Source organism: Streptomyces sp. NPDC058092 (assembly GCF_042884935.1).
In the GTDB taxonomy this organism is placed as follows: domain Bacteria; phylum Actinomycetota; class Actinomycetes; order Streptomycetales; family Streptomycetaceae; genus Streptomyces.
Window position 1 is genome coordinate 205,056 of record NZ_JBHVSY010000012.1, and the last position, 44,857, is coordinate 249,912.

Below are 44,857 nucleotides of genomic sequence, written 5' to 3' on the forward strand. Positions count from 1 at the left end.
CCCCTCCTCGAACGGGCTAATTTCCTCGCCATCTTCGCCTCCAACCTGGACGAGTTCTTCATGGTCCGGGTGGCCGGGCTGAAGCGCCGTATCGCCACCGGGGTCGCCACCCGCTCCGCCTCCGGACTCCAGCCCCGCGAAGTCCTCGAGCTGATCTGGACCCGCTCGCGCGAGCTCATGGCCCGGCACGCCGCCTGCTACCAGCAGGACATCGCCCCCGCCCTGTCCGACGAGGGCATCCAGCTGATCCGCTGGCCCGAACTGACCGAGAAGGAGCAGGCCCGCCTGTTCACCTTCTTCCGGCAGCGCGTCTTCCCCGTGCTGACCCCCCTCGCCGTCGACCCGGCGCACCCCTTCCCGTACATCTCGGGCCTCTCGCTCAACCTCGCCGTCGTCGTACGCAACCCGGTCAGCGGCCACCGCCACTTCGCCCGGGTCAAGGTGCCGCCGCTGCTGACCCGCTTCCTGGAGGCGTCGCCGCAGCGGTACGTGCCCATAGAGGACGTCATCGCCGCCCACCTCGAAGAGCTCTTCCCGGGCATGGAGGTCCTCGCCCACCACACGTTCCGGGTCACGAGGAACGAGGACCTGGAGGTCGAGGAGGACGACGCCGAGAACCTTCTCCAGGCCCTGGAGAAGGAACTCATGCGGCGCCGCTTCGGCCCGCCGGTCCGCCTGGAGGTCGAGGAGTCCATCGACCCGTACGTGCTGGACCTGCTGGTACGCGAACTCAAGGTGTCCGACGCCGAGGTCTACCCGCTGCCCGGACCCCTCGACCTCACCGGGCTCTTCGGCATAGCGTCCCTGGACCGGCCCGAGCTGAAGTACCCCAAGTTCATCGCGGGCACCCACCGCGATCTCGCCGAGGTCGAATCCGCCGCCGCGCCCGACATCTTCGCCGCCCTGCGCGAACGCGACGTACTCCTGCACCACCCGTACGACTCGTTCTCCACCTCCGTGCAGGCGTTCCTGGAACAGGCCGCCGCCGACCCCGACGTTCTCGCCATCAAGCAGACCCTGTACCGGACCTCGGGCGAATCCCCGATAGTGGAAGCCCTGATCGACGCCGCCGAATCCGGCAAGCAGGTCCTCGTACTCGTCGAGATCAAGGCCCGCTTCGACGAACAGGCCAACATCAAGTGGGCGCGCAAGCTGGAGGAGTCCGGCTGCCATGTGGTCTACGGTCTCGTCGGCCTCAAGACCCACTGCAAGCTCTCGCTCGTCGTCCGCCAGGAGAACGACACGCTGCGCCGCTACTCCCACGTCGGCACCGGCAACTACCACCCCAAGACGGCCCGGCTGTACGAGGACCTCGGCCTGCTGACCGCCGACCCGCAGGTCGGCGCGGACCTCTCCGACCTCTTCAACCGGCTCTCCGGCTACTCCCGCCGCGAGACCTACCGCCGCCTCCTGGTCGCCCCGAAGTCCCTGCGCGACGGGCTGATCGCCCGGATCGACAAGGAGGTCACGCACCAGCATGCCGGGCGGGCCGCCTACGTCCGCATCAAGGTCAACTCGATGGTCGACGAGGCGATCATCGACGCCTGCTACCGGGCCGCGATGGCGGGCGTGCCGGTGGACATCTGGGTACGCGGCATCTGCGCGATCCGCCCCGGCGTCGCGGGCCTCTCCGAGAACGTCCGGGTCCGCTCGATACTGGGCCGCTTCCTCGAACACTCCCGGATCTTCGCGTTCGGCAACGGCGGCGAACCCGAAGTGTGGTTCGGCAGCGCCGACATGATGCACCGCAACCTCGACCGCCGGATCGAAGCACTGGTCCGGGTCACCGACCCCGCCCATCGCGCCGCGCTCAGCCGTCTCCTGGAGACCGGCATGGCCGACACCACCTCCTCCTGGCACCTCGGTCCCGACGGGAACTGGAACCGGCACGCCACGGACACGGACGGCCAACCGCTGCGGCACGTACAGGAAATGCTCATTGACGCCCGGAGGCGCCGGCGTGCGACGCCATGACCACCAGACGACGCAGGCGGACCTTACGGCAGGGGCGGTGCTCGCGCCCTACCTTCAGGAACAGGCCGCCGAATTCCTGCGCAGCCTGCGCCTGCACCGCGAGAACAGCGCCCCCACGGACGCCGGGAGCCACGCCGCCGAGGAGGCCGCCGGTGCGCTGCGCCGCTCGTCCCGCCGGATCGGCGGCACGCTGCACACCTTCCGGGCGGCCCTGGACACGGCCTGGGCCGAGCAGCTCCGCGCCGAACTGGCCTGGCTCTCGGGCACCCTGGCCCGGGAGCACGCCTACGCGACCCGGCTGAACCGGCTCCTCGAAGCGCTGCACAGCCTGTCCGGCACCTCGCTGCCCGCCGCCCGCACGGCATCGGGGTCCGGTGCCGGCTCCGCCGGTGACAAGGAGCGCGCCGCCCTCGGCGTCGGCGCGGCCCGGGCCGGCGCGCTGCTGGAGCGGCAGCTGACCCTCGCCCGGACCCGCGCCCACTCGGCGGCGCTCCAGGCGCTCGGCTCCTCCCGCTTCCACGCGGTGGCCGACGCGGTCGCGCTGCTCGCCTCCGAGGTCCCGCTCGCCGCGGCGGCCACGGCCCCGGCCGAGGAGATGCTGCACGGCCCCGCCGACCGGGCCGAACAACAGCTGCTCGGCTCGGTGGCCGCGCTCCCCCCGGACACGGCGGTCGAGCCGTACAACGAGGCGCAGGACGCGCCCTGGCACCGGACCCGGCTGCTGCTGCGCCTGCACCGGTACGCCCACGAGGTGGTACGGGGCGCCCCCGATCCGGTCCTGGCCGCGCCGGGGCACGCCCTCGATCTGCACCGGGACGCGTCGGAGGCGGCCGCGGCGGCGGCATCGGCGGCCCGCACGCCCCGGATCGCGCCCGCGACCGCGTACGCCCTGGGGGTGCTCCACGCCGATCAGCGGCACGCGGTGGAGGCGGCGCGCAGCGGGTTCCGGGAGAGCTGGCCGTACGCGACCGCGGCGGTGGTCGCGCCGTGAACGGGGCCGTACGCGGACCGGGCGGTGATCACGCCGTGAGCAACGAACCCGCCCCGGGTCCCGTGCTCGCCGCGGGGTGTGTGCTGTGGCGCCGGGCCGCGCACTCCGGCGAGCTGGAGGTCTGCCTGGTCCACAGGCCTCGTTACGACGACTGGTCGCATCCGAAGGGCAAGCTGAAGCGCGGCGAGTCCGCGCTGGACTGCGCCCGGCGTGAGGTGCTGGAGGAGACCGGCCACCACTGCGCGCCGGGCGCCGCGCTCCCGACGGTCCGGTACGTCGTGAACGGGCGCCCCAAGGAGGTCGCCTACTGGGCGGCCGAGGCGACCGACGGCGCCTTCGTACCGAACGCGGAGGTCGACCGGGTGACCTGGCTCTCCCCGGCGGCGGCCCGGACCCTCCTCACCCGGCCCCACGACCGGGACGTGCTGGACGCCCTGCTCGCCCGCCTGCCGGGCGCACCATCGAGCCCGTCCGGCGACTGAGGACGGAACCCTCGCCCCGGACCGGGCCGACGAATGCGAGCCCGTCCGGCGATCGAGGACAAGGACCCGCGCCCCGAACCCGCACCCCGAACCTGCACCCCGAACCTGCGCAGCAGAACCGCGCCGCCCAGCACGGTTCACCTTCCGTTCACCCGCCCCCGTAAACCGCTTCACCTGTTCTGCGTAACTTCGGCGGTGCACGGTGCACGGCGCCAATGCCGGAGCACCCACCACAACGCACGCCGTCGTAGAACGAAGACACCTCGGCGGCTCCTGGAAGGAACACCCGAAAGTGAAGCTTCAGCGCAAGAACCGGCTTCGTGCCACCGCGCTCGGTGCCCTCGCCGTCTCCGGCGCCCTGGTCCTCACGGCGTGCGGTTCGGACAACAACAGTGGCGGCGGGACCACTGGTGGCGACGGCGGCAAGACGAGCGCCGCATCGAACATCAAGTGCGACGACGCCAAGGGCCAGCTGCGCGCCTCCGGCTCCAGCGCGCAGAAGAACGCCATGGACCTCTGGGCCAAGAACTACATGGCCGGCTGCTCGGGCGTCGAGATCAACTACAAGTCGTCCTCCTCCGGTGAGGGCATCATCGCCTTCAACCAGGGCACGGTCGGCTTCGCCGGTTCCGACTCGGCGCTGAAGCCCGAAGAGGTCGCCGAATCGAAGAAGATCTGCAAGGGCGGCCAGGGCATCGACCTCCCGATGGTCGGCGGCCCGATCGCCATCGGCTACCACCTGGAAGGCGTCGACAGCCTCACGCTGGACGCCCCCACCCTCGCCAAGATCTTCGACACGAAGATCAAGAAGTGGAACGACCCGGCGATCGCCAAGCTCAACAGCGGGGTCAAGCTTCCGGACAAGGCCATCCAGCCCTTCCACCGCTCCGAGGACTCCGGCACCACCCAGAACCTCGGCAAGTACCTGGGCGCCGCCGCCCCGAAGGACTGGAAGTACGAGGCCGAGAAGAAGTGGCCGGCCCCCGGTGGCCAGGCCGCGTCCAACTCCTCCGGTGTCGCCGCCCAGGTGAAGCAGGTCGACGGCGCGATCGGCTACTTCGAGCTCAGCTACGCCACCTCGCAGTCGATCTCCACCGTCGACATCAACACCGGTGGCTCCACCCCGGTCAAGGCCACCCCGGAGAACGCCTCCAAGGCCATCGCCGCCGCCAAGATCAAGGGCACCGGCAAGGACCTGGCGCTCGACCTCGACTACACCACCAAGGCCGAGGGCGCCTACCCGATCGTCCTGGTGACGTACGAGGTCGTCTGCGACACGGGCAACAAGGCCGAGACCCTGCCCACGGTCAAGTCCTTCCTGAACTACACCGCCAGTGACGAGGGCCAGAAGCTCCTCACCGAGGCCGGTTACGCGCCGATCCCGACCGAGATCAACGCCAAGGTCCGCGAGACCATCGCCTCCCTCTCGTAACCGAGGCACGCAAGCCGAGGTACGCACCCGAAAGCACGCGGCCGAGGCACGCACGCAACACCAGTAACACCAGCAACATCCGCGTCACCCAGCAGGCCGGTCCGGCGCACCCCTCCGGGCCGGCCCGCGACCACCCATCCGGTGCACCGCCGCCAGGGGAGCCACGCCGCTCCCCCACACAGACCGGAAAGACCATGGCTTCCACCACACCGATAGACACGCCACCGCCGCCACCGGCGGTGCACAAACGTGCCAGGCCCGGGACCGGGCGCGCGGGCGACAAGGTCTTCCTGGGCCTCTCCAAGGGCTCGGGCATTCTGCTGCTCGCGATCATGGCGTCCGTCGCCGCGTTCCTCACCTACCGCGCCGCGCTCGCCGTCTCCAAGGACCAGGGCAACTTCTTCACCACCTTCGACTGGAACCCGGCCGGTGATCCGCCGGTCTTCGGCATCGCGGTCCTCCTCTTCGGCACGGTCGTCAGCTCGATCATCGCGATGGCCATCGCCGTCCCGGTCGCTGTCGGCATCGCGCTGTTCATCTCGCACTACGCGCCGCGCAAGCTGGCCGCGCCCCTCGCATACGTCGTCGATCTGCTCGCCGCAGTGCCGAGCATCGTGTACGGCATCTGGGGCGCCCTCTTCCTCGTCCCGTACCTGGAGGGCCTGAACCTCTGGCTCGACCAGTTCTTCGGCTGGACGTACCTCTTCGAGAAGACCGAGGTCGGCGTCGCCCGCTCGCTCTTCACCGTCGGCATCCTGCTCGCGATCATGATCCTGCCGATCGTGACCAGTGTCAGCCGCGAAGTCTTCCTCCAGGTCCCGAAGACGAACGAGGAGGCCGCCCTCGCGCTCGGCGCCACCCGCTGGGAGGTCATCCGCCTCTCGGTGCTCCCCTTCGGCCGCTCCGGCGTGATCTCCGCGTCGATGCTGGGCCTGGGCCGGGCGCTCGGCGAGACGATGGCCGTCGCCACGGTCCTGTCGCCGAGCTTCATCATCTCCGGGCATCTGCTCAATCCCGGCGGCGGAACGTTCGCCCAGAACATCGCCGCGAAGTTCGACGAGGCCAACCCCCTCGGGCGGGACGCCCTGATCGCCTCCGGCCTCGTCCTCTTCGTCCTCACCCTGCTGGTCAACGGCGCGGCCCGGCTCATCATCGCCCGCCGCAAGGAGTACTCGGGGGCCAACGCATGAGCCACGCAGCCAACACCGGCACCCAGGAACGCCCCACCCGGGCGGCGCCCGCACGCGGGACGAGCCTCAGCAGCCGCGCCCTTCCCCGCTGGGCCCCGTTCGGCTTCGCGGCCGTCGCGCTCGCGCTGGGCGTGGGCATCGGCGCGGCGGCGGGCTGGCGCAGCCACACCCAGTGGGGGCTGTTCTCCGCCCTGCTCTTCGTCGTCATCTCGTACGTCACGACGACGGTCGTCGAGAACCAGCGCCAGGCCAAGGACCGGCTCGCCACCAGCATCGTCTGGGTGTGCTTCCTGCTGGCCGTCGTGCCGCTCGCTTCGCTCCTGTGGACGGCGATCAGCCGGGGCGCGGCGCGCCTGGACGGGTACTTCCTGACCCACTCGATGGCCGGCGTGCTCGGCTCCGAGCCGACCGGCGGTGTCTATCACGCACTGATCGGCACGCTGGAGCAGGTCGGCATCGCCACCCTGATCTCCGCCCCCATCGGCATGCTGACCGCCGTCTACCTGGTGGAGTACGGCAAGGGTGCCCTGGCGAAGACCGTGACCTTCTTCGTCGACGTCATGACGGGCATCCCGTCCATCGTCGCCGGTCTCTTCATCCTCTCGATCATGCTGATGACGAAGACCGACCCGTCCGGTCTGATGGGCGCGCTGGCGCTCACGATCCTGATGATCCCGGTCGTGGTCCGCTCCACCGAGGAGATGCTCAAGCTCGTCCCGAACGAGCTCCGCGAGGCATCGCTCGCGCTCGGCATCCCGAAGTGGCGCACCATCCTGAAGGTGGTCCTCCCGACCGCGATCGGCGGCATCACCACCGGTGTGATGCTCGCGATCGCCCGCATCGCCGGTGAGACGGCGCCGATCATGCTGCTGGTCTTCGGCAATCCGTTGATCAACGCCAACCCCTTCCAGGGCGCACAGTCCTCGCTCCCCTTCTATATCTGGGAGCAGTACAAGGTCGGCACCGATCAGTCGTACGACCGTGCCTGGGCCGCGGCTCTGGTCCTGATCGCCTTCGTCATGATCCTCAATCTGGTGGCCCGCGGCATCGCCCGCTGGAAGGCCCCGAAGACCGGCCGCTGACCGCGGCACGAAAGAAGCAGTGATTCAGATGGCCAAGCGCATCGACGTCAGCGGCCTGTCCGCCTACTACGGCTCCCACCTCGCCATCGAGGACATCTCGATGACCGTGGAGCCCCGCTCCGTGACCGCCTTCATCGGCCCGTCCGGCTGCGGCAAGTCCACCTTCCTGCGCACCCTGAACCGCATGCACGAGGTCACCCCCGGCGGCCGCGTCGAGGGCAAGGTGCTGCTGGACGACGAGAACCTGTACGGGCCGAACGTCGACCCGGTCACCGTGCGCCGCACGGTCGGCATGGTCTTCCAGCGCCCGAACCCGTTCCCGACCATGTCGATCTTCGACAACGTCGCGGCGGGCCTCAAGCTGAACGGCTCGTACAAGAAGAACCAGCTGTCGGACATCGTCGAGAAGTCCCTGCGCGGCGCCAACCTCTGGAACGAGGTCAAGGACCGGCTGAACAAGCCGGGCTCCGGACTCTCCGGCGGCCAGCAGCAGCGCCTGTGCATCGCCCGCGCGATCGCCGTCGAGCCCGACGTGCTGCTGATGGACGAGCCGTGCTCCGCCCTGGACCCGATCTCCACCCTCGCCATCGAGGACCTGATCGGCGAGCTGAAGGAGCGCTTCACGATCGTCATCGTGACGCACAACATGCAGCAGGCGGCCCGCGTCTCGGACCGCACGGCGTTCTTCAACCTCGCGGCGGTCGGCAAGCCCGGCAAGCTCGTGGAGATCGACGAGACGGAACGCATCTTCTCCAACCCGTCCGTCCAGGCAACCGAGGACTACATCTCGGGCCGCTTCGGATAACCCCATGGATGGCCTTGAGGTGCTGCATGGCGGTGCCACCACAAGGCGAAGGGGCCGCCCCCGCTCCCGCAGAGGGAGTGGGGGCGGCCCCATTTTTCCGTACCACCACGATCGCGCCGGGCAAAGGACGAAGCGGCCACCGGACGCCCCCGGTGACCCCGCCCCGTCACCCGAAGAGCAGCACCACGACCCCGTAACTCGCGGCAGCGACCAGCGCCGCGGCCGGCATCGTGATGAACCACCCCAGGATGATGTTCTTGGCAACTCCCCAGCGCACCGCGTTCACCCGCTTCGTGGCACCCACGCCCATGATCGCCGAGGTGATCACATGCGTCGTGGAGATCGGCGCGTGGAACATGAACGCCGAGCCGAACATGATCGACGCACCCGTCGTCTCCGCGGCGAACCCCTGCGGCGGGTCCAGCTCGATGATCTTCCGGCCGAGCGTCCGCATGATGCGCCAGCCGCCCGCGTACGTACCCAGCGAGAGCATCAGCGCGCAGACGAGCTTCACCCAGACCGGAATCGGGTCGCTCGGGCTCTCGACATCGGCGATGACCAGGGCCATCACGACGACACCCATCGTCTTCTGCGCGTCCTGCAGACCATGGCCGAGCGCCATGCCCGCGGCCGAGACCGTCTGGGCGATCCGGAAGCCGCGCTTGGCCTTGTGCGGATTGGCCTTCCGGAACATCCACATGATCACGACCATCACGAGATAGCCGACGATCAGGCCGACGACCGGCGAGATGAACATCGGGATGACGACCTTGTCGAGCACCCCGTCCCAGTGCACCATCGTCCCGCCGGCGAGCGCCGCACCGACCATGCCGCCGAACAGCGCGTGCGAGGACGAGGAGGGCAGCCCGAAATACCAGGTGACAAGGTTCCAGATGATCGCGCCGACGAGCGCGGCGAAGAGGATTCCCATCCCCTTGTGGCCCTCGGGGGTCGCGATCAGACCCTCGCTCACGGTCTTGGCGACACCGCTGCCGAGGAACGCACCGGCCAGGTTCATCACCGCGGCCATCGCCAGCGCCGCACGCGGTGTGAGCGCACGGGTGGAGACGGACGTGGCGATGGCATTCGCCGAGTCGTGGAAGCCGTTCGTATAGGTGAAGCCGAGCGCGACACCGATGGTCACGATCAGCGCAAAGGTGTCCACGTGGTTCAGGACTCCTTGACCGCGATGGTCTCCACCGTGTTGGCGACGTGCTCGAAAGCGTCGGCCGCCTCTTCCAGTACGTCCACGATCTGCTTGAGTTTCAGCACCTCTATGGCGTCGTACTTGCCGTTGAAGAGGTGGGCGAGCAGTTTGCGGTGGATCTGGTCGGCCTGGTTCTCCAGACGGTTGACCTCGATCCAGTACTCGGTGAGGTTGTCCATCGTGCGCAGACCCGGCATCGCCTCGGCGGTCAGCTCGGCCGCCCGGGCCAGCACCTCGACCTGCTGCGCGACGCCCTTGGGGAGTTCCTCGACCTGATACAGCACGACCAGGTCGACGGCCTCCTCCATGAAGTCCATGATGTCGTCGAGCGAAGAAGCGAGGTTGTAAATGTCCTCGCGGTCGAAGGGCGTAATGAAAGAGGAGTTCAGCTGGTGGAAGATCGCGTGGGTGGCATCGTCCCCCGCGTGCTCCGCTGCCCGCATGCGCTCCGCGATCTCGACTCGGGAGGCAGAATCCGCCCCGAGCAGTTCCATCAGGAGTTTCGAGCCCGTGACAATGTTGTCCGCGGATGCGGAGAACATGTCGTAGAAGCTCGTCTCCCTGGGGGTCAGACGAAAGCGCACGTGGGGTCCTCGGGGTGCTTTGGATTCGGTCAGGCTGATGCTAGGTGCATCATCCGGCCACGGCTAACCGGCGTTCTTCAGTGTCGCGCATCGGGCACGGTGATCAGCACGGGCCCCCGGTCACGTTTCGGCAGAATTAGTTAGGATATACCCACCAGGGGTATGTAAACGGCAGGGTAAAGGGAAAACAGGAGGCACAAATGACCACCACCGAGGCCGCCGGGACCACCGCCGCCACCGCGGCGACGGAATCGGCCGCGGAACCGGTCGTCACCGACCACGACCGGGGTATACACGGCTATCACCACCAGAAGGCCGAGCACCTCAAGCGGCTGCGCCGGATCGAGGGCCAGATCCGCGGCCTGCAGCGCATGGTCGACGAGGACGTCTACTGCATCGACATACTCACGCAGGTCTCGGCGTCCACGAAGGCGCTCCAGTCCTTCGCCCTCCAGCTGCTGGAAGAGCACCTGCGGCACTGCGTCGCCGACGCGGCGGTCAAGGGCGGCGAGGAGATCGACGCGAAGGTCGAGGAAGCCACGAAGGCCATCGCGCGCCTGCTCCGCACCTGATGCGGGGCCCCGCGCCCACCCCGTCCTCACCCCCGGTGGTCGGCCCGCCGGGGGACGCCGGTCCGTTCCGCGATCACCCGGACGTTCAGCACCTCGTCGATACGGTCCGCACTGAGCCGTTCCCCGTTCGCGGCCGAAGCGGCGATCATCAGCTCACCGCAGAGCTCGATCTCGGCGAGGGCCACATGGTCGGATACGGTCCGCGTGCCGAGCATCACCGCGTCACTCACCTCTCACTGCCGTCACCGGCTTCCTAGCGTAGGGAGCGGACCACACGCCGCGCATGGCACGGACGGACCATTTCGCGCCCGCCGTCCTGCCTACGCCGCTCCGCCCGTGCCCGCACCCGGTCCTGGCATCCCGGCCGTCCGCCGTCCGCCGTCCTGCTACCTCTGCCGGATCTTCCCGGTGTAGATGTCGCCGTCGTCCGGCAGCCGTACGGAGACCGGCACCCCGAACCCGTACAGCAGCGTCGTCGACACCACCTCCACCGCCGGCCCCTCGTTGGCGAAGCTGAAGCGGTGGCGCACCTTGCGCAGCCGCCCCTGTTCGTCGAGATACGCGTCGAACGGCACCCTGTGCGTACGGAAGCCCTTCGCCGCGGCGGCCAGTGCCCCGCGCGATTCCGGCGCGGCCTCGCGCGCCGCCCGCCCGATGTCCGAAACACCCCGGTAGTGCCGCACGGTCACCCCGGCGAGCTCGGTCCTCTCCACATACGTCACCTGCCGCGCCCCCAGCAGCAGTTCGGCGGCGGCCATCGGATCGGTCACACCGCCGGTGACCAGGTTGCCGTCCTCCAGGGTCGTCGTGTCGACCCTGACCCACTTGTCCTCCGGCACTCCGGCACCGCGGTTCATCATGTAGAGCGCGCCGGGGGCCAGCAGCTCGATGATGGGGCGGTGCTCGTCCTCACCTGCGGCGTCCTTGGGCAGCACGACCGTGAGCCGGCCCGTCCGGTGCCGGAAGTCGTACGTCCCCCGGCCCCGGATCGTCACCCGCGTCCCGCCCGCCGCGGTCTCCATCGACGTACGCACCTCGGCGCTTCCGGCGACGATCCGGTCTCCGGCACCGGCCCCGGCCCCGGCCCCGGCACCGAGGGTGGACCCGGCCACCGTCGCCGTTCCGGTACCGGTCACCGTCGCCGTACCCGCCAGCACCGCGGCAGCACGGTGGACCGCGTCGAGGGAGTCGGCCCCGCCCCGCTCGTCGGCCATGGCACGGTCGCCGCCGCCACCGCCGCCCGCACATCCGGCGGTCGCCGCCATCACGCCCACCACGGCAAGGGCGCAGACAGCGCGCGCCCCGCCTCCGGACCTGTGCTGCTGCACCACCATCGCCTGCCAACCCCCAACGACGTACCGCTTGCCCGAGCCCCCCATCCGTTCCGCATAACGACAGCCCGTGTCCCCCGTCACGCCGCTCCCGTACACCACACCGCCGGGTGGCCGTGCCCAGTACCGTGGACGGGTGTACGTCCAACACACCGAAGAGGCCCCGCAGACTCCCCCCACCACCGCGTCCGCCGGGCACGATCCCACGACCGTGGAACGCGGCTCGTTCTGCACCGCCCGCTGCAGTTGCGGCTGGTCCGGGCCGGCCCGCCGGTCCCGGGACCGGGCCCGCACGGACGCCGCGGAACACCGCGCCGCGCCCTGACCTCTCTCCCCGGCACCCCGTTCCTCCGCCCCTCTGATCCGCTTTCTCCCGGTGTCCCCCCATCGACCGGCCCATGAGCGCCCGACCCGGAGGTCCGATGAACCCGCTGCCCCTGCCCGACCGGCGCACCCTGCTCCTCGCGGGGGCCGCAGCAGCCCTCACCGGCGCCACCGCGACCGCTTGCAGCGGCCCATCCGGCTCGGGTTCCGACTCCGGCAACAACGCCTCAGGTGCCATGGGCGCCACGGGCACCGCGGAGGCCACTCCCACCTCACCGGCCCCGTCATCGGTCCCGTCGAAGCCCGCGCCGTCCGGTCCTGCGGACTGGTCCGCCCTGGCCAGGAGCCTCGACGGCGCCCTCGTACGCCCCCAGGACGCGGCCTATCCGACCGCCCGTCAGCTCTACAACACCCGCTTCGACAGCCAGAAACCCGCCGCCGTCGCCTACGTCGGGCACGAGGCGGACATCCGCGAGTGCCTGGCCTTCGCCCGCCGCACCGCCACCCCCGTGTCCATCCGCAGCGGCGGCCATTCCTACCCGGGCTGGTCCAGCGGCGACGGACGCCTCGTCGTCGACGTCTCGTCACTGTCCCGCGTCGAGGCGAACGGCACGATCGGCGCGGGCGCCAAACTCATCGACGTCTACCAGGGCCTCGCCCGGCACGGCCTGACGATCCCCGGCGGCTCCTGCCCCACGGTCGGCATCTCCGGCCTCACCCTCGGCGGCGGTCACGGCGTCGCGTCCCGCGCGTACGGCCTGACCTGCGACAGCCTCACCGCGGCCACCGTCGTCACGGCCGACGGCAAGACCCTCACCGTGGACGCCAAGCACCACCCGGACCTCTTCTGGGCGCTGCGCGGCGCGGGCAACGGCAACTTCGGCGTGGTCACCGGGCTGAGGTTCCGTACCCGCCCGGTCCCGCAGACCGTCACCGCGTACATGTCCTGGCCCTGGTCGCGCGCCCGCTCCGTCGTCACGGCCTGGCAGGAGTGGGGACCTTCCCAGCCCGACGAGATCTGGTCCTCCGCGCATCTCGACGCGGGCCCGGGCGGCGGCAACCCGACCGTCTCGGTGGCCGCGTTCAGCCTCGGTACGTACGGCGACCTGCAGAACGCCGTCGACCGCCTCGCCGACCGGATCGGCGCTTCGGCCTCCTCCGTATCGCTGCGCCGCCGCAGCTACCAGGAGTCGATGCTCGTGTACGCGGGCTGCTCGGGCATCACCGACGCCCAGTGCCATCTGCCGGGTACGACGCCCGGCCGCACCCCGCAGGGCACGCTCCAGCGCGAGACGTACGCCGCCGCTTCCGACTTCTACGACCGCTCCCTGTCCCCGGCGGGCGTGCAGGCCCTGCTCGACCGGGCCGAGGCGTTCACCCGGATTCCCGTGACCCGGAGCGGAGGTGGTGGTTCCGTCGCGCTCACCGCACTCGGCGGGGCGATCAACCGCGTCTCTCCGGAGGCGACGGCCTTCGTCCACCGCCGCTCACGCGTACTCGCCCAGTACATCGGTTCCTGGCGCCCGGGCACGGCGGGCAGCGCCCAACAGGACTGGCTGAAAGTCACCCATGCGGCGATGCGCCGGTACGCGTCCGGAGCGGCGTACCAGAACTACACGGACCCGACGCTGACCGACTGGCGCCGGGCCTACTACGGCCCAGCGGCCGACCGGCTCACCCGCCTGAAGAAGCAGTACGACCCCGGGCGCCTCTTCGCCTTCCCGCAAGCACTCTGACGCCACCGCGCCGCAGAGGGCCTTCCCTGCCCGCACGTCTCCCGAACGCTTCCTACGCGGCCAGGTCCTTCTCGCCGTCCCCGCCGCCCGTGCCCGGCCGCGGTTCCGGAATCCCGACGGCTCCGGTCCGTCCGTCGGACGCTGCCGACGGCGCCGGCCGACGCGACCGTACGAGCCACCCGAGCCGGTCCGAACGGGAGACGGCCGCCGTCAACGGGGTCAGCAGCATCATCGCCAGCGGGGCGAGCAGCAGGGCGGCCGCGGTGCCGAGCGCGAATCCGCCGACGACGTCGGTCGGGTAATGGACGCCCATGTAGATCCGGCAGAACCCTTCCAGCAGGGCGAGGGCGATCGCCGCGATGCCGAACTTCCGGTTGGCCACGAAGAGCCCGACGGCCAGGGCCATCGCCATCGTGGCGTGGTCGCTCACGAAGGAGAAGTCGTTCTTCCCCGCCACCAGGACGTCCAGCCCCTGGTGGTCCCTGAACGGGCGCGGTCGCTCCACGAAGCCACGGATCGGGATGTTGATGAGCAGCGCGATCCCGGCGGCGAGCGGTGCCCAGACGATCCCGGAGACCGCCGTCACCGCATCGTCGGCCGTGCCGCGCCGGCGCACGCTCCACCAGCACCACAGGACCACCAGGACCATGCCGAGCATGATTCCGTACTCACCGACGAACTCCATGACCCGGTCGAACCAGGTGGGAGCGGACTTCGCGAGCCCGTTGATGTCGTAGAGCAGGCTGACATCGGGGTTCGACCCATCCAGTGCGAGTCCAGCCATCTGCTGCGGCCCCTTGCCTTGTCTGCTACCGCGGGGCACGCCCATGTGCACCGCTTTGACGAACCCCCGTGTCGGTTCGATCACTGCGTGGATCTGTACTGCGTGGATCCCTACTGCGTGGGTGCTCCGCCCGTGAGGGCTTCCCCGGTCGGCGCCGCGTGGTCGGAGCACCGCTGTCCCGGTCGATCCCGTCCACCCAGGGAACGACGTGCTCCGTGCATGCGTTCCACTCTCCACCGAATGATCACCATGACGTTATCGAAGAGTGACTCATCGTCGCAGCTCAGGGCCCAGGCTTCACGGAGAGTTCCGGCCACCGCCGTCCCTGCGTCATGCCGCTGGACGGGTGGTCGGAAGAGCCGCGGCCCCGTCCTTGGTCACCCGTGTCGCGCCGAAATAGTCGGGTGTGTCGATCTTGTCGAACCGGATCACGGCCCCGGTGTACGGCGCGTTGATCATGTACCCGCCCCCGACGTACAGCCCCACGTGGTGGATGGCCCGCGAGTCGTTCAGATCGTCCGAAAAGAACACCAGGTCGCCGGGGAGCAGTTCGTCGCGCGAGGGGTGCGGCCCGGCGTTGTACTGGTCGTTCGCCACCCGGGGCAGTTCGATGTCCACGGTGCGGTACGCGGCCTGGGTCAGCCCCGAACAGTCGAACCGTCCGCCCTGCTCGGCCGTGCCGTTGCCGCCCCACAGGTACTTCGTACCGAGCTTCTTCTGCGCGAAGTAGATCGCCCCGGCCGCCTGCTGCGAGGGCTGCACCCGTCCGACGGGCCGGGCGAAGCTCTTCTCCAGGGACCGGATGATGGTGACGTAGTTCTGCGTCTCCGCGATGTCCGGCACCCCGCCCGCCCGGATCACCCGGTACGCACCGGCGTTGTACGCGGCCAGCATGTTGTCCGTCTGATCCCCCGGCACCTTCTTCACGTACCCGGCCAGTTCGCAGTCGTACGAGGCGGCGGACGGAATCGCGTCGGCCGGGTCCCATACGTCCCGGTCCCCGTCCTTGTCCCCGTCGATCCCGTGTCCGGCCCAGGTGCCCGGGATGAACTGCGCGATGCCCTGAGCCGCGGCGGGACTCTCGGCGCGGGGGTTCCACCCGCTCTCCTGGTACAGCTGGGCGGCCAGGAGGGCCGGGTTGATGGCGGGGCAGAGGTTGCCCCACTCCTCCACCAGGGGCCGGTACTTCGCGGGCACGGCCCCCTTCGCCAGCCCGACGGCCCCGCTCCTGCCGGAACTGACGAGTCCGGCAGCGGCGGAGTACGTACCGACGACGAGCAGAGCCACGAAGCACATGGCCATGCCGACGCCGATGCCACCGATCACCCAGAATTTACGCACCCCTCAACCATCCCCCATCGGGGCCGGGTTCATGGGCGCTTTCGCGGGTGTGTACGAATCAACGGGGTCACCGGGGTCGCGGACCGGCCAGTTCTGTGCGCCGACCGGCGAGTTCCGTGCGCTGACCGTCCCTCACGATGCCCCGGTGGACCAGTAGTCGGAGTGGACGTTGGGACGCGGGAGGGGGTAGACCCCCTCGTACGCCGGACCGTTCGGCTTGGAGGCGGGGGCGGCGACCTTGGACTCCTTCACGCAGGGGCTGTCCGCTTCGAAGTACGCCTGGCCCTTGCCGCGGAAGCTCACGCTGATACCGAAGCCGGCCTTCGTCTGCGCGTAGACCGCCGGAAACTCCTTGTCGTTGTTCTTCGCCTTGATGCGGTAGTCGCTCTCGCGCCAGAACTTCTCGACCTGGTCCAGGAAGTTCTGCCGACGCTCCGCCGACACGATGGTCATCACGGTGCGCCTGCGCGTCACGTCGCAGCTGCCCGTCGTGGTCGGACCGTGCGCCCACTGGACCTCGGGGTTGATCTCCTTCAGTACGGCGTCGAGCATGCCGTCGGACCGTTCGGCGGCCTCCTGCATGTTCATACCGCGCTCCTTGGTGCTCTTGGTGCTCTTGGTGCTCCCGGCGCTCTCACTGCCGTTCGATTGTCCGGTGTCGTTGCCGCAGCCGGCCAGTGCGAAGCCGAAAGCCAGGGCCACCGCAACGATCTGGAACCTTCGCTTCATCGCTGTTCCTCCATCTTGAGGCTGTCGGAGTGTCCCGACACGATCAGAGCGATGCTGTCCGCCGACATAGCGTCTCGTACCGGATCGAAGTAGTTGGAGTGCGCGTCGAAGCTCACACCACTCGTGCTGATCAGGGGCTGGCCGGGGGCCACCGGGAACCGCTTGGCTCCGAAGGCCTTGCTCGCCGGGTCCTTGCCGAACCAGAGGTCGTCGTCGCCCGGGTCGGCCAGGTCTCCGGCGAGGTACGCGCCGGCGGGACCTCCCAGAATCATCCCTATCACGCCCACGGCGGCCTGTGTCTTGGACGGGAGCTTGGTCACCGGGTCGTTGGCCGCGGCACCGACGAAGACATGTCCGCTGCCGACACCGAGGTCCACGGCGCGGTCCACCCCCACCCCCGGACTGCCGACCAGGATGATGTCGTCCACCCCCGGAATACCGCCGTCGCGCTGCGTCGCGGCGCCCACGGTACGTGAACCGTAGGAGTGCCCGATGGCCGTGATGTGCGGGTCCGCGTTCTGGTTGGTGGCCGCGATACCGCCCATGAAGTCGCTGTAGGCCACGCCGCCCTTCTCCGCCCGGCCGGTGCCCGCGACGGCCAGGCTGTGCAGCCCGTCCGGTGTCTGCGGTGCGTCGTATCCGAGCCAGACGATCGACGCGGTGGACGAGTCGTACCCCTGGGCGCCGATCGCCGTGTCACGGGCCCGCTTGAGGTCGTTCTTCGCGAACTCCTCGTCCAGGGAGGTATTCAGCCCCGGCACGTACGCCGACACGTTCTTGGAGGTGTCGGGGTTCCCGTAGGAGACGATGGCCCGGCCGTTGCCCTCGTCGCTGATGCCGATCAGGTACATCGGCGGCTGGCTCCCCTCCTTCAGCTGCCGGTCGATCTCCCGCAACCCCGCCAGCTGTTCCTTCGACTTGGAGTCGGTCTTCCCCTCCAGCTTCGAGATCAGGTCCGGGAGGTTCTTCCGGTTGGCCGCGTCCCTGTCCGCCACCGGGATACCGTCCAGACTGCCGATCTGGTCCGGGGACAGGTCGAGGTACTGATCGCGCTGCTGCTGCGTCAGCCCGTTCCACCAGTCCTTGCGTTGGGCCGCGGTGGCATTGCGCGGGATGCGGTCGTTGAGGTACTCGCGTTCCTTGTCCCGTACCGCCGCCTCGACGCGCGAACCGGAGCCGGGCAGTCCGGCGACCGCGCCACCGCCCCCGCCGGACGCCTTGGTCATGTCCCAGGCGGCGCCCACGTGGTCGCCCTTGCTCCACTTGTCACCGGCACCGTGTGCGGCCTGGGAGTACTGGTCGACGATGCCCTTGGCGCTGTCCACGGGGTGGATGACGGTGTCGACGGCGCCGCTGACGTCGCCCCACAGGCCGTCGTCACCGATGACGCCGGAGATGAAGTCGCCGTCCGAGGGGCGGGAGGAGCTCGGATCCGGCTCTTGTCTACCCGCGTCGACCTGTGTAGAAGAATCACCGCCGGTCGAGCCGCCGGATCCGCCGGAGGTGTCTGCGCCGCCGGATCCGCCGGAGGAGCCGGTGCCGCCGGAGGAGTCTGTTCCGCCGGAGCCGCCGGAACCGGAGCCGGAGCCGGAGCCGGTGCCGCCGGATGCTCCGGAACCACCGGACGCGTCGGACCCTCCGGATGTGGTGGAGCCTCCGGAAGCGTCGGATCCTCCGGAAGCCGTCGAGCCGCCCGAGTCCGTACCGCCGCCGGACGTCTCCGATCCGCCGGAGCCCGTGCCGCCGGTCACGGTGGAGCCCTCGGAGCCGGCGCCACCACCGGCATCCGCGCCCTTACCGGCGACCACCTCGACGTCGGGTGCCGGGCAGGCACTACCGGTCAATTGGCAGATGGCGTTCCGGATCTCCCCAGTCAGCTGCCCGCCGATCCCCGTCGCCACGAGCCCGCCGATGAGGGCCACGACCACGAGGATCATGCCCAGGTACTCCATCGCCGTCTGACCGGCGTCCCGACGCCACCTGATCATCCGCGCGATGCTGAACGGCCGGTGCTCGACGCGCTGTTCCGGGCTGAGCCGGAACCATTCACGGGAGCCGGACCGGAACAGCAGCACGACGACGGCGACCGGCATCACCAGCTGCGCCACCCCCTGCCCGCCGGTGCCCTCGCCCAGCGTCGCCAGGGCGCCGACGGTGAGCCAGGCGTGTACGGCAAGGAGCCCGCGCCAGATCCAGACGCCGCCGGTCCGTACGTACAGCGACAGCACGAACCCGGTGACACCCGGCAGCGCCGCGTACAGCAGCATGCCCAACAGCCGTCCGTCCACCCCGTCGACGGACGAGGCCACGACGAGCGCGTCGAGCACACCGACGACGGTGACGACGAAGAGCAGCCGGACGAGAATCAGCACCGCCTGCAGAGGACGCGACAACGACCGCCTGCCCGAACGGGCCTCGGCGGCACTCATGTCAGCGCCACCTGGAATCGCTAATTCTCGTATGCCAGACACGACGGGTCTCCCAGCTTGGTGAGTGGGCGCTGTGACAGTTCAACCGGTCTCTGTATGCGACCACACCAACACCGGGCGCGGCATGGGCCCCAGGGCCCAATGCAAGACTCAATGTCCGGGCGCCTGCCCCAGCCTCCCGTTCCCCCCACCGACCATCCCGTTACGGGTCATTGGGGACAGCAACGGGGCGTCAGACCGCTCCGGCGGACCAGAAGTCGGAGTGGACGTTGGGGGCGGGCACGAGCTCCCCATCGAACGGCTGACCGTTGGCCTGGGTCTGCGGGGGACCAACCTCCGACATGATGAAGCAGGGAGTGGTCACGCTGACATGAAATCGCCCCTTGTACCCTACGGACAGGCTCATTTGAAATCCCTCAGGACTTCGCGCATAGATCGCGGGCATGGTTCTGTCGCGATCCACGCTGGTAATGGCGTATCCACTCTTCTTCCACGATCGCTCGACAACGCCGAGCAAGCTCCCCCGCCTGCCCTCCGAAACAATGGTCATCACCGCAGCACGACGTGTTACCGCCCCAGTCTCGCGACCGTCGATAGTATACGAATCACACCCGCTCTCCGACGACGCGTCGTGCACCCACTCCAACGTCGGCTGAACCGCTGAAAGCGTACTGAAGACGATTGCGTCCGCCTTCTCTGCGGCAGCCTGCAGACTCTCTCTACTCACTGCACTCCTTCCATTCGCATGCCGATCAACTCCACAGCCGAGAACTCCGGTAATCAGAACCACCGCCAAAACGCACCGGAGCCACTTCATCGATACTCCTGGGTCGAAATTCTTCCCCCATGCCCAGAAACAACTTTGGCAACATTGCGAGCCGATTTTTCATCTTTTTCAGGATTGAAATAGTTGGAGTGCGCATCCACGGGGCCACCATCGATGAGAGGGCGTGGCCCGTCGTCAACCCTGAAGCGCTGGGCACCGAATTCTGCATGGGCGGGATCAGTCCCGTAGTAGATCTGACTCTCGCGGGTGCCCGCATCTCCGAGCAGATATCCCATGCCAGCGCCAACCACCCCAGCGGCCACGCCGGTCTCCGGACGACTCTGGCCACTGAACCCTGTTTTGAATCCCTCAACCGCCACCAGCGCCTCGATATGGTTCGGCAGCTTCGTGACGGGATCATTTTCCGCAGCGCCCACGTACACGTGCCCCTTCCCCACGTTCAGGTCCTCGGCGGTCTCAGCCCCCGTCCCAGGACTACCCAGCAAAACGATGTCATCCACACCCGGAATGCCACCCGCGCTCTGAGCAGCGACACCTACGGTCAAAGAACCATAGGAGTGCCCAATCGCCGTCATGTGAGGATCAGAGTTGCCATTCGTGACGCTCAGGCCATCCATGAATTGGTTGTAAGCCGGCGCCCCGATTCGGGCATCTCGATCACTCATCACAGCCAAGTTCTCTTGGATATTTTCTGCAGGAAGCTGAGGCGGATCGTAGCCGAGCCATACGATCGACGCACTTGAGGGATCCATCCCTCTCGCCCCAATGGCTGTACTTCGAGCTCGCTCGATATCGTTACGCGCGAAACTCTCGTCCAGCGACGTGCCAAGCCCTGGAACGTATGCCGACACGTTGCGCGAAGAGTCAGGGTCTCCGAACGAGACGATTGCCCGCCCGAGACCCTCATCGCTGATCCCTAACAAGTACATAGGCGGTGCCCCGGGCTCAGGGGCACCCCGCAACTGCCGGTCGATCTCCCGCAACCCCGCCAGCTGCGTCTCCGACTTCGCGTCGTCCCGCCCCTCCAGCTTCCCCATCAGCAGCTGCAGGTTGTCCCGGTTCGCCGCGTCCCTCACCAGGGCCGGAATGCCGTCCAAGTTGCCGATCTGGTCCGGGTACACCGCGAGGTACTCCTCGCGCTGTTCGTCCGTCAGGCCGGCCCACCATGCCTTCCGCTCGGCCGGGGACGCGTCGCGGGGGATGTCGTCTTTCAGGTAGCCGCGGGCCGCCTCCCGTACCGCGGCCGCGTCGCCCGCCGCGTCGGCCCATGTGGCGTCGGGGACCTTCAGGCCCTCCTCGGCCTTCAACTTGCGCAGGGTCCGGGCGTACCGCCAGTCGATCTCGGCCGCCGTCCGCACCGCCTTGGCGACCCGGTCCGCGATGTCCTGCGCCTTTGCCACGTTCGGGTTGGGCGCGACCAGGCCCGAGGGCGGCAGGAGGCCCGGCATCGCCCCCACCGACGCCGTCCCGCCCGGCAGCGGCTTGCCGTCGATCAGGCCCTCGCCCGCCGCCGGGTACGTCACCGAACCGTCCCCGTGCACGGTGAACCTCAGTGACTCCGCGTCTTCCAACGCCTCCCGCAACGCCCGTTGCTGGACGCGCAGTTCGTGGGCCAGGCTGTTCAACGTCGTACGGAGCAGACCGCACTCCGTGTAGAGGTACTGCAAGTTGCGGCTCATCTGCTGCAGCCGCCTCACCGCCGCACTCGCCGCCGCGCCCCGCTGCGTACCGCGCAAGCCGTTCAGCAGTTGCGTCTCGATCCGGTCCCGGCCCGCGTCGGCACGGTTGCTCGCCTTTCCCCAGCCGTCGGCCGCGCCTTCCAGTTCGCCGCACTTCAGGTCCCGTAACTGCGCCCAGGTGAGAGTCATCGCGCCCTACCCGCCACCTGTGCGAACGACGCCTTCACGGTCTCGTCCGTCTCGCCCTGGTCCCGGACGACAGCCCGCAGCTTCCCGGCCAGGGCCCCACACTCCCCCCGCGCGGCCTCGAACCGCCGCTCCCACGACTCCCTTACGGCTCCCAGCTCCGCCAGCGCGGTCAGGCCGGCGGTCCCCGCGAGCAGGCCCTCGTGCGCGGCCTCCAGTTCCGACTTCACCGGGGTGAGGTGCGTGCGCATCCCTTCCGCGCCGCTGGCGGCCCGTAGCCAGGCCCCGTCGCTGTGCTTCAGTACGTCCCCGTCACCGCCGCCCTCCCCCACCAGATCACTCAGCCGCTGCCGGCCCCCCGGCTGTCCCACCACTGCCACTCCGGTCACCCCGTTCCGTCCTTGATCGTGGAGCGGCACTGTGCCAAATTCCGGGCGAGCGACACGCCGTGCCCATGCGCCGTTCACGGCCTTACGGCATTGGCCAACCGGCTTACCAGGCCGCGCGGTTCACCCGAACGAGCTGCCACCGGGCGGCGCCGACTCCCTCGGCACGGATCCAGCCGACTGGGTGGCCACCCCCATGCCGTCTGCTTCCAGTGGCTCGGCTCGCATCGTTGGCCGGGTAATCAACCTGCTGCCCGGTGGTCATCAGACTGTCTCCAGGACCTGAAAAAGTGCACGGTCCCCGCCCCGGACTGTCCGGAGCAGGGACCGCGCACTTCTCTGTAAGGAACGACTCCGTCAGGAGCCGACCCGCTCGTAGCGGAGGGAGGTGTAGCCGTGGACGTCGGAGAAGACCTGACCGACGGTTGCCGTCCCGACGGCGTCGATCCGCTGGGCCTGCAGTCGGATCGTCGTCGGCTTCTTCACTCTGATCAGCTCGCTGATCGGCGCGGTCTGGTTGCCGCCCGCCTGGGCATCACCCGCGTTGCCGTCGATGATCTGGTAGACGAGTCGCTCGCTCGTCGGCACGGCGGTGCCGGACGTGACGTTCCACAGCCGTGCGGTGATGTACGTGTTGATCGGGGGATTGCCTGCGAGACGCCCGCGGACGTCTGCGTCGAGTTCGTAGGTGCCGGACCTCGGGAGGGTGACCTCCAGGGGAGTGTTGGTCCAGGCGCCGGCCGGCAGGTCGACTTGGGTCTGCAGATGCTCGATTCCTGTGGCCGCTGATGATGCGGGCGAAGCCGTGCTGACGTCGCTCTGCGCAGCTACCGCGGTAGTAGCGCCCACAAGCAATGTGGCTGCTGCGATGGCAGTGAAGCCGGTACGCATGGTCGGCATGGTTCCTCCTGGACATAGGCCGATGCGATGTGCCGCTACCAAGGTAGAAATCCCCATATGAGGGATGTAGCCCCTGAAAGAGTGACGACAGCTCCCGAGGCAGCCACTCACAAGCGGGCGCACGCTCCCTGTTCCAGGCAGAGCCAGTGGCTCGTCCTGCAGCCTTGGTCGGGTACTCGGTCCGTGAACGGATCGGTGAGTCGGGCGCGGAGGTCGTCTTCGGTTCGGCGCGGGCATTGCGCCGGCGGACGTAGGCGGCGAGGGCCGCGTTCTGCTCGGCGTGGCTGCGATGGTCGAGGGCGAAGTAGCGCAGAGCCCCGAACTCGGCCTCGATCCAGTTCAGCCAGGATCCGTCGGTCGGCAGGAAGACCAGCTGCCGCGCACCCCGACACCGTCTACGGCGTGGCCTGCACCCGGTGGGACGGAGTACCCGTCGTTCGATTTGTGATCGCTGATGCGATGCGGTCCCGCCAAGCTGTTGATGCCAGCCGATTCGGTCTGCGGACTACGGACTACGCGGGGCGGATCGCGAAGGCAGGACCATGACGGGGCTGACCGCGGCTCCCAGCGCGAAGCCGGCGACCGCCGGAACGGTTCTGGTCGGAACCGCGTTGAAGTCGGCGGGCGACCGTGATCGCGGTCCCCCGGGTCGGAGGGGGGAGAGCCTGTGCACACCAGCACGGTGCTGGACAACCCGGCGCAGCGGCGCGTCGAGGAAGTCCTGGCGGAGCTGACGGGATCGGGCGTGGAGGCCGGGGTGCAGGTGGCAGCCTGGTGCGACGGCGAGTTGGTGGTCGACGCGTGGGCGGGAGCGGCCGACGTCGCCGAGGGGCGGCCGATGGGGCCGGACACCTTGGTGCCGGCCTGGTCGACCGGCAAGGGCGTGGCAGCGGCCCTGGTCGCGGTACTGGTGGACCAGGGGGTGCTGGCGTACGACGCGCCGGTGGCGCGGTACTGGCCGCGGTTCGGCACGGCGGGGAAGGAGCGGATCACCCTGGGGCAGGTGCTCGGTCATATGGCCGGGTTGCCCCGGCTGCCGGCGGACGTGACCCCGGAGCGGCTGTTCGACCTGCCGACCATGGCCGACTGGATCGCCGGGCAGCGGCCGCGGTGGGAACCCGGTAGCGCGTTCGGTTACCACGCCTGGACCTACGGGGTGCTGCTGGCCGAGATCCTGCGCCGCGCTACCGGCCGGACCTGCGACCAGTTGCTGCGCGAAGAGCTGGCCGGTCCGCTCGGGATCGGTGACGAGCTGCTCTTCCACGTCCCTGAGCACCTGGCGTCGCGGGTGGCCACCTGTTACGACGGCGGCTGGGCGGCTCGGCTGGAGCGGATGCCACCCGGGGCGCCGTTCTTCGACTGCGTTCCCCACGCCGTACTGCCGGTGGCGGAGTTGGGCAACCGCGACGATTTCCGGCGTACGGCACTGCCGGCCAACGGGATCATGACCGCGCGCGGGGCCGCCCGTCTGTACGCGGTGCTGGCCTGCGGCGGTGAGCTGGAGGGTGTACGGCTGCTGTCGGCGGCGACCTTGAAGGAGGCGACCACGGGGTGGGCGAGCGGGGTGGACAGGATAATGGGCACCACCTGCACGATGGGCGGCGGCTTCGTGATCGGGGACAGCGGAGCGAAGCCGGTGCGCCCGGCGGGCGGCTTCGGCCACAGCGGGTCGGGCGGCAGCACGGCCTTCGCCGACCCAGCGCATCGGTTCTCCTTCGCTCTGGTCAAGAACCGGATGACCGTGTCCGGCCTGGACACGCGGCTGACAAGCGAGATCCGTACGGCGCTCGGCATCGCGAGCAACTGAGTACCCGCGGGCAGCGGGAACCACGAGATCGTCGTGTTCTCTCCCATAGGCATGCGGACGAGGGCACCGCGCCGCTCGGCGAGGCATTCAGGATGGTCGAGCACATCGTCGGCACGGGATCTTGGCTCTGCGGACACGTGCTGGGTGGTCGATCGCTGAAGCAGCGGTCTATCGCCGGGCCCAGATCACGTACACCCGGCCACCCGGTCCCGGCCGACCTATCCCTCCCCCTTTGCCGCGCACTCCACCCAGAGCAGCTTCCCGCCCTGCCCCGGCAGCCCTCCGCGCATGGGGTACGCGCCCCAGCTCTCCGCGTAGAGGGTGACGAGGTACAGCCCACGCCCCCGCTCCGCCAGCTCCGCCGGGGCCTCGGCACTCCACCGGAACGGGGCGGGGATGTGCGGATTGGTGTCCCAGACGCTCAGCCGGACCCGGCTGCGTCCGGCATCGCGCAGGCGCAGGGAGTACGCGCCCGAGGAGTGCAGGTACGCGTTGGTGACCAGTTCGCTCGCCAACAGCTCGGCGATCTCGGTGAGTTCACGCATGCCGTGCACGCGCAGGATGGTGCGAAGCGTCGTACGGGCCACGCCGGGTGCGCGGGGATCCTGCGGAAGTTGGAGGGTGTACGTCCAGGGCGGCGATACCGTGGCACTGACCATGGAAGTCTCCGTTCACGGAGGGAGGTTGGAAGATGCGCTTCGGGTTGCCCGGTGACGAGGCCGCTCCGTCGAGCGGGGTACTTCCGGGCGGGTGGCCTGAGTCAGAGATTAGACTGCTGCAAGGATTACTTGCAGCGATTGACCGGAATCCTTGAGCTGAACCACTCGTGTGAGTGACAGTCCAACTCAGCGGTTTTCAGGGGAGAGTTCGACATGGCAGTCAGGGCACCCTCTACCGCACGTCGTGCACGGCTCGGTGCCGAGCTGCGCAAGCTGCGGGAACGTGCCGGGATGACCACCACTCAGGCAGCCGACCTCCTGGGTACGAGCTCGGGGCAGCTCAGCAACATAGAGGTGGCGCGCTTCGGTGTGAGCGCCGACCGCGTACGGGTCGCGGCCCACACGTACTCCTGCACCGACAAATCGCTGATCGACGCGCTGGTCGCCATGACAAGTGACCGCAAGCGCGGCTGGTGGGAGGAGTACCGGGAGATCCTGCCATCGAAGCTGCTCGACCTGGCCGAGATCGAGCACCATGGCACCGGCCTGCACGCGGCGCACAGCATCCACATCCCCGGCCTGCTCCAGACCGTGGATCACGCCCGGGAGATCTACCGGCAGGCCGTTCCCGAGCTGCCTCCACCGGAGATCGAGCACCGCGTCTCCTACCGCATCAAACGGCAGGAAGTGCTCTACCGTACGAACCCCGCCCCCTATAGGGCCGTCATTCACGAGGCTGCTCTACGCATGATGTTCGGCGGTCCGACCATCGCCCGGGGACAGCTCCAAAACCTGCTCGAAATGAGCGAGCTGCCCCACACGACCATCCGCGTGATCCCCTTCGATGCCACCTGCTATCCGGGCTCGGGGCAGTCCGTGTACTACGTACGCGGACCGGTTCCCGCACTCGATACGGCGCAGCTCGACCAGTCGCACGGGCCCGTGTTCATCGACGCGGAGGCCCAGTTGGCCCAGTACCGCCTGCTGCTCGAACGACTCGACGACGCAGCCCTGGACATCGAACGGTCACGAGAACTCATCCACAAGCTCGCCCAGAGGCTGTGAAGGGAACCACCATGTCCGCACACACCTGGCAGAGGTCGTCCTACTGCGCGCAGGGCGAAGCCTGCGTGCACGTAGCCGCGGCCCGGACCGGAGCAATAGAACTGACCGAGAGCGGCGACCCGACCGGAGCGATACTCCGCACCACCCCCACCGCCTGGGCAGCTCTCGTACGCGCCGTCAAGGTGGGCCTTCCCCAGGGCTGACAGCCCCACCCCCTCGCGAAAACGTGACACATCAAGGGTCGACCGTCACGTTCAAACACAGGGGGGTGCCCCTGGGCCGACCATCCCGCCTCCGGATCAGGGACCGTCAGTCCGCCCTGAGCAGGTCGCGGAGGTTGCCGACGAGTGCGCGGATGTCGCGCCCGGCGGGCGGTTCGCCAAGGGCCGTGCCCAGGGCGGTGTCCGAGGCGGCATCCGGGGCCGGTGTGCGGCAGGGCAGGCAGAGGCCGTCGGGGAGCGCTTCGGGTCGGCCGGGTGCGCCGCATTCGGTGCATTCCACCATAAGGCGGCGGACGGGGGTGCCGGGTGCGGACGTGGCCGGGGCGGCGGGCAGGCTGGGCGGGATCTTGTCGAGGAGCCGGCGCCTGACGAATCCGACGGGTGAGTCGACCCGGTCGGGGAGGCCGGAGGTGAGGGCGTGGGTGAGGTAGTCGGTGTTCACGCCACGTGCGAGCCATGCACCGGCCAGCTCTTCGAGCACGGCGCAGTCGGCGGCGGAGAGAGCCAGGCGCGGCTCGTCGCGGCCGAGTTGGGCCAGGGCAAGATACGCGGGTGAGCGCTGCTCCTGCACTGATTCCGGGGTTCGCTGCTGCGGTACGGCGAGGGCGGAGGCCGTTTCGCGCGGGACCGGGGACGGGGCCAGGGACGGGGCCGGGGTCTCCGCCTCGGGCGACGACGCGATGGCAACCGAATCCGGTGCGGAGCCGCTGTCCTCGACGGTGAGGAAGGCGTCCCACCACTCGTTGTCGTGGGCGGTGCGAGACCAGAAGGTACGTGTGACCCAGCGGACTTGGTCGCCTTCGCCCGCCAGGCACCGGACGTGGCGGAGGTGACCGGCCACTCCCAACGCCTTCAGCGCACTGGCGACGGCCATCTGCCCGTACAGGGGAAGGTTCTTGGCCAGCGACTTGATGTCCATGGCCGCGCCGTCGGGCAGACGGTCCACGTACCCGGCGATATACCGCTCCCGCTCCGGCAGCAACGCGAAGTCGTCGCTACGGGGCAGGCGCTGGTCCGGTGCGCATCTTTTCCCGTAACCGGGCTTGGCTTTCGCGTACGGGCGCGAGGATGCGGGCGTACGCAGGGCAGGGCTAAGGTTCTCGGTAGCCACAGGATCGCCTTTTTCGATCTTGAGGTGAGACCCCGGCCCGGTGCGCTAACACCGCGTCGGGGTCGTTTCGTTGGGGCAACGTAAGCAGTCGCGACAGCACGCCGCAAGTCGGTCACAAATAGTCACACTTGCTGGCCGTGACGGGGTAGGTAGGGCGGGGAGGTTTTCCCACCCACCCTGTTTTCCCCACCGGTTAATGAAAGCGCTCGACTCCCGGAGCTCGACTCCCGGCACCCGAATCCCGAAACTCGAGCTTCGGGCCGCAGCCCGTCCCCCGTACCCACGAACGAGTGAACCAGCCACTCCCGGCGCTCGACCCGCGAGACCCGAGCTCCGAGCTCCGAGAAGCCGTGGATGACGGCCCGGCGCCCTCCGAGCCGCATACTTCGCGTGCCGATACATGCTTCCGGCCATGGAGAAACGCCAACCGACCCTGACCGAGCCGCAGTACTTCATCCTCGCCGCACTTATGGACGGGCCGTTGCACGGGTACGGGATCATCAAGGCCACCGAGCGCGCCACCGATGGACGGCTCAGGATCGCCGTCGGCACCCTGTACGGGCCCTCGGGAGTATTGGAACGGGAATTAGCGGTAGCCGCTGACGCAGTACCGCGTCAGCGAGCGGGCTCAGCCGTCGCCATGCGAGGGCTGAGGATCTCGTCGGCCTGGAGCCCGACGAAGTCGGTGTGTGCCTGCTCGACGGCTTTGGAGTATGCCTCGCGCTCGGCGCACTCGGCGAGCGCCCGGTAGACGCTGGCGACGGAGGGGTTCTGTCCCTTGCGCTTGCCGGTGGGGATGATCAGATCGGGCTGGATCTGATCGACGGACTCCCGTACCTACGGAGCCAATGGAGCAACGGCCATGCAGCTTGCGATGTTCATGACCCAACTGAGCCCGTGGCCGCCGCGTTCCAGATCGACGCCTGAACCTCGACGATGTCAACGACGGCGGAGAGGAGTAGGCGGGGCGGGGCTGACCGTGCAACCCGTCGGCCCCGTGACCAGCTCCTGACGGCCTTACGGACAGGCCGGCAACGGCGTCACGCGGAGATAGCCGCTCAATGAGGTCCCGGCCGTGCGCCGGGGACTTCGGCCACATCGTGCCGTGGCTACTGAAGCCGGCTCCCCCGCAGCTGGGGCAGTGAGGGCACTTGTGCCGCCGCCCTGAGGGTCAGGGCAACTCCAACGTCGACGCCGCCCGTGCGCTGCTCAACGCGCGTATGTGCGCGGCCGGTTGACATCGTGACTCTGTGTCGGGTCAAATCCACCAAGTGGTTGGTGGAGAGGAGGCGACGGTGGCCGACGAGCGTCCCCGCGGGGCGGAGCGCAAGGCAGCGCTGGTGATCGCGGCATACGAGCAGATCGCGGCCAAGGGCCTCGGCGGGCTGCGGCTGCGCGAGGTGGCGAACGCGGTCGGCATCGACCACTCCACGATCCACCACCACTTCCCCACCAAACGGGATCTGGTCAGCGCGGTCGTCGACCACGCGACCCGGCAGTTCTGGAACGCGACACCCACGATGGGTACGTCACGGGAGAAGCTGCACGCACACTTGGCCACGCTCGGCCGGATGATCGCCGAGCATCCCGACCTGCACGTGGTACTGCGCGAGATCGACCTGGCCGCGTTGCGCGACCCGGAACTCGCCGAGGCCATCGCGGCCAACGAGCGCGGCTGGCAGGTCTCGCTCACCTCGGTCTTCACCGACGGCGCCGCCGAGCACGCCTGGCCGGACGACGTCGACCCGGTCATCGCGGCAAAGCTGGTGATCGCTTTGGTCAAGGGCGCCAGCCTCGGCCCAGATCACGCCGCAGCCGTTCTCTCCCAACTGGACACGCTGCTCAGCAGAGGATCTTCGACATGACCAGGATCATCGTGATCGGCGGCGGCATCGGGGGGCTCTGCCTCGGCCAAGGATTGCGTCGCGCGGGCATCGACGTCGCTGTGTACGAACGCGACACCACGCCCGACGCCCGGTTGCAGGGCTATCGCCTGAACATCGAACCCGTCGGCAGCAGAGCGCTGCACGCCTGCCTGCCCGAGGATCTGTGGCACACACTGACCGCCACGTCCGGCGATCCCGGTCGCGGCATGGGCGTGTTCACCGAGCGCTTGCACGAGTTGATGCGCGAGGACGACGTGCCCGCGCCCGATCCGGCGGAGGCAACGCACGCGGTCAGCCGGATCACCCTGCGCCGCCTGCTACTGCACGGCCTGGATGACATCGTCGAGTTCGACAAGGAATTCGTCGGCTACGAACAACTGCCGGACGGTCGGGTTGTCGCGTCGTTCGCGGACGGCAGCACGGCAACGGGCGATCTGCTGGTCGGCGCAGACGGCAGCCGGTCCCGGGTGCGCCGACAGTTCCTGCCGGACGCGCGCACCACCGACGCGCCCGGTGTCGGCATCGGCGGCAAGCTTCCGCTCACCGAGGCGAACCTGGCCTGGCTGCCGCCGGAACTGCTCAGCGGCAAGAACATGGTCCTGCCGAAGCGGGATTTCCTGTTCACCGCGGTGTTCCGCTGCCGCGAGACCGAGACCGAACCGGTGGACGAGGACTATCTGATGTGGGCGCACGTGTCGCACCGGGACGCGCTGTGCGCCACGCTGAATTCCGGCTCCGGCCCGGACCTGCGCTCGGCCGTTGCCAGCCGGACGGCCGACTGGCATCCCGACCTGCGCAGGGTGATCACGGACACACCCGCCGCCACCGTGCAGCGGTTCGACTTCGCCGCCGCGCGGAAGCCAAAGCACTGGGACACCACAAATGTCACACTGCTCGGCGACGCCATTCACTTCATGCCGCCGGTCGGCGGGCTCGGCGGCAACGCCGCGCTACACGACGCGCACCTGCTGCGCGACGCCTTGGTCCGGGTGCACAGCGGCGAACTCCCTCTGCCCGTCGCGGTGCGCGAGTACGAGAGCCGGATGCTGGTGGACGGATTCGCGTCCGTCGACACCGCGTTGCGCTACCTCGCCCTGGCCACGGCCAGGAGCAGGGCGCTGCGCGGCACGGCTCGCGGCTTCTTCCGCACCTGCGGCGCGATCGGCCCGCTGCGCAGAGCGGTCTTCGCCGGCTAACAACGGCTGACGTTCGCGGAGGTAGAGGCGCCGGTCGATCAGGGCCCGTCCCCGGCTGGTGGCGTAGGCGAGGAACAGCCACTGGAGAGGAAATGGGCCGGTTACCACGCCGGCCATTGTGGGTGCGGTCAGGACTGGCTCACCGCGCACGCCGTCCCGGCCGGGTTCACCGTGATCCCGCGGGGCAAGGCCGACTACTACGGGCTGTCGGGCCTGGCCTGACCGAGGGTGTGGACTGCGACCGCCGCCAAGCGGTTGAGCAAGGCGGCAAGATCCGACCGTAGTGGGCAAACGCGTCGTTCAGGAGGCGCTGCGCATGCAGCAGGCGGCGGCCGTCGTCACCGGACGGCTCAGGACCTTCAAGGCGGCCCAGGCATGAACCGTCTGCTGCTTGCCGCGTATCCCAAGGCCTACCGCGACCAGTACGGGAACGAACTGCTGGCCTGCCTTGCCGAGGCGCACCCCGGACGCGACTGGCCGCCACCCCGCGAGGTCGCCGCCCTGTTGCGCGGCGGGGTCCACGCGCACGCCCGGCCCGCCGCCGACGATCCCGCCCGGCCGTGGTGGCTGGACGGCATTCATCTGGCCGCCCTCTCCCTGGCCGTGCTGGCGCTGGTGCCGTATCTGCAGGACGTATGGGACTGGGCGCTGCGCATCGACCCCGGCAGCCGCGCCATCGGATTTCATTCACCCGGCTGGTACCCGTGGGCGCAGGGGCCCGGCACGCAGGTCTGTCCCGGATTGCTCGGTGGTCGTCAGCGCGGACGGAACACTCACGCTCGTAGGGACGAACGGAGACGTGACCGACTCCGCGCCCGTCGGGGAAGTCACCGCCAAGCGCATGTGGGTCACGGGCGGACAGACCGTCTCCCTGACACTCCAGGACCGGACGTACAACACCACGCCGGGCTGGGGGTCCCGCGGTGGGCAGGGCATCGTCGGTATCGCCGGTGCGGCGAAGGCGCTCGTCAAGCTCATCGAGAGCAACGGGGCGCACTGACGGACATCGGCGGCCGCGGGTCGGCGACGATTCATCAGATCACCCCAATATCGGCCACTTTGATTCGTACGCACGGCGCGGCGCTCGGTGTGTCCGCCCGCTCCAACGCGGGCATGATCAACGGCATGAACGACGACCCGGGCCGGATACTCCGCTGGAACTTCTTCATCGGCGGACACCTCAGCGCCTCGGTGCCCGTACGCCTCGTCGAACGCACCGAGGCGGGCCAGCTGGTGTGGATGGAGACCGGCACGCCGATGTGGCGTACGAAGCTTCCGCGCGGCACGCACCTGCGGGACATCGCCCCGCACGAGCGCCCGGCCGGCGGGTACCCCGTGGTCGCCGGCCGGTGGCCGATGGGCAGCGCGCTCTTCTACCAGCCGACCGGCGCAGCGCACTCGGTGCTCTGGCTCTTCGGCCGCAGACAGAAGTTCCGTGGCTGGTACGTAAATCTGGAGCGCCGGGTCCATCACGGCGACGACATCGACATCACCGACCACGAACTCGACATCAATGTGGCGCCGGACCGGAGCTGGCGGTGGAAGGACGAGAAGTCCTTCGCCGAGAAGACCGGTGACCCGGCCTACTGGACGGCCGACGAAGCGTCAGCCATCCGGAGCGAGGGCGCATCGGTCGCACGGCTCGCCGAGGCCGGAACGTTTCCCTTCGACGGCACCTGGTGCGATTTCCGGCCGCCACCGACCTGGACGACGCCGCCCCGGCCGCCCGTCCCACGCCACCCCCTGCTCTGATTACCCCTTGGTATCACCAGGCCCTGCGCTGACCGGGCCCTGCGCTGGCCAGGCCCTACGCGAAAGTCTCGGCCAGGGTGGCGGGATGGCAGTCATTGCCCGGGGTCACCCCCCGTGATACACAGAGTAACCATACATATTCGGTCATACACCGATTCGAACCGCAGGTCAGGACGGTCGGACCGGTCAAACGTGCGAGATCCGGGTAAAGAGAGCCGTCAAGGCGTCGTGCGAGAGCAGTTTCATCAGCGAAGATAGAGAGCGACCCATGTCGTGTGGCAGGGGCAATGAACTACCCAACAGGGGCGGTGACTTACATGATCCTGGCAGCTGAAAAGGGCGACATCACCACCATCATCGGCGGAATCGCCCCGAACTGGGGGCCGTTCGGGACCTTGGGCAACGAGGCCCGCGTAATGATCGAGGTCGTGATGGCCATTGCCATCCTGCTCTGCCTCGGCATCGCGGTCTGGGGCGCGGCGAAGCAGCGCATCGGCGCCACGGCACTGCGCGACACGTTCAGCGCGGAGCAGGGCAAGGGGCTGATCGTTGCCGGTCTGACCGGTGTGTTCATCATCGGATCGCTGGGAACCCTGTTCACCATCGTCTACGGGATGGCCGTCTGACCGGCTGTCATCCCACGCCAGGGGCAGTCCCGCCCACTCCCACACCATCCGTCCGTCGTGCCCACCGGCAGAGGTTGCGTCTCCCTGATGTCGAGTCACCACATCGCGCCCGAGCGGGAACCCGCACGGCTACCGTCGTACTACCCGGTTCAGGAAACGGTTGAGGGGGCGCACGCGGCATGAGCCTCGGCGACGAGAACGGCTACGGCAGCGGCTCGGGCCGTACGGACGATGGATACAGCACCATCGGCGGTACGCGCCAGACCCGTACCCGCCTCCCCGACGGCGAGGGCGGCGACGGCTACACCACCCCCCGGCGCCCCGCCCGCAGCTCCCGCTCCCTCGTCACGGTGGTCGGCGTGGTCGTCCTCCTGATCGCGGCCATCGCCTTCGCGAACATGGGCGGAGGCGGCAAAAACGGCAGCGGCGGCGGTTCGGGGGGCGCGGGGAACAAGCCGGACTCGTCGTCCACGGCGGCCACGGGGACGAAGCCGGTTGACGGGAAGAACGGCGCCATCGCGTCGGGCTTCGCCCACGACGATCAGGGGGCGCAGAGCGCTGCCGCGAACTACTCCGTGGCGCTCGGTTCGGCTGAGATGTTCGACAAGGCCAAACGGGACAGCATCCTGAATGCCGTCATCGCCCCGTCCGCCGTAGACGGATTCCGCACCACGCTCGATCAGGCCTACTCCACAGGTCTTTTCAAGAACCTGGGCCTCAACGACGACGGCTCGACCCCTGCGGGCTTCACCTTCATCTCGCGCACCACTCCCATCGGCACCAAGGTCACGAAAAGCTCTGCTGGCCATGCCACCGTGGAGGTTTGGTGCACCGGACTAATTGGCCTGGCTGGTGAGGGTTCAACCAATCCCGTAACGGACGGTTGGTTCACCATCACCATGGAACTGGAGTGGGTCAACGGCGATTGGAAGGCTGCCACTCACTCGCAGAAGGACGGCCCCGCCCCCGTGGGCCGCGACACACGGGCGTCCAGCGCTGATGAGATCGCTGGCGCGGTCAATGGGTTTGGAGGGTTCACCTATGCCCGATAGTCACAGTCCGCGTCGCCGCGTGACGTCTGTCGCGGCACTGCTGGCAGCGGTGCAGGTATCCGCCATCCTCTTGGCCACCAAAGTTGCCGCTGCCCCGACGCCGTCCCCCAGTCCAAGCAAGAGCAACAACGCTTGCGACCTCATCCACGGCCCCGCCAAGGACTACTGCGAAAACGGCGACGCAGGCACCCGAAAATCCGGCACCTCCTCCACCCTCGACAACTCCCAGGACCCCCTCTCCTCCCTCGCCCGCGGCTGCGCCGACGCCGCCGCCTGGATCATCGACAAGCTCAGCGACGCCGTGAAGAACACCGCGAACGTCGACTTCACCAACCCGACCTTCCTCCAGCAGTACGCGATCGTGTTCGCGGCCTCCGCCATCCTCACGCTCGTCCTGTGGCTGTTCGCCGTCGCCAAGCGCGCCATTCGTGGTGTCCCGCTCACCACCGCGATCTCCGAAGCCGTCGGGTTCCTCTGGCTGACCGTCATCGCCTCGGCCTTCACCCCGCTCATCCTGTACACGGTCGTATCCGCCACCGACGGCGTCAGTGACGTGATCGCCTCGGCCACCGGAAACAAGGCCGACCTCTTCTTCGGATCGTTCGCCGAAGCGCTCAAGGGCGGCAAAGACATCGGCGGCGGGCCGATCATGCTGATCATCGTCTCGCTGGTGTCCACCCTCGCCGCGGGCGTCCTCTACCTGGAGCTCGTCATCCGGGCAGCCCTGCTCTACGTCGGCGCCCTCCTCGGCGTTGTCGTCTACGCGGGCCTCGTCGACAAGAACATGTGGGGCCACGTCCGCCGCTGGGCAGGCATCATGATCGCGGTGATCATGGTGAAACCGGTCATCGTCATCGTCCTCGGACTGGCTGGCGCCCTCTCCACCGACGGCGGGCCCAACGCGTTCTCCTCCGTCGTCTCCGGCCTCGCCATCATCCTGCTCGCGATCTTCGCCTCCGCGATGATCTACCGCTTCGTCCCCGGCTTCGGCGACGAGATCCAGGGCGCCCGCACCAACCGCAAGCAGGCCACCGACGGCTCCCAGGCCGCCGCGATGATCAGCTCCCCCGCCGCTCTCGTCTCCCAGGGCATCAAGACCCACAGCAGCCGCAGCGGCCAGAACACCGGCGACAGCGGCAGCGGCGGCGGCCGGCCCGCCAACCCGGTCAGCGGCGGTGTCGCCGCGCACAGCTCCCGCAACTCCGGCAGCGGCGGCGGAACCGGCGGCGGATCCCCCGCCGCACCCCCGCCCCGCAGCGGCTCGGGCCCGACCTCGGGCACCCCGCACGGCAGCCGCTCCCCCCGAGGCGGCGGATCAGGCAGTTCAGGTAACAACAGCACGGGAGGTGGAGGGCGTTGACGACTCCGTCCCACACGATCACGCCCCGCCGTACGTATCTCATCGGCCGCGCCCGGCCGAACGCGATCGTCGGCAAGAACCGCGAGACCGGCGAGATCGCACTGATCATCGCCGGGGCGTTCCTCGGCATGATGAGCGGACTGGCCGTCCCCTACCTCGGCCCGCGGATCGTGCTGCTCGTGGGCTTCCCGCTCCTCGCCCTGGCGATCGTGTACGTCCCGTACAAGCACCGCACCTTTTACAAATGGTTTGAAATCAACCGCAGCTACAAGCGCACCCTGCGCCGCGGTACGACCTACCGCTCCGCCGCCATGGAAGCCGGCGTCGGCGCCGACGGGCGTGAGGTCGAGATCGGGCCGCCCCCCGGCATCGGCCGGATCAACTGGCTCGCCGCACCGTTCGGCCCGGACGAGATCGCCGTACTCCTGCACGCCGACCGCCGGACCGTCACCGCCGCGATCGAGATCGAGGGCCCCGGCGTCGGCCTCCGCGACAGCGAGGACCAGGAAGCGCTCGTCGACCGGTTCGGCACGCTGCTGAAGCACGTCGCCAACGGCGACGGATTCGTGACCCGCATCCAGATGCTGGCCCGCACCCTTCCCGCCGACCCGGACGCCCACGCCAAGGATGTCGCCCAGCGCGGCGACAGGACGTCCCCGGGCTGGCTGAAGGAGTCGTACGACCAGCTCCAGTCCATGGTCTCCACCTCCAGCGAGCAGCACCGCGCCTACCTCGTCGCCTGCATGCACTTCACCCGCGAGCTGGCCGCCGAGGCCAACGCCATGGCCCGCGCCGCCCGCCCCCAGGCCGGCCGCAAGCTCGACCGGGACGCGGGCCTCGCCGTCGTCATGGCGCGCGAACTCACCGACATCTGCGCCCGCCTCGCCGAGGCGGACATCCGGGTGCGCCAGCCGCTCGGCCAGAGCCGGCTCGCCTCCCTCGTGCACTCCATGTACGACCCCGACCACCCCATCGACCACATCCAGGCCATGACGAAGCGCAACGCCTGGCCGGCCGAACTGGACGCGGTCGAGCCGACGTTCCTCCAGGCCAAGACCCGTGAGTCGGCCACCCGCGCGCCCTGGTGCCACTCCACGGCCTGGGTGAAGGAATGGCCGATGACACCCGTCGGCGTCAACTTCCTGGCCCCGCTCCTCGTCCACACGCCCGATGTGATCCGTACGGTCGCGGTCTGCATGGACCTCGAACCCACCGAGATCGCCATCGAGCGGATGCTCACCGAGAAGACGAACGACGAGGCGGAAGCCAGCCGCCAGGCCAAGATGAACCGCACCGTCGACCCGCGCGACATCGCCGCCCACGGCCGTCTCGACCAGCGAGGTGAAGATCTCGCGAGCGGCGCGGCCGGAGTGAATCTGGTCGGGTACATCACCGTGTCCTCGCGTTCGCCCGAGTCCCTCGCCCGCGACAAGCGGACGATCCGGGCCTCGGCCGGCAAGTCGTATCTCAAGCTGGAGTGGTGCGACCGCGAGCACCACCGCGCCTTTGTGAACACCCTGCCGTTCGCCACCGGCATCCGTCGCTGACCACACTCGGCAGACAACCGAGAGAAACGAGAGGGAGGTCGGTCACGCCATGCGAGATCCGCTGTCCGCGCTGTCGGACGCCTTCACCGCCTTCCTCTTCGGGAAGGTGGAGACGACGAGGCTGCCCGTCCGTACGTCGACCGGGCAGGCCCAAGCCGTCTACCTGCCCACCGCGGCCCCCGGCCTCGGCGACTCCGGCGTGATCATCGGCCGTGAGGTGTACTCCGGCAAGGGCTACATCTACGACCCCTTCCAGCTGTACGGACAGCAGCTGCCCGCCCCGCACTGGCTGGTGCTCGGCGAGTCCGGCAACGGCAAGTCCGCACTGGAGAAGACGTACGTGCTCCGCCAGCTCCGCTTCCGCGACCGCCAGGTCGTCGTCCTGGACGCCCAGGGCGAGGACGGCGTCGGCGAGTGGAACCTCATCGCGCAGGAGCTCGGCCTCACCCCGATCCGCCTCGACCCGACCTCCGCGCTCAACGGCGGCATCCGGCTCAACCCGCTCGACCCCGCGATCACCACGACCGGCCAGCTCGCCCTGCTCCGTACGATCATCGAAGTCGCGATGGGACACGGCCTGGACGAACGGTCCGGCTTCGCGCTGAAGGTCGCCCACGCGTACGTCAACGAGACGATCACCGACCGGCAGCCGGTCCTGACCGACATCGTCGACCAACTGCGCCACCCCGAGCCCGAGTCCGCCGAGTCGATGAACGTCGACATAGACGACGTACGGGCCTGGGGCCTGGATGTCGCCCTCGTCCTGGACCGGCTGGTCGACGGTGACCTGCGCGGCATGTTCGACGGACCGACGAGCTTCGGCATCGACCTCGACGCCCCGCTGATCGTCTTCGACCTCTCGCACATCGACCGGAACTCGATCGCGATGCCGATCCTGATGGCGATCGTCGGCGTCTGGCTGGAGCACACCTGGATCAGGCCCGACCGGAAGAAACGCATCTTCCTGGTCGAAGAGGCCTGGCACATCATCAACTCCCCGTTCGTCGCCCAGCTCTTCCAGCGTCTGCTGAAGTTCGGGCGACGGCTGGGGCTGTCGTTCGTGGCCGTCGTCCACCACCTGAGCGACGTCGTCGACGGAGCGGCGGCCCGCGAGGCCGCCGCGATCCTCAAGATGGCCTCGACCCGCACGATCTACGCCCAGAAGGCCGACGAGGCCAGAGCCACCGGACGCGTCCTCGGCCTCCCCCGATGGGCCGTCGAGATCATCCCGACCCTCACCCCCGGCATCGCGGTCTGGGACGTCAACGGCAACGTCCAGGTGGTCAAACACCTGATCACCGAGGCGGAACGCCCGCTGGTCTTCACCGACCGCGCGATGACCGAGTCCTCCACGGCCGAACTCCTCCCGGAGGACGTACTCGCCGCCGACCTGGAGGCGGAACAGCGTGCAGCACGGATCGAGCACCAGCAACGACTGAACAAGTCGTCCGAGTCAACGGTGGCATGACATGGCGGGGCGCGGCGAGGTACGTACCGACGGCAGCGGCGGTGCCGGAAGCGGCGGGATCCCGGACGGCCTGCTGATCGGCCTGCTGGCCTTCCTGCTCGGGCTCACGCTCCTGGCGTGGACGGCCACCGGCCTGGCCGGACTGTTCGCGCACGGCGCCTGGCCGGAGGGGGTCACGCTCACCGAGACGCCCCTGGCGATGCGTCAGCTCGTCACCACACCGCACGATCTCCCGGCCGCCTGGCCGAACACCCCGGCGGACGAACTCTCCGGGTACGGATTGTTCTGGGGCCTGTTCATAGGCGAACTGATGGTGCTGCTGGTGCTGACGGTGTTCGTGCTGGGCGTGGTGGCCCGCTGGCGGGCGGTACGGGCGCGGCGGCGCAGCGAACAGTACGGGGACGAGGACAGCTACGGGGACGAGCACGTCTCGCCCGTACGGTCCCAGCACCACAAGCCCCGGCCCGAGGCCCACACCCCACCGCAACGACAGCCACAACCAACCCCGGAGCCGCACCCGCACCCGGAACCCACCGCTCCGGAGTCCACTGCCCCGGAACCCGCCCCACCCCCCGTCCCCGCCCCCGCCCCCGTCGAGCACACCACATCCGCAACCACTCTCCTCCCCGCTCTCCCCGCTCTCCCGTCCCCCCGTACCCCCCTCGTCGTCTACGGGCCGGCCGCCACCCGCCGCCCCACCGTCGTCCAGGCGATCCAGGAGGCCGACGGGCCCGCGCTCGTCGTCACCTCCGACCCCACCGTCTGGGGCGAGACGAAGGACGCCCGCGCCAAGCTCGGCCCGGTCCTCGTCTACGACCCGGGCCACCTCTGCGACACCCCGGCCCGCCTCCACTGGTCACCCACGGCCGGCTGCGAGCAGCCCGACACGGCCGCCGCCCGCGCCACCGCACTCCTCGCCCCGGTCCGGCCCCAGGCCCGTATCGACGCGGCGACGGCCGACACCGCGGAAACGCTCCTGAAGTGCTGGCTGCACGCCGCCGCCATCGACGGCAGGCCCTTCCGCCAGGTCCACCGCTGGGCCATCGGCGGCGGCGCCCACGAACCGGTGCGGCTGCTCCGTACCCACCCCAAGGCGGCCTCCGGACTCGCCGGTCTGCTGGAGTCCGCACTCACCGCTTACCCCGAACGCCGTGAGGTGGCACAGGCGTTGACGGTACGGGCCTTCGCCGCGCTCTCCTCGGTCCACATCCGCGAGGCCTGCACACCCAACCGGGCCGATTCGCTCGCGCTGGAATCTTTCGCGCGCGAGGGGGGCACTCTTTATGTGCTGGGCGAATCGATCGAGGATCCCCGCTCGGGCCCCGGAGCAATGCCCCTGCTCACGGCACTCGCATCGCACGTGGTCGAGCACGGCCGCCGCATGGCCGCACGGTCAACCGACGGTCGGCTCGACCCACCAATGACGCTCGTACTCGACGACGTCGCCGCGGTGGCGCCGCTGCCCCGGCTCCCCGAACTGCTGTCGACCGGCCAGGCCCAGGGCCTGCCGACGCTGGCCCTCCTCCGCTCCCAGGAACAGGCCCGCGCCCGCTGGTCCCAGGACCTCACCGGCCCACGCTGACCGTACGCACCCCGCGCCCCACTCCCCGCGCCTACACCGCCGGCCGCTCCACCGCGTACTCCAACTCCCGAGCGGACGGGTCGCCCGGCACGGGCACAGACTGCCCGGTGGCCACGAACCCGATCCGCCGGTAGAACGCCGCAGCCCGCGCGTTGCCCTCGTGCACATACAGCCGCACCCGCTCGATCCGCGGCTCCCCCAACGACCACGCCCAGTCCGTCCCGACCCGGAACAACGCCTCGGCCAGGCCCTCGCCCCGCGCCTCGGGCCGTACGAACACGCCGACCACATGCGCCTGGTGGACATCGGCCGCCTCCCCGAACCGCACCTCCGCGTCCGGCCGCTCGATCAGTACGGTGACGCTGCCGTCCCACCGCCCGTCGGGCGCGACGGCGACGAATTGCCGCACCTCACCACTCCCGGCCTCGGAAGAGCCGAGCGCCCGGTCCTGCCAGAACTCGTCGGACCGGGCCGCGGCCTGCGCGTACGTCTCCAGAAAGGCCACCGGCGCCACCGGGTCCCGCAGGGCGGCCAGCCGCAACTCCTTGACCAGGGGCCATTCATCCGCGCGTATTGCTCGTATCTCATGTTCCATCCGCCGATCCTGTCCCGCCCGCCCGACCTGCGCAAACAACTTTCATGGCCCACGACGGCCGGGGCGCCGTCGTACCCCGGTACTACACGCCCCGCCATATCCCGCCCCAGGTCCGACGCCCGCCGCGCGCCGCCTCCGTAGCGTCGGCCGCATGATCAGGGCATACGAACTCACCAAGAGGTACGGCGACACCACCGTCGTCCAGGACCTCGACTTCACGGTCCGGCCCGGCGCCGTCACCGGATTCCTCGGCCCGAACGGCGCCGGGAAGTCCACGACGATGCGCATGCTGCTCGGCCTGGACGCACCCACCCGCGGCCGCTCGACGATCGGCGGACGCGCGTACGCCGCCCACAGCGCACCGCTCACCGAGGTCGGCGCGCTCCTGGAGGCCCGCTCCGTCCATCCCGGCCGGACCGCCTTCAACCACCTCATGGCGCTCGCCCACACCCACGGCATCCCGCGCGGCCGCGTCGAACACGTCCTCGACCTGGCCGGCCTGAACACGGTCGCCCACAAACGGATCAAGGGCTTCTCGCTCGGCATGGGCCAACGCCTCGGCATCGCCGCCGCCCTGCTCGGCGACCCGGCCACCCTCATCCTGGACGAGCCGGTCAACGGTCTCGACCCGGAGGGCGTGCTGTGGATCCGTAACCTCCTCGGATCCCTTGCCCAGCAGGGCCGTACGGTCCTCGTCTCCTCGCACCTGATGAGCGAGATGGCCCTCACCGCCGACCACCTGATCATCATCGGCCGCGGCCGGCTCCTCGCCGACACGACGATCGCCGACTTCGTCGCCATGGCGGGCGGCGCCTCGGTCAAGGTCGTCACCCCGCAGACCCACGCCCTGCGCGGGCTCCTCACCGGCCCCGGCATCGAGATCACCACCGGCCCGGCCGCCTCCCCCGACGAGCTGGAGATCCGCGGTACGGACGCGGCACACATCGGCCGCACCGCGGCCGCCCACGCCATCCCCCTGTACGAACTCACGCCGCGCACCGCCTCCTTGGAACAGGCCTTCATGGACCTGACGCAGGAGTCGGTCGAGTACCGGACCACCACCCCCGAACCGACCGGAGCCCTCGCATGACCACCGCAGTCAGCCACCCGAGCCGACGCCCTGATCAAAACCCCTACCGAGTCACGACCACCCGGGTCCTGCGCTCCGAATGGCAAAAACTCCACTCCCTGCGCTCCTCCTGGATCACTCTGGTCTCGGCGTCCGTCCTGGTTCTCGCCGTCGGCCTGGTCATGGGCGCGACGTACACGTCCGGCGGTGGCGACTCCGACGTCGACACGGTGGTCCTGGTCCTCTACGGCTCGGTGCTCGGTACGTTGTGCACCGTGGTGCTGGGCATCCTGGTGACCGCGGGCGAGTACTCGACGGGCCTGATCCGCGCCTCGCTCACCGCGGTCCCCCGCAGGCTCCCGGTCCTGTGGGCGAAGGCGGCGGTCTTCACCGTCACCGTCTTCGTGGTCATGCTCACCACCGCCCTGATCACCTTCGTCGCCGCCCAGCTCCTGCTCCACGACACCGACCAGGCGGCCTCGCTCGGCGACCCGGGCGTGTTCCGCGCGGTCGTCGGCAACGCCGCCGGCATCACCCTGCTGAGCCTGATCGCGCTCGGACTCGGCGCCCTGATCCGCTCGGTGCCGGGTGCGATCGGCGCATTCATCGGGGGCGTAATGATCCTGCCCGAGGTCCTCTCCATGCTCCCGTACGACGCCGTGAAGAGCGCCGTCACGTACTTCCCCACCCAGGCGGCGGGCGCCCTCGGCTCCGCCACCCCGCTCCCGGGCGAGGCCCCCGTGGACGGGGCCCTGCTCGCCCTGTGCCTCTGGGCCGGTACTACCCTGGGCGCGGCCGCCCTGCTGCTGCGCCGACGCGACGCATGACGACGGGGCCGCCCGGACGCGAGGATGGACGCGTGACGGACGACGACGAGAACCGCGGCCCGGACCCGGGCGGCGCCCCGCTCACCGGACACGTCCAGCGCCTGCTCCAGCGCGTCCGAGCCTTCGACCTGCGTCGGCCGGTGGTCTGGAACGGGCTGCTCACCACGTTCTGGGTGATGTTCGCGGTACTCGACTTCACCTCCGGCGGCTGGCGCACCGTGGCCATGGACCCCCGGGCGCCCGAACCACTGGTGCTGGTGATGAGCCTGGCGTTCTCCGCACCGCTGCTGTGGCGCCGCACGCATCCCGTGGCCGTGCTGGTGTTCATGACCCCGTTCGCCCTGGCCAATGTCTGGACGGGTGCCGTCGTCCAGGCCGCGTACCTGCAGGAAATCGTCGTCTTCAACATCGCGCTACGCCTGTCCATGCGAACCCTGGTGCGGGCGGGCGCCCTGGTGACCGCCCCGCTCGTCGTCGGCATGCTGCGCTTCCCGCACACCTGGGACCTGCTCTTCGTGCCTCACCTCTGGGCGTTCGCGCTCGCGTCCCTGCTGGGGATCGTGGTCCGTACGCGCAAGGAGTACACGGAGGCCCTGGTCGACCGCGCCCGCCGGCTGGAACTCGAACGCGACCAGCAGGCCCAGCTCGCGGCGGCCGCCGAACGCACCCGTATCGCCCGCGAGATGCACGACATCATCGGCCACAACCTGTCCGTCATCACGGGCCTCGCGGACGGCGGCGCCTACGCGGCGGCCAGGAGCCCGGACCGGGCCGCCCAGGCCCTGGAAGCCATCGGCACCACGAGCCGCCAGGCCCTCACCGAACTCCGCCGCCTGCTCGGCGTCCTGCGCGACCACCCCACCGAGGCCGACCGCGCCCCGCAGCCGACCCTCGACGACCTCGACGCGCTCCTCACCGGCGTCCGCACGGCGGGCCTCCCCGTGCGCCTGCGCGTCCACGGCACGCCCCCGCTGTCCCCGCCCACCGCGGGCCGCCAGTTGACGGTCTACCGGGTGGTCCAGGAGGCCCTGACGAATACGCTGAAGCACGGCGGCGGGGACCCGTCGCTGACAGCGGAGGTCACGCTCACCTACCGGACGACGGAACTGGAAGCCCTGATCACGGACACGGGCACCACCTGCGGTGGGCCCGAGGGCAGTAGCCCCGGCGGCGGCCAGGGAATCACCGGGATGCGCGAACGGGCATCCCTCTACGACGGCACACTCGAAGCAGGCCCGCTGCTACCGGCGGCCATCGCCACGACTTCGGCTGCTTCTGCGGCCGGCTGGCGGGTCCGGCTCCGACTCCCCCTGGAGGACACACCCTCGTGACGACCGTGCTCATCGCGGACGACCAGCCGATGCAACGCTTCGGCTTCCGCATGCTGTTGGAGAGCCAGGACGACATGACCGTCGTCGGCGAGGCCGCGAACGGCCACGAGGCCCTGAACCTCGTCTCCCGGCACCGTCCGGACGTGGCGCTGATGGACATCCGCATGCCGCTCCTGGACGGCATCGAAGCCACCCGACGCATCATCAGGGCCGGTTCCCGCACCCGCGTCCTCATCGTCACGACGTTCGACCTCGACCGGTACGCGTACGACGGCCTCCGCGCCGGCGCCAGCGGCTTCCTCATCAAGGACGCGCTGCCGGAGGAACTCCTCTCCGGCATCCGCGCCGTGGCGAGCGGCGACGCGGTGGTCGCCCCCAGCCTGACCCGCCGTCTCCTGGACGCGTATGTGCAGCATCTGCCGACCGTTCCCGGCGGCCCCGCCACCCTGGACGAACGCATCGCGCCCCTCACCGAGCGGGAGAGGGAGATCCTCACGGTCATCGGCCGGGGCTGGACCAACACGGAAATCGCCGAACGACTCCACCTCGCCGAATCAACGGTGAAGACGCACGTCACGCGCATCCTCGCCAAAACGGGATCCCGCGACCGCGTACAGGCAGTCATCCTGGCCTACGACACCCATCTGGTCACCCCCGCCTGACAGCAAAGAGGGGTAAACGCAGAAAAGCCCCGTGCCACAAGGGCACGGGGCTTTCCGTAAAAGGAGTTCGGCGGCGTCCTACTCTCCCACAGGGTCCCCCCTGCAGTACC

The 44,857-nt window shown here is 69.3% G+C and carries 43 protein-coding genes and 1 pseudogene (1 of these 44 running past the window's edge); 29 read left to right on the forward strand and 15 right to left on the reverse strand.

Annotated elements, in window-relative coordinates; translation table 11 throughout:
* From ACFVV1_RS21610 to pstB, 7 genes are all read left to right on the forward strand, one after another.
* Positions 1-1,974, forward strand: the 3' portion of a protein-coding gene (locus tag ACFVV1_RS21610; protein ID WP_389991439.1) for an RNA degradosome polyphosphate kinase. 282 nt of this gene lie to the left of the window's left edge; the window shows 1,974 of its 2,256 coding nt (coding positions 283-2,256); the start codon falls outside the window, past its left edge; its stop codon occupies positions 1,972-1,974.
* The gene (locus ACFVV1_RS21615; protein WP_389991441.1) at positions 1,961-2,965 is read left to right on the forward strand and encodes a CHAD domain-containing protein; all 1,005 of its coding nucleotides are present in this window, start codon (positions 1,961-1,963) and stop codon (positions 2,963-2,965) included. The genes ACFVV1_RS21610 and ACFVV1_RS21615 overlap by 14 nt, the downstream gene beginning before the upstream one ends.
* Positions 2,966-3,000: 35 nt before the next feature.
* Positions 3,001-3,447, forward strand: coding sequence for an NUDIX hydrolase (locus ACFVV1_RS21620; RefSeq protein ID WP_389991444.1), 447 nt, complete (start codon positions 3,001-3,003; stop codon positions 3,445-3,447).
* Between the two features lie 292 nt (positions 3,448-3,739).
* A complete protein-coding gene (gene pstS, locus ACFVV1_RS21625; RefSeq protein WP_389991447.1) occupies positions 3,740-4,879 on the forward strand; it encodes a phosphate ABC transporter substrate-binding protein PstS in 1,140 nt (379 codons plus the stop codon).
* A 194-nt stretch (positions 4,880-5,073) separates the two neighbouring features.
* Positions 5,074-6,069 carry a phosphate ABC transporter permease subunit PstC gene (gene pstC / locus ACFVV1_RS21630; protein ID WP_389991450.1) on the forward strand — a complete coding sequence of 332 codons (996 nt, stop codon included), beginning with the start codon at positions 5,074-5,076 and terminating at the stop codon, positions 6,067-6,069.
* Entirely contained in the window at positions 6,066-7,151 is a 1,086-nt protein-coding gene (gene pstA, locus ACFVV1_RS21635; RefSeq protein ID WP_389991453.1) for a phosphate ABC transporter permease PstA, read from the forward strand. Before pstC ends, pstA begins: the two co-directional genes overlap by 4 nt.
* A 28-nt stretch (positions 7,152-7,179) precedes the next feature.
* Entirely contained in the window at positions 7,180-7,956 is a 777-nt protein-coding gene (gene pstB, locus ACFVV1_RS21640) for a phosphate ABC transporter ATP-binding protein PstB (RefSeq protein WP_266747542.1), read from the forward strand.
* 166 nt (positions 7,957-8,122) lie between these two features.
* On the opposite strand, the gene ACFVV1_RS21645 is transcribed toward pstB, so the two are convergent.
* Positions 8,123-9,121, reverse strand: coding sequence for an anion permease (locus tag ACFVV1_RS21645; RefSeq protein ID WP_389991457.1), 999 nt, complete (start codon positions 9,119-9,121; stop codon positions 8,123-8,125).
* 5 nt (positions 9,122-9,126) lie between these two features.
* The gene (locus tag ACFVV1_RS21650) at positions 9,127-9,747 is read right to left on the reverse strand and encodes a DUF47 domain-containing protein (RefSeq protein WP_266416320.1); all 621 of its coding nucleotides are present in this window, start codon (positions 9,745-9,747) and stop codon (positions 9,127-9,129) included.
* Positions 9,748-9,947: 200 nt separating this feature from the next.
* Between ACFVV1_RS21650 and ACFVV1_RS21655 the strand changes: the two genes are divergently transcribed.
* Positions 9,948-10,319, forward strand: a complete 372-nt coding sequence (locus ACFVV1_RS21655) for a metal-sensitive transcriptional regulator (protein ID WP_389991460.1) — start codon at positions 9,948-9,950, stop codon at positions 10,317-10,319.
* A 26-nt stretch (positions 10,320-10,345) separates the two neighbouring features.
* Here the strand turns inward: ACFVV1_RS21655 and ACFVV1_RS21660 are convergent, their stop codons facing one another.
* The gene (locus tag ACFVV1_RS21660; RefSeq protein ID WP_389991558.1) at positions 10,346-10,534 is read right to left on the reverse strand and encodes a hypothetical protein; all 189 of its coding nucleotides are present in this window, start codon (positions 10,532-10,534) and stop codon (positions 10,346-10,348) included.
* A 171-nt stretch (positions 10,535-10,705) separates the two neighbouring features.
* The gene (locus tag ACFVV1_RS21665) at positions 10,706-11,653 is read right to left on the reverse strand and encodes a hypothetical protein (RefSeq protein WP_389991463.1); all 948 of its coding nucleotides are present in this window, start codon (positions 11,651-11,653) and stop codon (positions 10,706-10,708) included.
* 133 nt (positions 11,654-11,786) lie between these two features.
* On the opposite strand from ACFVV1_RS21665, the gene ACFVV1_RS21670 reads away from it, so the two are divergent.
* Both ACFVV1_RS21670 and ACFVV1_RS21675 read left to right on the forward strand, forming a co-directional pair.
* Entirely contained in the window at positions 11,787-11,975 is a 189-nt protein-coding gene (locus tag ACFVV1_RS21670; RefSeq protein WP_389991465.1) for a hypothetical protein, read from the forward strand.
* Between the two features lie 97 nt (positions 11,976-12,072).
* Complete coding sequence (locus ACFVV1_RS21675; RefSeq protein WP_389991467.1) at positions 12,073-13,710, forward strand: FAD-binding oxidoreductase; 1,638 nt, start codon at positions 12,073-12,075, stop codon at positions 13,708-13,710.
* A gap of 52 nt (positions 13,711-13,762) precedes the next feature.
* Here the strand turns inward: ACFVV1_RS21675 and ACFVV1_RS21680 are convergent, their stop codons facing one another.
* The 8 genes from ACFVV1_RS21680 to ACFVV1_RS21715 form a co-directional block, all read right to left on the reverse strand.
* The gene (locus tag ACFVV1_RS21680; protein ID WP_389991470.1) at positions 13,763-14,494 is read right to left on the reverse strand and encodes a phosphatase PAP2 family protein; all 732 of its coding nucleotides are present in this window, start codon (positions 14,492-14,494) and stop codon (positions 13,763-13,765) included.
* A 330-nt stretch (positions 14,495-14,824) separates the two neighbouring features.
* Positions 14,825-15,835 carry an NlpC/P60 family protein gene (locus ACFVV1_RS21685; RefSeq protein WP_389991473.1) on the reverse strand — a complete coding sequence of 337 codons (1,011 nt, stop codon included), beginning with the start codon at positions 15,833-15,835 and terminating at the stop codon, positions 14,825-14,827.
* A gap of 132 nt (positions 15,836-15,967) precedes the next feature.
* Positions 15,968-16,564, reverse strand: a complete 597-nt coding sequence (locus tag ACFVV1_RS21690; RefSeq protein ID WP_389991476.1) for a hypothetical protein — start codon at positions 16,562-16,564, stop codon at positions 15,968-15,970.
* Positions 16,561-18,993, reverse strand: coding sequence for an alpha/beta hydrolase (locus ACFVV1_RS21695; RefSeq protein WP_389991479.1), 2,433 nt, complete (start codon positions 18,991-18,993; stop codon positions 16,561-16,563). Before ACFVV1_RS21695 ends, ACFVV1_RS21690 begins: the two co-directional genes overlap by 4 nt.
* 232 nt (positions 18,994-19,225) lie before the next feature.
* Complete coding sequence (locus ACFVV1_RS21700) at positions 19,226-19,357, reverse strand: hypothetical protein (protein WP_389991481.1); 132 nt, start codon at positions 19,355-19,357, stop codon at positions 19,226-19,228.
* A 449-nt stretch (positions 19,358-19,806) separates the two neighbouring features.
* Positions 19,807-21,648, reverse strand: coding sequence for an alpha/beta hydrolase (locus ACFVV1_RS21705; protein ID WP_389991484.1), 1,842 nt, complete (start codon positions 21,646-21,648; stop codon positions 19,807-19,809).
* Positions 21,645-22,034, reverse strand: a complete 390-nt coding sequence (locus ACFVV1_RS21710; protein ID WP_389991486.1) for a hypothetical protein — start codon at positions 22,032-22,034, stop codon at positions 21,645-21,647. The genes ACFVV1_RS21705 and ACFVV1_RS21710 overlap by 4 nt, the downstream gene beginning before the upstream one ends.
* 354 nt (positions 22,035-22,388) lie before the next feature.
* Positions 22,389-22,931 (reverse strand): hypothetical protein, encoded by a 543-nt coding sequence (locus tag ACFVV1_RS21715; RefSeq protein WP_389991489.1) that lies wholly within the window; start codon positions 22,929-22,931, stop codon positions 22,389-22,391.
* A gap of 667 nt (positions 22,932-23,598) precedes the next feature.
* Here ACFVV1_RS21715 and ACFVV1_RS21720 point away from each other — a divergent pair.
* Positions 23,599-24,738, forward strand: coding sequence for a serine hydrolase domain-containing protein (locus tag ACFVV1_RS21720; RefSeq protein ID WP_389991492.1), 1,140 nt, complete (start codon positions 23,599-23,601; stop codon positions 24,736-24,738).
* A gap of 218 nt (positions 24,739-24,956) precedes the next feature.
* Here ACFVV1_RS21720 and ACFVV1_RS21725 read toward each other — a convergent pair whose 3' ends face one another.
* Positions 24,957-25,397: an ATP-binding protein gene (locus ACFVV1_RS21725; protein ID WP_389991494.1), complete on the reverse strand. Its 441-nt coding sequence runs from the start codon at positions 25,395-25,397 to the stop codon at positions 24,957-24,959.
* Positions 25,398-25,610: 213 nt separating this feature from the next.
* Here ACFVV1_RS21725 and ACFVV1_RS21730 point away from each other — a divergent pair, with 213 nt between their 5' ends.
* Both ACFVV1_RS21730 and ACFVV1_RS21735 read left to right on the forward strand, forming a co-directional pair.
* Entirely contained in the window at positions 25,611-26,462 is an 852-nt protein-coding gene (locus ACFVV1_RS21730) for a Scr1 family TA system antitoxin-like transcriptional regulator (RefSeq protein ID WP_389991497.1), read from the forward strand.
* An 11-nt stretch (positions 26,463-26,473) separates the two neighbouring features.
* A complete protein-coding gene (locus ACFVV1_RS21735; protein WP_389991499.1) occupies positions 26,474-26,665 on the forward strand; it encodes a DUF397 domain-containing protein in 192 nt (63 codons plus the stop codon).
* A gap of 106 nt (positions 26,666-26,771) precedes the next feature.
* On the opposite strand, the gene ACFVV1_RS21740 is transcribed toward ACFVV1_RS21735, so the two are convergent.
* Positions 26,772-27,794 (reverse strand): MarR family transcriptional regulator, encoded by a 1,023-nt coding sequence (locus ACFVV1_RS21740; protein WP_389991502.1) that lies wholly within the window; start codon positions 27,792-27,794, stop codon positions 26,772-26,774.
* A 412-nt stretch (positions 27,795-28,206) separates the two neighbouring features.
* Here ACFVV1_RS21740 and ACFVV1_RS21745 point away from each other — a divergent pair, with 412 nt between their 5' ends.
* From ACFVV1_RS21745 to ACFVV1_RS21800, 12 genes and pseudogenes are all read left to right on the forward strand, one after another.
* A complete protein-coding gene (locus ACFVV1_RS21745; RefSeq protein ID WP_389991505.1) occupies positions 28,207-28,545 on the forward strand; it encodes a PadR family transcriptional regulator in 339 nt (112 codons plus the stop codon).
* Positions 28,546-29,089: 544 nt separating this feature from the next.
* A complete protein-coding gene (locus ACFVV1_RS21750) occupies positions 29,090-29,659 on the forward strand; it encodes a TetR/AcrR family transcriptional regulator (protein ID WP_389991508.1) in 570 nt (189 codons plus the stop codon).
* Complete coding sequence (locus ACFVV1_RS21755) at positions 29,656-30,876, forward strand: FAD-dependent oxidoreductase (protein WP_389991511.1); 1,221 nt, start codon at positions 29,656-29,658, stop codon at positions 30,874-30,876. Before ACFVV1_RS21750 ends, ACFVV1_RS21755 begins: the two co-directional genes overlap by 4 nt.
* A 375-nt stretch (positions 30,877-31,251) precedes the next feature.
* Positions 31,252-31,596 (forward strand): annotated as a pseudogene (locus tag ACFVV1_RS21760) (hypothetical protein); the annotation flags it as partial.
* Between the two features lie 79 nt (positions 31,597-31,675).
* Positions 31,676-31,876 (forward strand): hypothetical protein, encoded by a 201-nt coding sequence (locus ACFVV1_RS21765; protein WP_389991563.1) that lies wholly within the window; start codon positions 31,676-31,678, stop codon positions 31,874-31,876.
* 113 nt (positions 31,877-31,989) lie between these two features.
* On the forward strand, positions 31,990-32,628 hold the full coding sequence (locus ACFVV1_RS21770; protein WP_389991561.1) for a DUF402 domain-containing protein: 639 nt from the start codon (positions 31,990-31,992) through the stop codon (positions 32,626-32,628).
* 317 nt (positions 32,629-32,945) lie between these two features.
* Positions 32,946-33,254 (forward strand): hypothetical protein, encoded by a 309-nt coding sequence (locus ACFVV1_RS21775; protein ID WP_018101695.1) that lies wholly within the window; start codon positions 32,946-32,948, stop codon positions 33,252-33,254.
* Positions 33,255-33,433: 179 nt separating this feature from the next.
* On the forward strand, positions 33,434-34,306 hold the full coding sequence (locus ACFVV1_RS21780; RefSeq protein WP_389991514.1) for a hypothetical protein: 873 nt from the start codon (positions 33,434-33,436) through the stop codon (positions 34,304-34,306).
* Positions 34,296-35,666, forward strand: coding sequence for a hypothetical protein (locus ACFVV1_RS21785; RefSeq protein WP_389991517.1), 1,371 nt, complete (start codon positions 34,296-34,298; stop codon positions 35,664-35,666). The genes ACFVV1_RS21780 and ACFVV1_RS21785 overlap by 11 nt, the downstream gene beginning before the upstream one ends.
* Positions 35,663-37,213 (forward strand): SCO6880 family protein, encoded by a 1,551-nt coding sequence (locus ACFVV1_RS21790; protein WP_389991519.1) that lies wholly within the window; start codon positions 35,663-35,665, stop codon positions 37,211-37,213. The genes ACFVV1_RS21785 and ACFVV1_RS21790 overlap by 4 nt, the downstream gene beginning before the upstream one ends.
* Before the next feature lie 49 nt (positions 37,214-37,262).
* On the forward strand, positions 37,263-38,681 hold the full coding sequence (locus tag ACFVV1_RS21795) for an ATP-binding protein (RefSeq protein ID WP_389991522.1): 1,419 nt from the start codon (positions 37,263-37,265) through the stop codon (positions 38,679-38,681).
* A gap of 1 nt (position 38,682) precedes the next feature.
* Complete coding sequence (locus ACFVV1_RS21800) at positions 38,683-40,263, forward strand: type IV secretory system conjugative DNA transfer family protein (protein WP_389991525.1); 1,581 nt, start codon at positions 38,683-38,685, stop codon at positions 40,261-40,263.
* Positions 40,264-40,294: 31 nt separating this feature from the next.
* On the opposite strand, the gene ACFVV1_RS21805 is transcribed toward ACFVV1_RS21800, so the two are convergent.
* On the reverse strand, positions 40,295-40,858 hold the full coding sequence (locus ACFVV1_RS21805; protein WP_389991528.1) for a GNAT family N-acetyltransferase: 564 nt from the start codon (positions 40,856-40,858) through the stop codon (positions 40,295-40,297).
* 151 nt (positions 40,859-41,009) lie between these two features.
* Here ACFVV1_RS21805 and ACFVV1_RS21810 point away from each other — a divergent pair, with 151 nt between their 5' ends.
* The 4 genes from ACFVV1_RS21810 to ACFVV1_RS21825 are packed head-to-tail and all read left to right on the forward strand — an operon-like array spanning position 41,010 to position 44,747.
* Complete coding sequence (locus ACFVV1_RS21810; RefSeq protein ID WP_389991531.1) at positions 41,010-41,948, forward strand: ATP-binding cassette domain-containing protein; 939 nt, start codon at positions 41,010-41,012, stop codon at positions 41,946-41,948.
* Positions 41,945-42,754, forward strand: a complete 810-nt coding sequence (locus ACFVV1_RS21815) for an ABC transporter permease (protein WP_389991534.1) — start codon at positions 41,945-41,947, stop codon at positions 42,752-42,754. Before ACFVV1_RS21810 ends, ACFVV1_RS21815 begins: the two co-directional genes overlap by 4 nt.
* Positions 42,751-44,085, forward strand: a complete 1,335-nt coding sequence (locus tag ACFVV1_RS21820; RefSeq protein ID WP_389991536.1) for a sensor histidine kinase — start codon at positions 42,751-42,753, stop codon at positions 44,083-44,085. The genes ACFVV1_RS21815 and ACFVV1_RS21820 overlap by 4 nt, the downstream gene beginning before the upstream one ends.
* Positions 44,082-44,747 carry a response regulator gene (locus ACFVV1_RS21825; RefSeq protein WP_389991539.1) on the forward strand — a complete coding sequence of 222 codons (666 nt, stop codon included), beginning with the start codon at positions 44,082-44,084 and terminating at the stop codon, positions 44,745-44,747. The genes ACFVV1_RS21820 and ACFVV1_RS21825 overlap by 4 nt, the downstream gene beginning before the upstream one ends.
* Positions 44,748-44,857 lie beyond the last annotated feature (110 nt).

Coding starts and splice junctions, on each gene's coding strand:
- pstC (WP_389991450.1), top strand. CDS start 5,074: ATGGCTTCCACCACACCGATAGACACGCCACCGCCGCCACCGGCGGTG.
- pstA (WP_389991453.1), top strand. CDS start 6,066: ATGAGCCACGCAGCCAACACCGGCACCCAGGAACGCCCCACCCGGGCG.
- pstB (WP_266747542.1), top strand. CDS start 7,180: ATGGCCAAGCGCATCGACGTCAGCGGCCTGTCCGCCTACTACGGCTCC.
- ACFVV1_RS21655 (WP_389991460.1), top strand. CDS start 9,948: ATGACCACCACCGAGGCCGCCGGGACCACCGCCGCCACCGCGGCGACG.
- ACFVV1_RS21660 (WP_389991558.1), bottom strand. CDS start 10,534: ATGCTCGGCACGCGGACCGTATCCGACCATGTGGCCCTCGCCGAGATC.
- ACFVV1_RS21665 (WP_389991463.1), bottom strand. CDS start 11,653: ATGGTGGTGCAGCAGCACAGGTCCGGAGGCGGGGCGCGCGCTGTCTGC.
- ACFVV1_RS21675 (WP_389991467.1), top strand. CDS start 12,073: ATGAACCCGCTGCCCCTGCCCGACCGGCGCACCCTGCTCCTCGCGGGG.
- ACFVV1_RS21680 (WP_389991470.1), bottom strand. CDS start 14,494: ATGGCTGGACTCGCACTGGATGGGTCGAACCCCGATGTCAGCCTGCTC.
- ACFVV1_RS21690 (WP_389991476.1), bottom strand. CDS start 16,564: ATGAAGCGAAGGTTCCAGATCGTTGCGGTGGCCCTGGCTTTCGGCTTC.
- ACFVV1_RS21695 (WP_389991479.1), bottom strand. CDS start 18,993: ATGAGTGCCGCCGAGGCCCGTTCGGGCAGGCGGTCGTTGTCGCGTCCT.
- ACFVV1_RS21705 (WP_389991484.1), bottom strand. CDS start 21,648: ATGACTCTCACCTGGGCGCAGTTACGGGACCTGAAGTGCGGCGAACTG.
- ACFVV1_RS21715 (WP_389991489.1), bottom strand. CDS start 22,931: ATGCCGACCATGCGTACCGGCTTCACTGCCATCGCAGCAGCCACATTG.
- ACFVV1_RS21725 (WP_389991494.1), bottom strand. CDS start 25,397: ATGGTCAGTGCCACGGTATCGCCGCCCTGGACGTACACCCTCCAACTT.
- ACFVV1_RS21730 (WP_389991497.1), top strand. CDS start 25,611: ATGGCAGTCAGGGCACCCTCTACCGCACGTCGTGCACGGCTCGGTGCC.
- ACFVV1_RS21735 (WP_389991499.1), top strand. CDS start 26,474: ATGTCCGCACACACCTGGCAGAGGTCGTCCTACTGCGCGCAGGGCGAA.
- ACFVV1_RS21745 (WP_389991505.1), top strand. CDS start 28,207: ATGGAGAAACGCCAACCGACCCTGACCGAGCCGCAGTACTTCATCCTC.
- ACFVV1_RS21755 (WP_389991511.1), top strand. CDS start 29,656: ATGACCAGGATCATCGTGATCGGCGGCGGCATCGGGGGGCTCTGCCTC.
- ACFVV1_RS21770 (WP_389991561.1), top strand. CDS start 31,990: ATGATCAACGGCATGAACGACGACCCGGGCCGGATACTCCGCTGGAAC.
- ACFVV1_RS21775 (WP_018101695.1), top strand. CDS start 32,946: ATGATCCTGGCAGCTGAAAAGGGCGACATCACCACCATCATCGGCGGA.
- ACFVV1_RS21780 (WP_389991514.1), top strand. CDS start 33,434: ATGAGCCTCGGCGACGAGAACGGCTACGGCAGCGGCTCGGGCCGTACG.
- ACFVV1_RS21785 (WP_389991517.1), top strand. CDS start 34,296: ATGCCCGATAGTCACAGTCCGCGTCGCCGCGTGACGTCTGTCGCGGCA.
- ACFVV1_RS21795 (WP_389991522.1), top strand. CDS start 37,263: ATGCGAGATCCGCTGTCCGCGCTGTCGGACGCCTTCACCGCCTTCCTC.
- ACFVV1_RS21800 (WP_389991525.1), top strand. CDS start 38,683: ATGGCGGGGCGCGGCGAGGTACGTACCGACGGCAGCGGCGGTGCCGGA.
- ACFVV1_RS21805 (WP_389991528.1), bottom strand. CDS start 40,858: ATGGAACATGAGATACGAGCAATACGCGCGGATGAATGGCCCCTGGTC.
- ACFVV1_RS21810 (WP_389991531.1), top strand. CDS start 41,010: ATGATCAGGGCATACGAACTCACCAAGAGGTACGGCGACACCACCGTC.
- ACFVV1_RS21815 (WP_389991534.1), top strand. CDS start 41,945: ATGACCACCGCAGTCAGCCACCCGAGCCGACGCCCTGATCAAAACCCC.
- ACFVV1_RS21820 (WP_389991536.1), top strand. CDS start 42,751: ATGACGACGGGGCCGCCCGGACGCGAGGATGGACGCGTGACGGACGAC.